The sequence below is a fragment of the Capnocytophaga cynodegmi genome (genome assembly GCF_002302475.1).
In the GTDB taxonomy this organism is placed as follows: domain Bacteria; phylum Bacteroidota; class Bacteroidia; order Flavobacteriales; family Flavobacteriaceae; genus Capnocytophaga; species Capnocytophaga cynodegmi.
Window position 1 is genome coordinate 2,599,043 of the sequence record NZ_CP022378.1, and the last position, 41,433, is coordinate 2,640,475.

At 33.9% G+C, this 41,433-nt stretch carries 31 protein-coding genes and 1 pseudogene (1 of these 32 running past the window's edge); 24 read left to right on the forward strand and 8 right to left on the reverse strand.

Going from position 1 to position 41,433, the window contains the following annotated elements; genetic code table 11:
* The 12 genes from CGC48_RS11495 to CGC48_RS11545 form a co-directional block, all read left to right on the forward strand.
* Window positions 1-476 carry the 3' portion of a hypothetical protein gene (locus CGC48_RS11495; protein WP_098029678.1) on the forward strand. The gene continues 181 nt to the left of window position 1, outside the view, so the window shows 476 of its 657 coding nt (coding positions 182-657); its start codon lies beyond the left edge, outside the window; it ends in the stop codon at window positions 474-476.
* A 630-nt stretch (window positions 477-1,106) separates the two neighbouring features.
* Window positions 1,107-1,982 carry a hypothetical protein gene (locus CGC48_RS11800; protein WP_198537139.1) on the forward strand — a complete coding sequence of 292 codons (876 nt, stop codon included), beginning with the start codon at window positions 1,107-1,109 and terminating at the stop codon, window positions 1,980-1,982.
* Window positions 1,983-2,047: 65 nt separating this feature from the next.
* Window positions 2,048-2,476, forward strand: a complete 429-nt coding sequence (locus CGC48_RS11805) for a hypothetical protein (RefSeq protein ID WP_198537140.1) — start codon at window positions 2,048-2,050, stop codon at window positions 2,474-2,476.
* Window positions 2,477-2,698: 222 nt separating this feature from the next.
* On the forward strand, window positions 2,699-3,679 hold the full coding sequence (locus CGC48_RS11505) for a type IV toxin-antitoxin system AbiEi family antitoxin (RefSeq protein WP_098029679.1): 981 nt from the start codon (window positions 2,699-2,701) through the stop codon (window positions 3,677-3,679).
* A gap of 40 nt (window positions 3,680-3,719) precedes the next feature.
* Entirely contained in the window at window positions 3,720-4,514 is a 795-nt protein-coding gene (locus CGC48_RS11510; protein WP_157909907.1) for a nucleotidyl transferase AbiEii/AbiGii toxin family protein, read from the forward strand.
* 2 nt (window positions 4,515-4,516) lie between these two features.
* Window positions 4,517-6,532: a methylation-associated defense system DNA methyltransferase MAD2 gene (mads2, locus tag CGC48_RS11515; RefSeq protein ID WP_098029680.1), complete on the forward strand. Its 2,016-nt coding sequence runs from the start codon at window positions 4,517-4,519 to the stop codon at window positions 6,530-6,532.
* Window positions 6,533-6,534: 2 nt separating this feature from the next.
* Window positions 6,535-7,905, forward strand: coding sequence for a methylation-associated defense system restriction endonuclease subunit S MAD5 (mads5, locus tag CGC48_RS11520; RefSeq protein ID WP_098029681.1), 1,371 nt, complete (start codon window positions 6,535-6,537; stop codon window positions 7,903-7,905).
* Window positions 7,890-12,362, forward strand: a complete 4,473-nt coding sequence (gene mads6, locus CGC48_RS11525) for a methylation-associated defense system protein kinase MAD6 (protein ID WP_098029682.1) — start codon at window positions 7,890-7,892, stop codon at window positions 12,360-12,362. Before mads5 ends, mads6 begins: the two co-directional genes overlap by 16 nt.
* Window positions 12,363-12,364: 2 nt before the next feature.
* Window positions 12,365-13,924: a methylation-associated defense system protein MAD7 gene (gene mads7, locus CGC48_RS11530; RefSeq protein ID WP_098029683.1), complete on the forward strand. Its 1,560-nt coding sequence runs from the start codon at window positions 12,365-12,367 to the stop codon at window positions 13,922-13,924.
* Between the two features lie 10 nt (window positions 13,925-13,934).
* On the forward strand, window positions 13,935-19,337 hold the full coding sequence (mads8, locus tag CGC48_RS11535; protein ID WP_098029684.1) for a methylation-associated defense system ATP-binding protein MAD8: 5,403 nt from the start codon (window positions 13,935-13,937) through the stop codon (window positions 19,335-19,337).
* On the forward strand, window positions 19,337-20,026 hold the full coding sequence (locus CGC48_RS11540; protein WP_098029685.1) for a PP2C family protein-serine/threonine phosphatase: 690 nt from the start codon (window positions 19,337-19,339) through the stop codon (window positions 20,024-20,026). The genes mads8 and CGC48_RS11540 overlap by 1 nt, the downstream gene beginning before the upstream one ends.
* Before the next feature lie 78 nt (window positions 20,027-20,104).
* Window positions 20,105-21,232, forward strand: a complete 1,128-nt coding sequence (locus CGC48_RS11545) for a DinB/UmuC family translesion DNA polymerase (RefSeq protein WP_098029686.1) — start codon at window positions 20,105-20,107, stop codon at window positions 21,230-21,232.
* On the opposite strand, the pseudogene CGC48_RS11550 reads toward CGC48_RS11545, so the two are convergent.
* Window positions 21,216-21,323, reverse strand: a pseudogene (locus CGC48_RS11550) (IS1595 family transposase); the annotation flags it as partial. The gene CGC48_RS11545 and the pseudogene CGC48_RS11550 overlap by 17 nt on opposite strands.
* A gap of 391 nt (window positions 21,324-21,714) precedes the next feature.
* Complete coding sequence (locus tag CGC48_RS11555; protein WP_098029687.1) at window positions 21,715-23,628, reverse strand: S9 family peptidase; 1,914 nt, start codon at window positions 23,626-23,628, stop codon at window positions 21,715-21,717.
* Between the two features lie 149 nt (window positions 23,629-23,777).
* On the opposite strand from CGC48_RS11555, the gene CGC48_RS11560 reads away from it, so the two are divergent.
* Complete coding sequence (locus CGC48_RS11560) at window positions 23,778-24,458, forward strand: SDR family NAD(P)-dependent oxidoreductase (protein ID WP_098029688.1); 681 nt, start codon at window positions 23,778-23,780, stop codon at window positions 24,456-24,458.
* 160 nt (window positions 24,459-24,618) lie between these two features.
* On the opposite strand, the gene CGC48_RS11565 is transcribed toward CGC48_RS11560, so the two are convergent.
* Together CGC48_RS11565 and CGC48_RS11570 are read right to left on the reverse strand one after the other, a co-directional pair.
* Complete coding sequence (locus CGC48_RS11565; protein ID WP_157909908.1) at window positions 24,619-26,025, reverse strand: DUF5723 family protein; 1,407 nt, start codon at window positions 26,023-26,025, stop codon at window positions 24,619-24,621.
* A 363-nt stretch (window positions 26,026-26,388) separates the two neighbouring features.
* On the reverse strand, window positions 26,389-26,883 hold the full coding sequence (locus CGC48_RS11570) for a DUF456 domain-containing protein (protein WP_098029690.1): 495 nt from the start codon (window positions 26,881-26,883) through the stop codon (window positions 26,389-26,391).
* Window positions 26,884-27,373: 490 nt separating this feature from the next.
* Here CGC48_RS11570 and CGC48_RS11575 point away from each other — a divergent pair, with 490 nt between their 5' ends.
* The 3 genes from CGC48_RS11575 (at window position 27,374) to CGC48_RS11585 (ending at window position 29,979) form a co-directional block, all read left to right on the forward strand.
* Window positions 27,374-28,051 carry a DUF6261 family protein gene (locus CGC48_RS11575; protein ID WP_098029691.1) on the forward strand — a complete coding sequence of 226 codons (678 nt, stop codon included), beginning with the start codon at window positions 27,374-27,376 and terminating at the stop codon, window positions 28,049-28,051.
* 52 nt (window positions 28,052-28,103) lie between these two features.
* On the forward strand, window positions 28,104-28,709 hold the full coding sequence (locus CGC48_RS11580; RefSeq protein WP_098029692.1) for a hypothetical protein: 606 nt from the start codon (window positions 28,104-28,106) through the stop codon (window positions 28,707-28,709).
* 409 nt (window positions 28,710-29,118) lie between these two features.
* Complete coding sequence (locus tag CGC48_RS11585; protein ID WP_198537141.1) at window positions 29,119-29,979, forward strand: endonuclease/exonuclease/phosphatase family protein; 861 nt, start codon at window positions 29,119-29,121, stop codon at window positions 29,977-29,979.
* On the opposite strand, the gene tsaE is transcribed toward CGC48_RS11585, so the two are convergent.
* From tsaE to CGC48_RS11600, 3 genes are all read right to left on the reverse strand, one after another.
* On the reverse strand, window positions 29,963-30,379 hold the full coding sequence (tsaE, locus tag CGC48_RS11590) for a tRNA (adenosine(37)-N6)-threonylcarbamoyltransferase complex ATPase subunit type 1 TsaE (RefSeq protein ID WP_098029693.1): 417 nt from the start codon (window positions 30,377-30,379) through the stop codon (window positions 29,963-29,965). The two genes, CGC48_RS11585 and tsaE, sit on opposite strands and share 17 nt — an antisense overlap.
* Window positions 30,380-30,472: 93 nt before the next feature.
* Complete coding sequence (locus CGC48_RS11595; RefSeq protein ID WP_098029694.1) at window positions 30,473-31,228, reverse strand: shikimate dehydrogenase family protein; 756 nt, start codon at window positions 31,226-31,228, stop codon at window positions 30,473-30,475.
* A 118-nt stretch (window positions 31,229-31,346) separates the two neighbouring features.
* Window positions 31,347-32,276: a DUF368 domain-containing protein gene (locus tag CGC48_RS11600; RefSeq protein WP_098029695.1), complete on the reverse strand. Its 930-nt coding sequence runs from the start codon at window positions 32,274-32,276 to the stop codon at window positions 31,347-31,349.
* Between the two features lie 259 nt (window positions 32,277-32,535).
* On the opposite strand from CGC48_RS11600, the gene CGC48_RS11610 reads away from it, so the two are divergent.
* The 8 genes from CGC48_RS11610 (at window position 32,536) to CGC48_RS11645 (ending at window position 40,773) form a co-directional block, all read left to right on the forward strand.
* Window positions 32,536-33,189, forward strand: coding sequence for an epoxyqueuosine reductase QueH (locus tag CGC48_RS11610; protein WP_098029697.1), 654 nt, complete (start codon window positions 32,536-32,538; stop codon window positions 33,187-33,189).
* A 70-nt stretch (window positions 33,190-33,259) separates the two neighbouring features.
* A complete protein-coding gene (gene truB, locus CGC48_RS11615; RefSeq protein ID WP_098029698.1) occupies window positions 33,260-33,979 on the forward strand; it encodes a tRNA pseudouridine(55) synthase TruB in 720 nt (239 codons plus the stop codon).
* Window positions 33,976-34,887: an energy transducer TonB family protein gene (locus CGC48_RS11620; protein ID WP_098029699.1), complete on the forward strand. Its 912-nt coding sequence runs from the start codon at window positions 33,976-33,978 to the stop codon at window positions 34,885-34,887. Before truB ends, CGC48_RS11620 begins: the two co-directional genes overlap by 4 nt.
* 10 nt (window positions 34,888-34,897) lie before the next feature.
* Window positions 34,898-35,938, forward strand: coding sequence for a glutaminyl-peptide cyclotransferase (locus CGC48_RS11625; RefSeq protein ID WP_098029700.1), 1,041 nt, complete (start codon window positions 34,898-34,900; stop codon window positions 35,936-35,938).
* Window positions 35,939-36,195: 257 nt separating this feature from the next.
* The gene (locus CGC48_RS11630) at window positions 36,196-38,400 is read left to right on the forward strand and encodes a RelA/SpoT family protein (protein WP_098029701.1); all 2,205 of its coding nucleotides are present in this window, start codon (window positions 36,196-36,198) and stop codon (window positions 38,398-38,400) included.
* 18 nt (window positions 38,401-38,418) lie between these two features.
* Window positions 38,419-38,949: an RNA methyltransferase gene (locus CGC48_RS11635; RefSeq protein WP_098029702.1), complete on the forward strand. Its 531-nt coding sequence runs from the start codon at window positions 38,419-38,421 to the stop codon at window positions 38,947-38,949.
* Between the two features lie 89 nt (window positions 38,950-39,038).
* Complete coding sequence (locus tag CGC48_RS11640) at window positions 39,039-39,938, forward strand: NifU family protein (protein WP_098029703.1); 900 nt, start codon at window positions 39,039-39,041, stop codon at window positions 39,936-39,938.
* Window positions 39,939-39,975: 37 nt separating this feature from the next.
* Window positions 39,976-40,773 carry a rhomboid family intramembrane serine protease gene (locus CGC48_RS11645; protein ID WP_232780515.1) on the forward strand — a complete coding sequence of 266 codons (798 nt, stop codon included), beginning with the start codon at window positions 39,976-39,978 and terminating at the stop codon, window positions 40,771-40,773.
* On the opposite strand, the gene CGC48_RS11650 is transcribed toward CGC48_RS11645, so the two are convergent.
* Window positions 40,770-41,186: an acyl-CoA thioesterase gene (locus tag CGC48_RS11650; protein ID WP_098029846.1), complete on the reverse strand. Its 417-nt coding sequence runs from the start codon at window positions 41,184-41,186 to the stop codon at window positions 40,770-40,772. The genes CGC48_RS11645 and CGC48_RS11650 overlap by 4 nt on opposite strands.
* Window positions 41,187-41,433 lie beyond the last annotated feature (247 nt).

Consider the following 41,433-nt stretch of genomic DNA (forward strand, 5'->3'; position numbering starts at 1 on the left):
TTCTTGGAAGAACTAGTCATATACTAGAATCTACTCCGAAAACCTTTGAGATTAAAGCATCAAAAGAAGAACTCAAAGCTCAAGAGCAATTTATTAATTCTATTCCCAAATGTATTGAGGCTCACATTCCTGAAAAGCTGGAAAAAGACTTGATATTGTTAAATAGAAACTTATCAAAAGTAAATATGAAATCTGGTATTTTCAAATATTCTATTTTGGGAGGAATAGGGAGTTTAATTTTATCTATAATATTACTATGGGTTAGTGGATATTTTGCTCAAAAATGGTATGCTGAAATCGTGAAAACTAAGGAGGAAATTAGGAAGGAATTATTAATAGAATTTGAGAATAAGGGCAAAGGAATTTATGATGTGGAATCTTATGAAAAATTACAATATAATACAGATTTGATGGATGCTTACCCGAAAGAAGGAAAAGAGTTTATGAAGTTTAAGAAGGGGTTTGAGAGTAGGTGATTATTTGAAGTATTGAATTTGCAATGAAGATCAGTTTGATTTTCCATAAGGCAGATTGAACTGTTTCGACAGTTTTACCGGACTTTTCCAATTGCGAATGCACTGTGTTCGCAATTGAGTTAGTTGCTTTGCAAACTGTTGGTGATTATTTGTTAAATTTACAACTCATTGGGACTAGATTACCATAAAAATGGATTGTCAATGAGAACTTATGTTCTAATTCTTTATTATTAATTGAAATCTTTTATGATGTCGTGTTGAATTTGATAATTTCGAGTTTATTGTTTTTATATTGCTATAAATAGTGTTGAAAATCATGTATTTAGAAAAAAATCAAAAGAGTTAAAAAAAATAGTATCAGAGTATAATGAAGATTGGTTTCTAGGCGATTTGTGGTTTACGATACATTCGGGGAGAGAAAGATCACTTGATCAACTTGGTACTTTATCATCTCCGTTAAGACAGCTATATTATTTGGCAGGTTTAGCAATGTCTACACCGAAATGTGAAGGAGGTCAAATTATGTTTGATGGAGAAAAGTGAAAAAAAATTGTCTCATTATTAAACGAAATTGAACATGAATATTACAAGTTATTCTTTTCCACAGAATTTGAAGAAAAAATAGACAAAATGATTGGCTTCATAAAAGGCAAGTTGCAATGCCTTCTTTCCTTCATGTATTTTAATCAAGGTCACTTAAATTATGAAGAACAGTTAATAAATGGGATTTCAGAATTATTTGTTCCTTTAGAAAAAGATATTAAAGAAAAACTTGGTATTAGTACCCTTGATTTATTGGAATTCTATAATAGAATTGATAGCTTAATTCAAAAAAAATTCCGAGAGCATTCCACAAATCCAGAATTATTATGTGAAAATTGGAAAGAATTTACAAAAATCAAGATGGGTGTAAGTAAAAATGTTCCTGATTTTATAAATGAATTTGCTAAGGAGTTTGAGACAAAGAGTTATTTTATGTCTGATAAGGGAATTGTTTTAAGATTTTCAATTGAGGAAGTTAGTTCAGAAAATTTAACAGAAGAAAAATTAGGAAAAATTTTACAATTATTAAGTTGTAAACGAGAAGAGAGAGATTTTCTTTATTATACTGAAACTAATTCCAGAAATCCATTGTTTGATAAACCCATTATTGACATTGGAGAAAATAAATATCAAACTTTTGAACCCAAGCAGATTTTGTATGCGATTGATAATTTATTGGAAAACACAAGTAAGTTAACGGATAAATTCGTAAAGAGGAAAGGAAGCTTATTAGAAACTAAAATTATCCGCCTATTTAAACAATTTTTTAAAGGTGAGGAAATAATTTTCTCCAGTTATTTTATTAATAATTGTGAACAGGACATTCTTATTTTATGGAAAGAATTTGCTTTCATTATTGAGTCAAAAGATTTTCAAATGAAAGAACCATTTAGAAATCCAGAAAAAGATTTTATAAGAATAAAAAGGGATTTCGACGATTCAATTGGTTATGTTTATACATAAACAAGGAGAGTTGAAATTATCTTTGAAAAATAAAGAAATCTTGGAAATAATAGATAATAAAGGAGATGTTATTGAAACAATATACTTCATTTAGTATCATTGTAAATAAAAACTCATTTGGACAAGTGCAATGTGACTTGTCATTGTTGCTGGATATAGATGATGATTCAGTATTTCCGTGGGCAATCAAATTTGATGACCTTGAAATATTTCTATTAACCTTAATCGCACAAAAGAAAGACCTTGTTATTTTAGTTGATTTTCTACTAATGAGAGAAAATTTACATGGAAAGCTTATATGCAGTGATGAACTGGAAGTTTGTTGTGCTTTTATTTCGAAAGAAATCAATTCCAAAAAAATAAAACATTTGAAATTGTTAGAAACAACTCCGGAAATGGGTGATTTGTTTGATGTTCAGTATCGTAAAGGGATGGGGATTGAAAACGACAAATATCTTTATGAAAAACGAAGTGGAAAATTTATGTTTTGGTAATTTAAGTTTCCTGAAATTTAACATCGATTATTACTCGTTCGTTGGTTTTCTTGAAACTGCGATTCATTAAGAATTTTCATTTTTATATTGCTAGCAAAAACTAGCCGAGATTTGAAATTCTTCAATTTCCATCAAATTAATCTAAAATTCCTTGTCCATTTCAAAAATGTTCAATATATTTGAACGTTCATTGTCACTGAACGTATTATTTTATTGAACAAAATGTATAAAGATACCGACTTTATTTACGAAGCAATTGCCAATCTAGAAGAATATACCGGATTGAAAATCAGCGTGGAAACTTCAAGAAAGGAATATGACGCAGTCTTGGATATTAATGGTGAAATTTTCTATGTGGAGGCAAAGCCCAGTGCAAGAAATTCTAATATTGGAATTATCCTCGACCAGATAAGTCAATATGATAAAAGCAAAAGCTGGATTCTTATTGCTGATTATTTGGCTAAGGACGTTGCAGATAGATTGCAGCAGCAACACAGCAATTATCTGGATTCTGCCGGCAATGCTTTTATTAAAAGCAATAATCTTTTTATAATAGTTGAAGGTAAGAAAAAGGAAACTACTGAAAAGAAAAATCAAAGCCGTGCATTTCAGGAGGTGGGACTGAAACTTTTGTTACTACTCATTTCCGACCAAGAAAGTCTGCAATTATCTTATCGTGCTTTGGCAGAAAAAACTAAAATTTCTTTAGGTTCAGTAAGCAATATTTTTCAGGAACTTGAAGACGGCGGTTTTATTCTGAAAATCAAAAGAAAAAGAGTCCTCAAAAATATCGATACGCTCTTGGAGCGTTGGGTAATTGCCTATAATGAAATCCTTAAACCCCGTGTTTTGCGTAAGAAATACAGATTGGCAAACAAAAATTTTGATTTGAATTCTTCCGATATTGAAAGGCTTGGCTTTTTCTGGGGTGGGGAATCTGCTGCTGGTAGCATTACCAACTATCTTAAATCTTCCAATCACACCATTTATTACGATGGCGAACTTTCAACATTGGTAAAGGAACTTAAAATGATTCCCGATGCCAACGGTAACATAGAAGTTTACAACACTTTCTGGACCGAAGGCCTTCAACTGAAATATCCCAATACTGCACCGCCTTTAGTTGTTTATGCGGATTTAATGGGAACCAACAGTAGCAGAAATATCGAAGCCGCAAAAATGATTTTGGAGAATGGATTATAAGATTGAAAGTAAAAATATCGAGCATCCGTTACTGAAACCGGTGCTCGAGGACTTGATTCCTGTTTTTGAAAAACGTGGGATTAAATTCTATATTATTGGTGCGGTTGCAAGAGATATTATTCTCGATCTGCATAATGAAAAATCAAGCCGGGTTACGATGGATTTGGATTTGGCGATTGCCATCAGTCATTGGGATGATTTTAAGAATATTTCTGTAGATATTTTGTCTCTGTCGAATTTCACAAAAGATCCAAATCAACAGCAACGGTTTCTGTTTCGGGAGAAATTTCAGGTAGATATTGTGCCTTATGGCAGCATTAAAGACCAAGACGATAAAATCTACTGGCCACCTGATGAATCATTTGCAATGTCTGTAATTGGTTTTGAAGAAGCTGAGCAAAACCTGATTTCCATCAATCTCGACAATGAACTACATTTTGATATCGTATCATTGGAAGGTGTTTTTCTGCTGAAATTATTTGCCTGGAAAGACCGTTTTCGTAAAACCTCAAAAGATGCGGAAGATTTAGGGTTTATTTTAAATAATTATTTGCACATCAACCGAGACATATCCTATACTGAGCCTTATAACAAAGTTTACGACTTAGAAGATTTTACCGAACTGAGAGCGGGTGCAATCATTCTCGGAATTAAGTTGAATGAAATGCTCAGCAATAGCCCCCCGGTAAAAGCTAAAGTTAAATCACTTTTAGAAGAAGACTTGAAAATAGAAGAGTCCAGTAAACTCTTCAACCAAATTATAGAAACAAATAACAACCTGAAGTTTGATGACGTGGCAGAAGCCATTGCACTCATCGACGAAGAACTAAGCTAATTATGAGCAACAAACCTGAAAATACAGAAGAAATCGCTCTGGAAGAGAATCAGATTCTGTGCGTATTAACCGGTGTAGCGAAAAAAACAAGCGCCAAGGAGGAAAACCTGCAGTCCACTATTCTAATGCTGAATGAGGAATATGGTTTCGACCTTTCGGATATGGAACGGGATTTCATTATTACGTTCATAGATCCGGACAGTGGAAAATCGAAAAAGCAAAAGGTAGAACTGGTGATTTTCGATAAAGACACAAAACACGAACAGGGCAATATCATCCGCATTGCAGCAGTGCAGGACGATAAAACCAAAGAAAACGACAAAAAGAAAGGTGTTCGAATGACTTTGGAAAATGCAATGGCAGCAGTAGATAATTGCGAATTCGGTTTGTGGACCAACGGAATCGATATCAAATACCTGCAACGTGAAGATGATGTAGTCGGGTTCGATTATATTTTCAGTGATCTTTCCGATATTCCTGGTTTTGGTGAAAACATTAATGACTTGGAAAGACCGGAACGCTCACACAGCCGTAAACCTGCCAACGATTCGTTAATAAAAGTGTTCAAGCGTTCTCACGATTATATTTATGGCAACGAAGGCCGCAAAAAAGATGCATTCTGGCAATTGCTCTATCTAATCTTCTGTAAATTGTATGATGAAAAACGCAGATTTACCGACCATGAAAAAGGAATTTCTTACCGCAAGAAATTTTGGGTGGGCGTAAAGGAACAGAACACAAATGAAGGTAGAAAAGCAGTTGCTGATAGAATAAAATCGCTGTTTGCCGAACTGAAAGAAGACGATGTCTTTTCCGGGGTTTTTGATGGACACGAAACCATTGATCTTACCGACAAAGGTTTGGCATTTATTGCAGGAGAACTGGCAAAATATTCGTTTCTTGATGCCACGGTAGATGTAAAAGGTCTGGCGTATGAAACTATTGTAAGCAACACTTTGAAGCAGGAAGCAGGGCAGTTTTTTACGCCGAGAAATATTGTTCGTGCAATGGTGGAAATGCTGAACCCTGATGAAAATACCCGAGTTCTGGATCCGGCTTGCGGATCCGGAGGATTTTTGGTGATGGTTTTAGACCATGTGCGTAGAAAAATTGCGGCAGGAATGTATCCCGAACTGGATGAAGTGCTGATTACCGAGAAATACAACTCTTATGAAGTAAACGAGTGTGTACGCAAATATGCCGAACGCAGCATTTTCGGATTCGATTTTGACCCCGATTTGAAGAAGGCGGCACGTATGAATATGGTAATGGCAGGTGACGGACACGCCAATATTTTCCATGTAAATTCGCTGGCTTATCCGAACTGGGAACATCCGCAGGAAATTGAAAAAATAAAAAAGGCGATAGAGAAAAGCCTGAAAGAAATGAAGGACATCACCAGCAATTACACGCCCGATGCTCGCGGAAAGTTCGATATGGTGTTTACCAATCCACCGTTTGGTGCAAAAGTAAAGGTGGACAGAGAAATTGCCCAGCGCTACCAACTGTCCCAATATTCGGATGCTCCAGAGGTTTTGTTTATAGAGGCTTGTTACGATTTTCTGAAAGAAGGCGGCAAAATGGCGATTGTATTGCCCGACGGAATTTTAGGAAATCCCAATACTTTGCCGGTGCGCGAATGGATTTTGGACAAGTTTAAAATTTTGGCATCTATAGATTTAGCAGTTGAAGCATTTCTGCCGCAGGTTGGTGTGCAGGCATCGTTGCTGTTTTTGGAAAAGAAAACCGAAACCCAAAGAAACCTGGTGCACGATGGCGGCGAAGATTACGATGTATTTATGGCCATTGCCGAAAAACTGGGCAAAGACCGCCGTGGCGTTCCTATTTATGTAAGGGATGAAGATGGAGCCGAAATACTTTTTGAAGGCGAGAAAAAATATTTGGCTTATAATGAACAAGGGAAATCTTATGTGAAATCTCGAAAAGAAAAGGTGAAATTATTGGATGATGATTTACCTAAGATTATCGAAGCATATTATAAATTTAAAAAAAACTAATAATGCAAGTAGCAAAAATTAATTCATCTTCTATCACTACAAATTCATTTATGCTTAAACCCAACTTTCATATGAATTTTGGTAAAAGAAGAATTGAAAGAGCTATAAAGCAGGGGTTGGAATTTAAGCCTTTAGGAGAAGTTGTTAATAAAGTTTTCACAGGTGGAATCTTTAAGCGGGTTTTTGTGGATGATGCAGAGTATGGTTTACCATATATATCAGCACAGCATATGATGAATTCTAATCCTCTTGATGTAGCAAAAATAATATCAAAGAAGTATACACCAAGACAAGATGATATGTCTTTGAAAGAAAATCAAATTCTTGTAAGTTGTGCAGGAACCGTCGGCAATATAAAACTAATTACTAAAGATTTAGAGGGTGTGATTGGTTCTCAGGATATCATTCGTATTGATTCCGATAATAATAAACTTTTATATGGATATTTATACGCTTTTTTATCATCAAAAACCGCATATGCTTATATTCAATCATTTATCTATGGTTCAGTTGTTCCAAGGATTGAACCTAATACACTTAGAAAACTACCCATTCCTATTCTTCCCGAAGAATTTCAGCAAAGAGTACACAACCTGATTGTAGATTCTGCCCAACTCCGCGTGGAGGCCAATAAATTGTTGAAGGAGGCGGTGGAAGTTTTTGAAAGTGAAATTGGGGAAAGTAATGTGAATCATTCGTTTCAGGTTGGAAAAGTATCTTCAAGTAAAATTTATGGATTTCAAAAAAGATTTGACAGTCAATACCAATTGGGTTGGAATGCACTTGAAGATGAAATGAAACAACAATTGCAATACAGAAAGTTATCTTCAATTGCTTCTAAAATATTTGTCGGAGGAAGAGGAAAGAGAAATTATGTTGAAAATGGCGTTCCGTTTCTTTCATCTTCAGATATGATGCTTTTTAATCCAAAGAGAACAAGCAAGAAGATTAGTGCTTCAACACAAGGTTTAGAACAAATGAAAGTCGGTCTACACGATATTCTTATTTCTCGTTCAGGCACTGTAGGCAATACAGTAATTGTTGGAAAAGATTTAGAAGGAACAGTAATTTCTGAACACGCTTTAAGATTGGTTGTGAATGAAAAAGAAATTTCGCCACTTTATGTCTTTGCATTTCTAAAAACAAAGTTTGGACTGAAAACAATGGAATCTTCTTCTTTTGGTTCTGTAATAATTACTTTGAACGAAGACTTAATTGGAAATATAAATTTACCAATACTTGACAAAACAACACAAGAACTGATTGTAGATAAAGTTTCAAGATATATCGAGAAATATGACACCGCAACTGAACTTGAAAACCAAGCAATCGACCTGATAGAAAAAGAAATCGACCAATGGCAACAATCATAAAACCCCCGTATTTCGAAGAAGTAGTAAACGCCGGCGAGAAAAAACTTCTGGATTTTCTGGAAATCAATCTACCCGACAATTTCTACCTGATTCCCAATGTAGAACTGGCTTCCACCAATCCTAAAAATTTCCGCACGCAGTATTGGGAATACGATATTATTTTGGTAGCACCGCACGCCGTTTACAATATCGAAAACAAAGACTGGAAAGGCCGTATAGAAGGCGACGACAATTACTGGTATCTTAATGACCGACAAATGAGTAACCCGCTGAAAACCGGGCGACAAAAAACGGCAGTTCTCGCTTCCAAACTCAAGGAAAATAATCCTTCCTGGGCAAAAGCGTGGATCCAGAATATGCTTACACTCTCCTACGACAATATCTATAGTCCCATAATTTCTTCAGAGGCCTATAAACTAACCTTCATGCTGAATGAAAGGTTGATAGACTATATTAAAAATCCTGAAAATGTAGGAAAAGAAGAAAATGCAATTGAGGAGATTCAGCAGGAGATTGTGAAATTTCTTACCGGACAGCAAAATAAAAAATCCCCTGAAGAAAAACGCGAAGTTCAAGGTTATGAAATTGTAGAAATTCTGGACCAACAAACCAACTATACCGAATATCTGGTAAAAGAAGAAGGGAATACACCTGTGCGCCGCCGCATTAAGGAATATGCGCTTCAGGTAACCGGAATGTCGCCTGAAGAATTAAGAAACCGCGAAGACCGCATCAAAAACCAATACAATGCGCTGAAAAACCTGAAAGGGAAACCATTTATCTTGAATGTGGAGTTCATTGTAGATAACGAAAACCATTTGTTCTACGAGGTTTCAGATTTTCTAGAAGAAAATTCACTGCGTTCTGAAGCAAGGCACAAAACCTTTACCTTCAAAGAAAAACTTCAGATTGTGGAAAATATAATGGTGGCACTAAAGGAAGCCCATATGAAAGGGATTTTCCACCGCGATATCAATCCAGAAAATGTGTATCTGGCAAGTGGTTACGCCTATTTGGGGAATTTCGGTAAATCTTATTTCCTCGATCATAACGAAGAGGGCTATACCGTAATGCCTACCATTAATCAAACCAATGCGACAGCCTATCATCCGCTGGAATTAACAGTAAATGATGCCAATGCTTCATCCGATATTTATTCGCTTGGCGTATTAATTTACTGGTTGTTTACAGAAAAAGAACCTTTTCCTTCGCCCTATGCTTTAGATAAAATGGGAGGTAAACTCTCTGAAAATCTTTTACCCTCCAAAATAAACCCAAATCTTCCATTATGGTTGGATGAAGTTTGCCGCAAAACGATTCTTACCGACGACCAACAACGTTTGCAGACGGTAGAAGAACTACAGGAACTCATCAGTTCGGCACTTGAAAGCAAGTCAGATACTGCGCCGGAACCCAAGCCAAATCCGTTGCCTGTTTCCTCAACCACTTTCGACGAATTGAAGGAGGGAGATACCATTGATAATTCATACATCATTCATAATCTTTTAGGTAAAGGCGGATATTCCAAGGTTTTTAAGGTGAAACACCGCATTCAGGATAAGTTTTTCACGATGAAGCTCTTTAACGAGAGTGTGAATTTCAATTCTGTTAAAGATGAATATGAAGCATTAAGAAATCTTCACCATCCGAATATTGTAAAATTTGAATGGAATGGCGAAGCCAATACCGGACAGTTTTACACCGTAATGGAGTTTCTCGATGGTGAGAATTTAAGCCACTATACCAAAACCGATGCAAAATTGCCGATTCACAAAGTAGTGCAGTTGGCAAAAGAGATGTTGGCGGCGTTAGTAGAAATGCAGGCACAGGAAAAACCTGTAATGCACCGCGACATCAAACCGCAGAACATTATTTGGGATAAAGGAGAACGCTTTGTGCTGATTGATTTTAATGTTGCATCATCCAACCTTCAGAACAAAGATTTTGTGGGCACCAATCCATATCTCGCACCAGATTTAATTCAGGGAGATATGAAAGTGCATTGGGATAATTCTGCCGACATTTTTTCGTTAGGAGTAACGCTTTATGAATTGGCGTGTAAGCAATATCCGTGGCATACGAAGAAAACTCCGGTAATAAGCATTGCGCCAAACGATCCAAAAAAAATAGAGCCAAAACTGTCCCGTGAATTTGCAGATTTTCTTTTGAAAGCGATTTCTACCGATAAAGACTTCCGGTTCAAAAATGCATTGGAAATGCAGGAGGCATTGTTAGAGATTGAGAATAATTATTTGGATGAAATACCATCAGAAGATGATGGCATCTCAACGAGAAACCGTTTGTATCATACACAGGTTATTATAAGACAGGGTTCTAATAGTTTTAAAATCTATAACAAACAAAATACTTATATCAACCTTTCGGAATCGGTTGATAATCTACTTTCTGAATTCAGATCCAAATTCAAATCCTTTCATTTGAAGTTGGATGAACCGATGCGATTGATTTTTCGTGTGGACAATGAAGATATCATCAATGAAAATTTCTGGAATGGTGGTGCAAAAACATTTACCGAAGGGAATATAGGAAGGGTGCATACGGCACTGACAAAACTTTTTGAGGAGAACCGCCACAAGATTAAGGCTTATAAAATTGATGTGGAAGGAGCGAACATTGTAGATTATATCAATTCACTTTACAGTCAATCAAAATATGGGAATTTCGGAACCAGGGTAAGTGCAAACCCAACTGAAAAAAAACTGGATGAAGCGACTTACACCGAAACAAAACTGGATAAGAAACTGATTCCCACAATTGTGGACGGCTCTTATAAACTATTGATAATTACCGGAAATGCAGGAGATGGTAAAACAGCATTTATCAAAAAGATTGAGAAAAGTCCGCACGTGAAAGATGTAGAATATTTTGAGCATCAGAACGGTGCAAGATTCAAAATAAATGGCGTTCAGTATGAAAGCAACTATGATGGTTCGCAAGACCAAAATGATAATGTGAACAACGATGTTCTGGAGAAATTTTTTGAACCTTTTGAAGGGCTTAAAAATTATGACCAAGCCAAAGAAGGGCGTATCATTGCCATAAACGAGGGGCGTTTGGTGGAGTTTTTTGAAACGTCTAAAAAGCATAAAAACCTTGCAGATGTAATTGATAATTATTTCAATAAAGAAGGTCATTACCAATTGCCAAACGGTTTGATGATTATCAATCTGAATCTTCGTTCAGTGGTGGCTGAGAACGGTGAGGATGGAAGCTTGTTCAAACAGCAGATAAAGCAGTTGACGAAAAAAGAATTGTGGAAAAACTGCGACAATTGTGAATTGGCAAAAGACTGCTTCATTAAATATAATGTAGAAAGTTTCAACGATTCAGCATCAGGCAATGAAGTTATTACAAGAATGGAATGGCTGTTGCGCACCGTAAGTCTGAAGCGCGAACTGCATATCACAATGCGCGACCTTCGGTCTTTTATTGCTTATCTGCTTACAAGAGATTATTCTTGTGAAGATGTCAAGAAACTAGAAAATCTGAAAAAGGAGAATCCTTCTAAATACTGGCAGCATTATTATTTTAATATTACCAATCCGAATTTCGGAGATGAACTGAGTAATGACCGCTTGGTAAAACTGCTTCAGGAAACCGATATTGGGGAAGTTGCTGTTCCAAACCTTGATCGTGAACTATTCTTTACGCAACATAAAGAGAAAGATTATCTTGAATTTGCGGAAAGAGAAGGTAATTTATTGGAAGTATTTAATGACAATAAATCTTTTGTTGCGGCACATGAACAAACCCCTGAATTGATTCAAGAAATACGGGAAAGGCATAAGTCTTTTATCCGGCATCAATATTTTGAAGCCAAGTTTTTCAACTTAGTTACAGAAGTAATAGAGGTTCAGCATGAAGATGGCGAAGTTCACAAAATAACCAAGCCTGCATATCTGTTGAGAATCCCTTACAAATCTGTATTTGAATTTGTAAATATTCTTCGGGCAGATAAACTGGATGAATCCATTATGCAAAGTGTTTCTCGCGCCATTTCGCTAAATGAGGGCTGTAATAACAAAACCCTGGACAAATCTAATCTTGTTATATCATCAACAGAGGTAAAAGATCATAAAGGAAAATCCTTCAAACTGTTTCCGCTTACAGATTTTGAACTGATTGTAAATAAAACGGACCACTTAACAAGATTTTTAGAATATGAAGCCGACAGTTTAACCTTCCGAAACAGAATCCACAAGCATATTGCAATAACCATATCGCTTGATCTTTATGAGATGCTGTATTTCATTCACAAAGGATTCAGTCCATCTTTAAATGATATGAAAGGAAAGTTCATTGAGCTTCTGATATTTAAAAACCTGCTGGAAAACCTCAATTATAATGAAATTGTGGTAACACCGGATAACAAAGAATTCTTCTCGGTGAAGAAAGATGACTCAAACAGAATAGCCATTAACAAACTTACTTACTGATTATGCCGATAAAACTATTGAAAGAAGACAGTGTTTTCAGAAATGAAATGATTTTTACTGTCGATGCAAAACAGATTAATATTGACCATACTTTCGTAAACCTGTTTATGCTTCTCAAGCATAATGGAATTAGACAGTCTCAAAGAAATCGGAGAGGAGAGAATGTTACAATAACGTTGGATAAACTCAAAAATATCTTTTCACATCTTGAAGGAAATGGTCAATTGCAAGGTTTCAAAGATAATCCTGAAGCAGCTGAGCTTTGGTTACGGACAAATCTTGTTAATTTGGTTAATCGTGGAAACAGTGATAAAGAGGAAATATCCTCTTTGAAGCCAATTCATTTACAAAGTTTTAGGGTTAGAAATGCACCGAGAGCAAGAGATTATTTTTCTGCAGATCAGGTTTATCTTATGCTTGGACACGATCCAAAAGTTAAAGAGAGTCTAATTAATTTCTTATCAGAAGGATATGATTCTGTCGCAAACCAATTGCTTAATGGAAATAGTTTGGATGTTGATAGTGTTGGGATTTTACATTTGATAAAAAGTGTTCGTCCTGGTTTTATGGATAGTTCGACATCGCTGAATAAAATAAAACCACTTTTAAAAAAACAAAATCAAATGTTTTGTGAGGATGTCAGGAAACTTCTTGTTTACAAAAATGAAATACCGCGAGGAGTACTCATAGATTACCTCAAAACAATTACATCGTTTCATTTGGCGCTATATATCAACAAGCTAATTTATTTGTTGCCAAAAATGATTGAAGAAGGAACGACTGATATTAAAGATGATTGGGCTGTTGTCCTTGACGTTACGGATGATTTTGAAAGTAAGGTTTCGGGTATTGCAATTGCAGATGCAGAGAGAACATACAATTCTATTTATAAGTATGTAAAGGCAAGTTTCAAAATAAGTACCATTATTAACAAACTAAATCTTGATAAAACTGATTCATCTTCTGTAGAAAAAGCTCTTTCAATATTGAAAAATGATTTACCTGCACAGGAGCCATTATTTAGTGCATTTTGGAATATAATTTATAATCAGCAGGAAGAAGAGGCTGATAAAGAATTGCTTCTTGAAAAAGTTAAATATGAAGACACCTATTTTGACAAATATGTCGAAATTTTAGTAAAAGAAAAAGGTCCCTATCAATATAAATATCACTTAACCTTTATTGACTCGCTTTGTCAGAAAAATAATGAAAGAGGTTTTCTAGCTCAAGGCCGAAGTAAGAAGCATCCACGAAGATTTGTTTTGGGAACACGACTTTTGGAAACGCTGGTGCAAATTCAAGTTTTGGATCGGGAGGATGATAGATTTATTACGCGCAGCTTATCCATTGAAGAGCTAATGGAGAAACTCCGGGAAAGATATGGTTTGATAATTAATGGTCAAAATGAGGAACGCTTTAAAGATGCTGACCTGCATACCAATATTGCATTTAAGGAAAATGTGGAAGCCTTCAAACTGAAACTTAGACAGATTGGTTTCTACAATGATTTAAGTGATGCCTATATTCTACAGAAAATTAGACCTCGTTACGCTCTAAAATAAACTAAAACCAATGGAAGTAAAAAACATTTCACTGTATTACAGATATATTATAGACCTGATTGTTGAACTTTACAGGCTCGAACTGCAGGAAGCAAAACCCGGACACTGTATGAAAATTACAGGAATGGGTAACGATGAAATGATGATGTTGTGGAAGTCTCTTTCAGAAGAGTTTGATAACCTGGATACATTTATTATTGATGAAAAAAGTTCAGAACCCCCATTTATTTCAGCAACCAAACTGATTGAATACCGAAATCAGCAGCATAAACCACTACTGGTTTTAATTCCGTCAAACAGCAGGACCGCTGCGGAAGATTCTTACGGAAATGCAACTTTTAAGGAAATTTCCCTTGAACCCGTAGAAACAGCATTACGAAATAGTCTTCTGGAAAAACTTCCACCATTGGTGAAAAGCTATGTTGAGCAGATTTTCTCAATCGTTAAAGTCAACGAACTAAAGCAAAGTAATGTTATTGATTATCTATTGGCAGTTGAAAATGATGATTATGAACTTGAATCTATTGGTCGTCACCTGAATTTATTATCAATATTTCCTGATACTGATTTACTAAAAAACGAGAAACTTTTCCGTTCAAGATTGAACCTTAATATCGAAAGCACTAGGAGTTTATGTTTATTCAACAAGCCACTTTATGAGCGGGTTGAAGAATTAAAGATTGATAAAGACACGTTGCAAAGAGGTTTTATTGAACTTTTTAAGAAAGAAACTCAGATTACTTCCGCGTTTGCTTTGGTCAATATCGTATCGGAAGATTATTCGCATTTATGGTTTAACAACTGGAAAATCCCTAATCTGGACTTCAAAGATATCAAACTTAAAGTACTTGAGATACGTTCAACAGATTTTACGGTTGATAAAGGTAAGAAAGTGCTTTTAGCAAAGAACACAGCCAATGCAAAAGTAACGATTCGTTATACCACAACACCGGAACCCAAAAATCTTGAACAGTTAAAACATTTCAAAGTAATTCTGATGTCTGTTGATGGTGGTGCAGGACAAGAAATAAATGTGTTACGAAAAGCACCTAATACAGCTGCAGCATCACATTATCGCGAAGCAAAAGTAGAATTGAATTCCAATTCAATGGAAGAGGGTTCCTACTTTTTCAAAGTAATTGCAGAGGATGAAAATGGAAATATCTTAAATAGTAATGACGATTTTTACGATTCAACTATTCAAAAGAATTGGGAAGAGCAGGGGAAAACCGCGGAAGCAAAAGCAGAACTGAATTACAAGCTGACTTGTGATTCTGAAGATTTTGATTATTTCTTTGACGAGAATCCTGAGAAGGAAGAAAATACAAGGAAAGATAAATTGAATAATGTTCTTCAGGCATTTTTCAAATTTAATATTGAAAATTTAAGAAATAATAATCCGATTTCTCTACCTATTCCAAGTGAAACGTCCAACGTATGGCTGAATGATACGAAACCAAAGTTGAATTCTACTTACCATATAAACTATTCGCCGAGACACAATTATCAGGTAATTATTTCAAGTAAGTTGCGTTTAATTGAGAATGAATTCTTATCAAATCCTGAGGTTTTAGGTCATATCAGTGTTTCATTAAGCAATAATACAACTGCAACAGGATTACAAAATTGCTTTCTGGAGAAAAGTCCGTTAACTGATATTGCACCGCCAAGATTGATGGAGCTTCGTCAGCAAGTATTTATAGCGATTCAGAATTCTAATGATAAAGAAAACGGTATAATAGAAACGGCTAATTTGTATGAGATTAAAGACCTTATTGACGATTATGTTTTTGAATATCAGAAATGGTTGGATGATTTATACACTCAGCTAGATTCAGCATCCGGAGGTGAAGAAAAAGACAAGGAATTGAGGATGCTATTTTCTGAAGTTCAGTATTTGGATATGGTAAAGGTAAAATCAAGATTACCTAATGGACAACCTGTTTCTGCAATTTTGATGTCACCGCTTCATCCTTTGAGATTAGCATGGTTTGTAAACTTAATGGAATTATTTGAAGAGTGGTATGATAAGACTTTAAATTATAACGGACATATCAAAGATTGGAGCAATCTCGAGAATATTTTCCTTGGGAAACTTACCCCTCAAAACAACCCTTATGTTATTGTTGATCCTAACAATTTTTCAAATTTTGATTATTTGGGCGATCTTTCATTCGGTTGGGGTATTTATCTGAATTCAGATCTTTCAGACCGAAAAGATACCTTGGTTCCAGTGAACCATCAGGTAAAATATTACTTCCGTTCATTGTTGAATATTTCTTATTCTAATATGGTGGACAATGATATGAATAAATCTGTGGTTGTTAAGAGTATAAAAAACTTCCTGATTCAGCATCCTTATACCGATAAACTGATTATCAATCTTTTCAATGTGGGTGACGGTGAAATCTTTGCAGATGCAATGGTTCAGGTAAGTAAAATCAAAGAATACATTGACACAAAATTTGAAATTAGAATTTTTGTTGGTGAAGATTCTCTGATTGAAAATGGCTTGGCATTGAAAGAGTTAATCAATCCCGAAAGTCAGGTGACAGAAGAGGCGGAGTTATTTTCACAACCTTCTAAAAACAGACTGTTTCCTAAATTAAGATATTCAATAAATCAGATTGACGATTACTTGAAAATGCCTGCGAAATACGATTCACACTTGAGTTTCTTGATAAATCCGTTTGCTTCGGATGTAACCCTGCATAAGCCTTACCGCGATTATAAAGTAGATTATTTGAACGGATTGATCCTGGATAATGCAATTGAAGTAGTTGAAAAACAGAATGGAAATAACATTTCCTGGTATTCATTTATTGATTTTGGTGAAAATGCAAACAAGCCATTGAATAGTCTATATACTACTTTTCAGTCTTTTACTGCAGGTGCATTGGCTTCCCACAAAACAGACGCTGTTCCTGCTATTAATCTAAATTTGATTGATAGGGATAAGGTTTTATTGTCGCATCTTCACGAATTTTCTGATTGGGTGATTACATTTGACAAGAATCTAGGGCCACAGGTATTCGATATGCCGTCTGATGATGGAAAAATTCCATTCCTTTTGGATTATATTCCGGGAGAAGAAGTAACAGGTGTTTCTTCTTATCTTACTACAAAACCGTCAAGTGAGATTGTAGGAATTTTAGCACCGCATTTTCAGGATTTTGGAATAGATGTTTCGACTGAAGATGGTCAGTCAGCACTGCAAGTTTTATTGGAGGACTTGAGGGCAATCAGCAGTTCTCTCGTAATGCAGCTTAATACATCAAAGAATAAAGCATTTGAAGTGATTGGTTCTGCTTTTGCAAAACGGGTTCTTGAGAAAAAAGGATTGCTTGAAAACGCCTTCCTGGTTCCGATTGATTTACACCAAAATCTGTTTGATAATTTGGATTCAAATTCGAAAAGTAGGGCAGATAACCTGTTTATTTCGATAGATAAGGAAACGTCAACCATTGATGTTTCAGTTTTAGAAATTAAATGTCGTAAGTCACTTGGAATTGCTGAACGAGAAGATCTTAAGATAAAAATGATAGATCAGATCAACAATACTATTTTCGCTCTGAAACAGCATTACGATCCTAATAATTTTACATCTGAAGATAGATTGGATAGGGAAATCAAAAACAAAGAATTGAAATCTTTGCTGTCTTTCTATATTGACAGAGCATTTAGGTATAAATGTATTTCCGAAAACGCATACAATACTTATTGGAATTTTATTCAAAATTTGGATAAAGGTTTCAGATTTAAGTTTAATCGGGTAGGGTTCATTTTTGATTTTAGTTTTCATCAAAAGCATCTGAAAGAAACATTGGTTGATGACACAGTTTTATTCACATTTGGTGAAAAACTGATTGCTGAGATTTTGGATCCAGATTCGGATTTGAACACACGTCGTTTGGAAGACGAGGAGTTCAGACAGGAATTTGAAAATGCATTTGATACCAAGAACAAACTTGATCCTTTTATTCAGCAATTTAAATCCAAATTAAAAACACAGCACGATTCAACATTTTTTAAGGTTGCTGAAGAAAAGCAATCTTTTGAAGATGCATCTGAAAATAATAAATCCGAACCAGAAAAGGAACTGCCAACAGAAGATGTTTCAAACAAAGTTTCAAACAATAATGATGAAAAACAAGCAGACAAACCCGCTGAAGAGCCAGAAGACAAGGATGTTGAAGTCAATGATGTTGATTTTGATGTTCTTGTGGGTAAGGCAAATATAAGTCCCCAATTTGGCATTCTTGGTAAAACTATTCAGAACAAAACCATTGCGATGGATCTTTCAGATACCAATACTATAAGTCTTTTCGGAGTGCAGGGAGGTGGTAAGAGTTATACCATTGGAACCGTTTCAGAAATGGTCTTGAAACAGTTTGATAATATTAACAGGTTACCTTCACCATTGGCAGGAGTTATTTTTCACTATAGTGAAAGTATGGATTATGAGCCGGAATTCACCTCTATGATTTATCCAAATGACAATACATCTGAAGTTGAAAAATTAAAAAATCTTTATGGAGCAGAACCCGATTCTCTTGATAAGGTAATTATTCTGACTCCATTTGATAAAGTTGAGGAAAGGAGAGAGCAATTTCCTTCAATAGAGGTAAGGCCTTTGATGTTCAGTTCACAGGAATTGAATGTTCAGGATTGGTTATTTCTTTTAGGTGCCATCGGTAATGATTCTTCATATATAAAACAACTGAAATATATTATGAAGGAACACCGGCGTAATATAACAATGAGTGCGATTCGTGAAAGTGTAGAAAATTCAGATTTACTTTCAAACACTCAAAAGCAATTGGCAAAACAAAAACTCAATTTTGCTCAGGAGTATATTGATGATGAAGTTTCATTAAGCTCAATACTTGAACCAGGGAAATTGGTTATTGTAGACCTTCGTGACGAATTTATCGTTAAAGATGAAGCACTGGGATTATTTGTCATTATGCTGAATATTTTTTCAGGAGTAAAAGAGTTTAAAGGGAAGCACTTTAATAAGTTCATTGTTTTTGATGAAGCACATAAATATATGGACAATAAGGATCTCACAGGAAGCATAGTTACAGCAATTCGAGAAATGCGACACAAAGGGGTTTCGATTATGATTGCAAGTCAGGATCCGCCAAGTTTGCCGAACGAAATTATAGAGTTGAGCAGTATGGTGCTTTTGCACAAGTTTAATTCACCACAATGGCTGAAACATATTCAGAAATCCGTAATACAGTTAAACGGACTAACCCCTGCTGACATGAGCGTTCTGAAACCGGGAGAAGCATTCCTATGGGCGACAAAAGCAAATGATCACAGTCTGACGCTAAAACCGGTTAAGATTTCTACAAGACCACGCGTAACCAAGCACGGTGGTGCAACCAAACAGGCAACAGGAAATTAATGGAGTATAAATTTTTTACAGGAATTGGGACGCGAGAACTCAATGAAGATGTTATTCTTATTGAAGATATTAATCAGACCGCTACTTTATTTCTAGTGGTAGATGGTATGGGCGGCTATCAGAAAGGTGAAATTGCCGCAAAAATCATCAGTGAAAATATTGCAACTCACCTGCGCTCGATTTCCGAATTTGACAGTCAAGGAATTGAAAATGCATTTAGAAAAGCTAATCTTGCAATAAAACAATTTAATATTGAAAATGCGATTACTTCAGGTGCAACTGTTGGTGGAATTTTGCTCACCGAAGACAAAGCCATTTCTTTTTGGATTGGTGATGTGAAGATTTGTCATTTCAAAGAAGGTAAGTTAAACTGGCAGTCAAGAAGTCATACTTTACTAAATGAAATGTTAGAAACAGATGCTATACGCTCACCTGAAATCCACAAAAGATACAGTCATATTGTAACCCGGTCTATCGCCGGAAAACGTGAAAACAGTAAACCTGAGTTTTTTGAAATCGAAAATTTTTCTGAGAATAGTTCCTTTATAATCTGTACAGACGGTGTACACAATATAATGACTCCCGACCACTTGCTTTTACTTCTTGGAGAGCAAAATGGTTTGTTAAATGTGGAGAATTATTTGAAGGAGTTTGCGAGGGATAATTATAGTTTGATATTAGTATATTAAATACTGGAAGCAAGCACTTTGTGCACATAAAGTCTAAAATCACGATAATAATAGTTTGAAAGAAAATTCTTAATAAATATGAATGTGATACTTTTAATTCGTAACCTGCTTTTTTTAAGTTTAGGATTTATTGTACTAATTGCTTTTTCAAATTTTCTTGAGGTCACTTTTTTCGAGCTTTTCGTTAATGAAAAATTAGAATATGCTAATTCTAGTTTCTTACTTGATTTCGTTGTAATTGCAGCATTGATATTGTATATTAGCCTCACAGTAAATAAATGTTTATTTACAATACCTAAAAAAACGATTACATTTTTCTTACTTATAGTTATTTCATTTTACATTTACGAAAGATCATTCAATGATTTTTTCGAATTTACAAGATTTCGGATTTCGGATAGTTTTGCTTATTTTGATGTTGCTTTTGTAGTTGTTTTAATGCATTTTGGTCATTATTTAAAATTTTTTGTTAGTACTGATACGACTGATGCACAAAAAAATTCCATTATCGATGATAGTCCAATATCAAAAGATAAGGATGACCAGTTGGAAGGATTGCTGAAAATCTCAGCTGATAAAATCAAGAAAGTTATTTTAGAAAACAAATTTGCCGCATCATTTACAATTGGTTTAAATGGCGAATGGGGTGATGGGGGTGAACCACGGTACCAAATAAATACAACTATTCAACCTAAAAAAACAATCTCTACTACAAGGACACTAGCAAAAGCTATAAGAGATTATGAGCCAATAAGGGAGCGTGTATCAACATACGCTTTTAAGTGTTCAGAGAAATTGAGAAAGCAAAATTCTTGTTGTAGGTATATTACGGTTTTTATTTCTACGGATAGATTCCAAAATTATTATTATGGAAATTCATTAACAATTACATTGATGAATCCGAGTAATTCAGCTATTGAGCTTTCAAAATCAGCTACAATGGCATTGGATAAGATATTTATCCCTGATATAGCTTATAGAAAAGTTGGAGTTATTGTGTCTGAATTTGTACCTGAAAACGCAAGATTGGTATCTCTTTTTGATGAAGATCACCATTCTAAGCATAGGCAATTAATGAATACAATTGATACCATAAATAAACGCTTGGGTCCCGATAAAATTAAATTAGGTTCAATGGATATACAAACCACTTGGAAAATGAATCAAAAAATTTTTTGTATATCCTTAATCACTCATAAGTGGTGATGTTCGCCAAGACCAATCTATCAAATAAATGCTCTCCAAAATAGCGGCGATTGAGCTTGTAAACAAATTCATCTAAATATAATTGTAAAAAGTAGGGACGTTTGGGCATAAAAAAAGCCCCAAAAGGGCTTGTTTTACTGGGTTTATGGTAGTTTTAAGTATCTTTGCACCCCACAACAGTAGTTACAGCAAATTATATGGTAATTTCGGGCTTTTTAAATGGTAATTAAATAGTAGTTAATGGTAATTGTTGTACATTTGGTTTTGTTTCCATTTTCGGGCTTTTTTAGTTGTAACTCCCTTATTTTTAAAGCTTTTTCGGTCTTTTTTATATTATATCTTTTTGTACATTACATTTTAACCCCCTTATTTTAACTACTTTTTGTGTTAACAAATTTCTTGTTAGCCTATGTTCGTTTCATCTTTTATTCTAATTATAGGTTACACGCAAAAAGTAGTTTTAAGTGGATTATAATTGTATTCTAAAGAGTTTCTTCAAGCCATCTGAAAAAGTTTCTCTGCCAGAACAGACCATTCTGAGGTTTTAGCACCCAATGGTTTTCATCAGGGAAGTAAAGCAACTCACTTTTTATGCCTCTTACCTGTGCAGCAGTAAATGCTTGAAGCCCCTGTTCTTTCGGAACTCTATAATCTTTTCCTCCGTGGATAATCAGTATTGGAGTGTCCCAATTTCCAACAAGTTCAATAGGATTAAAATCTCGATATGATTTTTTTGCAGCCTCATTGTCTTTTTCCCAATAAGCTCCACCAATTTCATTATTGTTAAAAAATAACTCTTCTGTCGTTCCGTACATACTTTGTAAATTAAAAACTCCACAATGAGCTATGAATGATTTGAAACGTTTGTTGTGAATTCCAGCTAAGTAAAATACAGAATAGCCTCCATAACTTGCTCCAATAGCTCCCAAACGTGAAGTATCTACATAGCTTTCTTTTGAAATATCATCAATAGCAGAAAGATAATCCTTCATTACCTGTCCACCCCAATCTCTACTAATTTGTGCATTCCACTTGGTGCCAAATCCAGGCATTCCGCGTCTGCTTGGAGCAATCACTATATATCCTTGTGAAGCCATTAACTGAAAATTCCATCGGAAGCTATAAAATTGTGTCAGAGCAGATTGCGGTCCTCCTTGGCAATATAACAGCGTGGGATATTTTTTCTCTGGATTGAAGTCAGGAGGATAGATAACCCAAGCAAACATATCTTTCCCATCAGTTGTTTTTATAATTCTTTTCTTTACCTCACATTTCGCAATAGTTTTGTACATATCGTCGTTAATGTGAGAGAGTTGTGTTACATCTAAAAAAGCTTTCTTTTTCGACTTTTTAGCAAGATTAATGGTATAAATCTCAGCAGCTTGGTTCATATCTGTACGAGTTACCACCAATAAATCTCCAGCTTGACCGATAATTTCATTGATGTCAAAATTGCCTTTCGTTAGCTGTTTTAGAGTGGGCTTTTCGTCAAACGGATTTATTTCAAAAACTTGTTCTGTTCCATCTGTTGCAGCGAGGAAGTAGATTTTTTTTCCGTCATTACTCCAAATATAACTAAAAATAGTGTTATCCCAATGTTCAGTAATATTTCTCTTTTGCTCATTTTGAAGGATAATTAAATCGTTTTTATCTGCCTCATTACCTTCCTCTTTCATACTTAGCCAAGCCAAAACCCCATTCTTGTTAAAAGACGGACGTGTGTCGTATCCCATCATTCCTTCAGTGATATTTATTGTTTTGCCACTTTGTACGTCGTACTGATAGATGTCAGTATTTGTACTAAGTACATAATCAGTTCCTGTTTTGGCTTTAGTAACGTATAATACTTTTGTTCCGTCATTGTTCCAAATATAATCTTCACTTCCTCCAAAAGGCTCCTGCGGACAATAATAGGGAAGATTTTCCATAATATCTATTTGTTTTCCATCTTCAATATTTTCAATAAATACGTGATTGAACGTACCATCTGTCCATTTATCCCAATGCCGGTGATTTAATGATTTGTAAACTTGCCCTGTTGATTTATCTAAATCTTGATAGAAATCTTTTGCAAAAACGGGATTAATTTTCACCGATTTATGAATTAATTTTTTACTACCTGAAGCATTTATTTTTTCGGTAACTTTCTTTGTTTCTTCTTCTGAAACTGGAATGGGAACACCGCCTTTTACTGAGAGTTTGTAGAAAGTTCTTTTGAATGTATTATCCTCCATATTTGGTTTCGAAACACTGAAGAAAACATAATTTTTATCAGAGCTAAACCCAATAGCTCCAACTCTGTTCAGTTCCCATAACTTTTCAGGAGTTAATGGTTGTTGTGCTGTAGTAAAATTTGCAATCATTCCTGCGATTAATGCCATAAATCCTTTTTTCATATGAATTACTTTTTTGAAAACAGGGGTAAAGGTAATAAATATTTGAAATTAAATCAAAAGTAAAAAAATAATAGAAAAATCTTTGGAAATTAAAATATAACAGTTAATTTTGTTGGCGAAGAATATAATTCTTGTGGATTTACATCAAAATGAAGAATGTAATAATTACGGGAACAAGTAGAGGAATAGGTTTGGAGTTGGCAAAACAATTTGCTAGTTCGGGGCATAAGGTATTAGCTTTATCGAGAAACATACAACCTTTAAAAGATTTTAATAATAAAAATATAGATTTTTTTCCTTTTGATATAACATCAGAAGAAGATTTGAAGCAGGTTTCTCATTTTTTATCTGAGAAATGGAAAAAAGTAGATGTTCTTATCAACAATGCGGGTAAATTAATCAATAAACCTTTTGAAATGCTTACTCGTGAGGATTTTTTTCAGGTTTATGATGTTAATATATTCGGAGTTGCCAGACTGATACAAACTGTAATTCCATTTATGAGCAAAGGTTCGCACGTAGTTACCATCAGTAGTATGGGGGGAATTCAAGGGAGTATGAAATTTGCAGGTTTGGCAGCTTATAGTTCATCAAAAGGAGCCGTAATCACACTTTCGGAGCTTTTGGCGGAAGAATATAAAGAGAAAGGGATTGTTTTCAACACATTGGCATTAGGGGCTGTTCAAACAGAGATGCTTTCGGAGGCTTTTCCTGAATATAAAGCTAATACAAGTCCTGAAAGTATGGCAAAATATATTTTTGATTTTGCGTTAAATGCTGGTGATTTATTTAACGGCAAGGTTATTCAGGTTTCTAATTCAACGCCGTGATATTATTATAACATAAAAATATAGAGTGAGAAATAAATGAAGTGAGATGAAATGTAAGGGAGGTTTGTGAAGAGAGATGTTATGTAGAGTGATTAGCAGAGCAGAGGGAAAATGAAGGAGAAATGCGTGAAAAGAGCTATTCCGTAAGGAATAGCTTTTTTTATCTGTATCTTCTTTCAAGCGGAATAACAAAACCTAAGTTAATATTCGCGTTGAGGCTATTTTTAGGAATGTATTGTTCTGATAATCCTCCGAAAAATCGGTCGGAACCTATGTAAAAATTAAATCTCGGAGTATAAAAATTAAGCATTCCGCCCAAAGTAACGCTATCACTGGTGGCAGAACCACTTAATGAAGCCTCAAACCAATCTGTAGGGCGAATATTTGCCGATAACATCATCTGTGAAAAGCTGTAGATGTCATTAAATCTGTGTGAAAATAACATTCCAAAATGTAGCTTATCGTAAGATGGAACAATATACTCCGCTCCCAAATTGATTGTCATAGGTAGCATCTTTCCTGTATTCTTTTTTCCGTCATAATACAACGAAAGCATTCTTGCAGTTTCAATTTTCAGTTGTTTTATTTGAGCAGACACGGTAGGGCTTTCCGTTGGTTTGTAGTGTGAGAAGTCTTTAAAACCATCAAACATCCAATTTCCTTTTGAGGAAGCCATATTTGCATTCTTCCAAACCATATAACCCACATCGGTCAAAGAAGCAGACAAGGTAAGTTCTTCTATAAAAGGTGTTTGGTAGGTAATACCCATATCTAATGCAATTCCTCTTCCAGGCAGACCAAAAGTAGGGTCGGAAAGGTCGTTTACCCTTGGTTTGTTACCTGATGGGGCTTGAGATTGTGTGCCTGAATCTTCTTTATACCTTAAGTGAGAGTTAAACACCGCCGTAGTTAGTTCAGTGTCACCATCTATGTTCCAAAAATTTCCCGCAGAAGAAATATGCATATGATTTACCTTTAATTCTGCGTAACTTGCTCCTATCAAAACCTTTAATTTTCCTCCTATGGTGAGGTTTCGGCTGAGTTTACGTGAATGTCCTAAAACAAATTCGGCATATGTTTCCGATTTCATTCCTAAATTCTTAAAAGAATAGTTCTTTTTTGAAGTAGGCGACTTCATAAACACAAAAAGATGATGCGGAAAAATTGCGTAATTGTTGGAACGGAGATTAACCTCTATTAAATTCGTTCCGTTGAAGGCATTGAAGGCTGCAGAAAGCAAATTGTAATTCAAATTGGCGTTGATAGTCACGTTGTTTTTTATCTTCTTCAAAAAATCCTTGTCGTTAACAGAAGGGTGCAGAAACGTTACAAAATGATTATCAGAATTATTTTCAAGCGGATAGAAGAACGTAGAATGTCCATTCCTTCCTCGAGTTCCTACATTAATATTTCCCAGCATAGGCACAGCAACATAGGGCTTATCAAGCAAAGCTGGATTTATTTGATGCTTAAAAGCTGATGTTTTTACAAAGTAAGAAGACCGCAATTCCTGAGCAATGCTTCCCATCACGGAAAAACTGAAGATAAGTAACAAAATCTTTTTCATCGTTAAGCCAATTTTAAAATATTTCAAGCTGTTTCGGGGCAAAACTATGAAAAAAGAATGGCTTTTCACAAGATTTTTTAGTTAAAATAAACAGAATTAACGTATAAATATTTCAATAAGATAGATTCAATAAATGTAAAACAGATATAAGTACTATTTTTAATACCTATTCTGTATAAAATAAAAGTAAAATAGAATGTTTCGCTGATATAATTTCATAATCTAAAAATGATATACACTAAAATATCAAATAATGATTACAAAATAAAAATACTATAATCAGATTTTACTAATGAATAAATTTTTCAAAACTGATTATAGTATAAAAATGTTTCTTTCTAAAAGATAATAAAAGAAATCTGATTAAAAGAGTTTCATAATCAAATCAATTAAAATTGTAAAGAGAATTGCAATCCCAATTAATAACTTAAAAGCAGTTCCATAAAAGAAACCAATGATAGAACCTTTCATTGATTTGAAAGCTTTACTTGTATCTTGGCTATCGTGTAATAGTTCCCCAATAAAAACCCCAACAAGCATTCCTATTAAAAAACCTAATGGAATTGGGATAATAAAACCTATGAGCATTCCTATAATGCCTCCAGCACTTCCCCAGTTTGTTCCTCCATATTTTTTATTTAATTTTACAGGAATAATATATTCCAGAATTAACGAAAGAATAGTTAAAATAGAAAATACCCAAAGATACGTATTTGCTAATTCTGTTCCATTTCCAAAAAATTTATAGGCAAACAAACCTGCTAAGCATAGCACTAAACCTGGTAAAATAGGCAAAATAGTTCCTATAATTCCAACAATGATTATTAAAATACTTAGTATTGTTACAATAATTTCCATTTTTTTCGATTTTAAAATTTTACTTCACAAATATATTACATATAATTGAAAGTTCCAAAAATGAAAATCTTCTATAATTTAAAAAGAAATTACTCTAAAATGAAATATAATTCTTTTAAATTAATTTTATCCTTACTAAAATATCACATCATAAGATGATTTTTAGTGCAAATCATAACAAAATATCTATTTTATGAGTATTTTTATATCTAATTCTATATAAAATAGTGTCTTAAAATCTATTTTTAAATTAAAATTATACAAAAATATGATGTTAAAACCTTCTATGAATTTAAAAGAAAGAATTATATGACCTTTAAAGTGCTTTTTTGATTAAAAATACTAAAAAATATCTCAAAAAGAATATACTTACAACAATTTTCTAAATAGAAAGAAAACGGAACTATTTGATAAGAAAAAAATACTGAAAAAATTGCTTTTAAATATGAATATTTGTACATTTGGCAAGTAGAAATAAATACAAATTGTTATGATTCATCGTACAGACCTTCGGAAAGTTCGCCAAATGGAGTATTTCCAAGTTATGGCAACCATTAAACGCTTCTTGGAAGCAGAAAATTTAACAGAATTAGAGCTGGAAAGACTCAAACCTGAGTTTGATACAGCTCTTGAAGAGTTGGATAAGGCACTAAAAGGACTGAAAAAGAGTGAATATACTGAAGTAATTTCAGAATTTGACCATAAACGAGACCTTTTCCTGACTTCTTTTATCGACCAATGCAATCTTTATCTTCATTTTCCAACTGAGGAAGTAGCTCAAGCAGCTAAAAAAGTCTCACTAATAATCGAAAAGTACGGAAAAAATCCGCAAACTCGTCCTTTACAAGAAGAAACGGGAATAATAGTTAGTCTTTTACAGGATTTACAGGCTTCTGAGCTAAAACAAGCTGTTGAAAAAATTAGAGCTACCGAATGGATTGAGGCACTTCGGGTTGCTAATGATAATTTCATTGTAACTTACGAGCGTCGCATCGAAGAGCAAGGCGTAGTTAAGAGCGGAGAGGCTAAAGAAAAGCGTGAAGAAATGCAAAAAATTTTTGTAAAAGTATGCAAACGTATCAATGCATTAGCAGAAATTAACGGAGAGGCTAAATATTTGAATATCATCAATAATATTAATCAAACCGTTAAAAAAGCATTGAGCTAAAAGCTAAAAAGTATTCGTTTTTAACCCTAAACAACTAAAAATTAAAAAAACAATGCGAATAGGAACACGTTTAGCTATCTTATTGTACCAAAATGATGTATATCAGAGAGCGATTGAAATCAATACAAATGATTATCGACTTGATGATGCCATCGGATATAGCCTTTGGGATATTAATGAGTTCGACAAGGAAGAGGATATGAAAAAATATCAACTTACAGAACAAGAATATGAAGCTATTCAGTTTGATTATTTTTGGTTAGAAGATTTACTTGTAAAGATAAATAGCTATCATTCTGAATTGGATTATTCCAAGATTCGTGTTAAAAGATTTTCCAAACCAAGTAAGTTAAGAGAGCTTTTAGAACGAATTTATTTGATTGAAAAAGAACACATACAGAAGGATTTATCTGACCTAAGTAGTAAAATACGAAATCACAGACAGGAATTAACTCAGACTAAAATTTATATGGGAAGAGTTCCTAAGGAAGATGTTCCTAATTTTGATGAAGTACTTTCGGCAATGGACAATATCGAGCGGAAATATATTGGGCATTATGATAAAATAAGTTTTATCAATTTGCTTGGAATTCTAACAGGAACACTTATGGACATTACCGATGACTACAATGTCAGAATTATTATGTTTGCAGGATAAAATGGAACATTATTTTTAAATTTCCAAGTAAAAACTGAACAAATGAAAAATATCTGAAATAGAAACTAATAAATAAAGTTTCTTTTCAAACAGGTTAAATAGTTAATATTACAATTTTCAGTTCATTTAGGAGTAATAACTTTTTTATTCTTTGGGGAATGGAAGTTTTACAGGTTAAACAATTCATTTTACTAAGTTATTTATTAATTTTTTCTTCATTCCTCTTTTTAAAATTTTAGGATAGGGGGCGGTTGTTTTTTAAATTTTTTTAATTTTTAGGATTTTTATGTATTTATTGCCTCCTATCTTTTTTTGATTTATTTTTTTGGGTAAAAGATAGGAGTTTTAATATTTTAGAGGATAAAAAATAGTATATTAAAAAGTGTATTTTTATTAAATTAGATAGATTATGTTCATAAAACAAAGACAAATTCAGTTATTTTTGATGGTATTTGTCATATTTTTTGGCAAATTGAGTTATGCTCAGACTTTTGACGTGATGACTTTCAATATTCGTCTTGATAATACGGGCGATAAGGAAAATTCTTGGACAGATGGTAATCGAAAAGAACGTGTTGTGAGGTTTCTTAAGGCACAAAATCCTGCTATTTTGGGTGTTCAGGAAGCATTACATCATCAAGTAACATTTTTAGAGGACGCTTTTCCGAATTATCAGCGTGTGGGAGTAGGAAGAGACGACGGAAAGCAAGGTGGGGAGCATATGGCTGTTTTTTTCGATAAGAAAAAATTTAAGTTGCTTGATAGCGGTCAGTTTTGGCTTTCACAAACTCCCGAAGTTCCATCGAAAGGCTGGGACGGAACTTGTTGCAATCGTATTACAACTTGGCTCAAATTGCAGCAAGGCAATACGGAGTTCTTTGTATTCAACACACATTTCGACCACGAAGGAAAGGTAGCTCAGCGGGAAAGTGCCACTTTGATTTTGGATAAAATAAAAGAAATTACAGGTAATTCAAAAGCAAATGTGATACTTATGGGTGACTTTAATGTTCCACCACAACATGAAGGTATCGTTGCCATCAAAAAACAACTCAAAGATACTTACAAACCTTATAACAACATTCCTAAAGGCACATTCACAGCGTTCAAATTAGATGAAGCTCCTCAAGAACGTATTGATTTTATTTTCATTTCCGAAGGTTTACAGGCGAAAAATTATAAAATCATAGATAAAAAAATTGACGGACTATATCCGTCAGACCATTTTCCTGTGAAAGTGCGTGTTAAGCTCCCTAATCGGAAGGATTGATAATTTTTAGCTTTCTTTTGTCGGTATCAATCCACTGAATTTCAATCGTGGTGTAACGTTCAGGTAGGTAAGAGCTTACGCGTTCTGCCCACTCAATGAAGCACCACGCCCCAGAATATAGGTATTCTTCAAAGCCAATATCAAAAGCCTCTTCCTCGTGTTCAATACGATAAAAATCAAAATGATATACGATGTTGTCATCACTTTCATAATGATTTACCAAACCGAATGTGGGGCTTCCCGTAACGTCGTCAATGGCGAGGGCTTTTACTAACGATTTGATAAGTGTAGTTTTTCCCATTCCCATACTTCCTTCAAAAACAACAACTTTGGAAGAAAGTAGAGGAAGTATCTGTTGTGCAACTGCGTCTATTTCGGATAAAGAATATGTTATTTCCATACAAAAGTGATTATTTTAGAATTTTTAGAGACTTAAAAGCTGATATTTAAGTCATTTTTTACTTTGATTTATATTGATTAGGTGATATTTTAGTTATTTTTTACTTTCATTGGAGATTTCATTCCATATTTCCCACGCTTTTTCAGCCTGAAGTTCCAACATTTTCCGTCCGTTAATGATGATTGCTTTCTTTTTTTCTCCTTTTTGCAAGAAAGTTGTTTTCTCTGGATTGTAAATTAGGTCGTAAAGCAGATGTTCTGAGGTCAGAAATTGGTATGGGATAGGAGGGAAGTCTTCTACATTAGGGAAAGTTCCTAAAGGCGTACAATTGATGATGATTTTGTATTTGTTTATAATTTGTGAGGACAAATCCGAGTACGAAAATTGCCCCATTTTGGGTGTTCTGGACACAAACCGAAAAGAAATTCCGAGCTTTTTCAGTGCATATGCCACCGCATTGGACGCTCCGCCTGTGCCTAAAATCAGAGCTTTAGTGTGATGTTCTTCCAAAAAAGGCTTTAATGATTCGCCAAACCCAAAATAATCGGTATTGTATCCTATCAATCCTTCTTGGGTAACTTTGATGGTGTTCACCGCCCCGATTTCTTCTGCTATAGGGTCTAATTTTGCCAACATAGGAATAATTTCCTTTTTATAAGGAATGGTTACGTTCATTCCTTGTATGTTTGGATTTTCCTGAAGTTTTTGAGGCAGCTCATCAACAGAATTCAAATCGAAATTGACATATTCAGCATCTGAAATGTGTACTTTTTCAAATTTTTCTGTGAAATAAGCCCTTGAGAAAGAGTACGAAATATTTTTCCCTACCAAAGCAAATAAACGTTTCATAATATTTATTTTTCAGACTATATTATATATCACCAGTTTAAAGTCATTGCAATTTAAAAATGAGACTATTTTAAATATTTTTAAAACAATCTCATTGTAATTATATTGTTAATGTTCTTTATCGGTTTGTTTTCAATTTTCCTGCCCATTTTTCAAGTCCGTACAACAGGAAAAAACCTGCCAAAGCCATTGTAATTGCAAGAATTACTTGCGGATTTCCTTCGTAGGAAGTGGGTAGAATGCTTTTTTCTAACAACGGAATTACTTTTCCGTGAGCATCTACTTTGGTTGAAATAACTTCTTTCCAAGGCCAAACTTTATTAAGTGAGCCAATTATGAAAGCAGTTAAGGAAGCAATAGTCAAATTCCGATGATGTTCAAAAAGCCATTTTAATATTTTGGAAAAACTTAGTAATCCAAAAACAGCACCCATTGCAATTATTGCTAATATTTTAATATTTTTTTCATCAACGGCGGTAAGAACAGTGTCATAAGCTCCCAGAAGGACCAAAATAAAAGCTCCTGAAATACCAGGAAGAATCATCGCACAAATAGCCAAAGCTCCAGCAAAGAATAAAAATATTAATCCGTTGTGGCTTCCTAAAGGAGGTAAAGTTGTTATTCCGTAGGCAACTACAAACGAAATAATCATTACCAGAATTGTAGCCAAACTCCATTTTTGTATGTCTTTCGCTAAAAATAAAATACAGGCTACCATCAATCCGAAAAAGAAAGACCAAACCAAGATAGGCTCGTTAGCCAATAACCATTTTATGCCCTTTGCTAATGAAAAAATGCTAATTGCTACTCCTAAAAACAGGGCAAGAAAGAAATTTCCGTTAATATGCTTCCAAAAGGGAGTAATTCCTTCTTTTCTAAGAATTTTTAAAGCCCCTAAATTGATTTTGCTGATAGAGTCAATAAGTTCTTCGTAAATCCCAGAGATAAAAGCTATTGTTCCTCCTGAAACTCCTGGGACTACATCAGCTGCTCCCATAGCCATTCCTTTTAAGGAAATCAAAATATAATCAAAAAAATTTCTTCGCATTCTTTATCGTTTAATAATTGTGTGCAAATGTACATAAAATAATCATAAACCCCAAAGGCTTTTTTTGTATAACAAAATGCTTATTTTCAGTAAGAAACAAATATGTTTTAAGAACATTAATTTCAAGATGTTTTATGTGAATTTTTTTCAAAAATAGTTTGCATTTCTTTAGTTTTTTCAGCTTTACAAAAAAATATTTTATAATAGCTGTGAAAGACATCAAAAAAATTACTTTATTTGCAAAAAAATAAAAGAGAAAATGACTTTAATTCGTGAGAAATTAGCACTTCCTAATAATGGCAAAAAACTGCTATTACACTCTTGTTGTGCCCCTTGTTCGGGAGAAGTAATGGAGGCTATCCAAGCTTCGGGTATTGAGTTTACCATATTTTTCTACAACCCTAATATTCACCCTTTGAAAGAATATGAAATCAGAAAAGAAGAGAATATTCGCTTTGCTGAAAAATGCAATATTCCTATCATTGATGCTGATTATGATGTAGATAACTGGTACGAACGTGCCAAAGGAATGGAAATGGAACCCGAAAGAGGCATTCGCTGTACGATGTGCTTTGATATGCGTTTTGAACGTACAGCTTTGTATGCTTACGAAAATGGTTTTGATACCATTACAAGTTCACTGGGGATTTCGCGTTGGAAGAATTTTGACCAAATCAACGATTGTGGCGTTCGAGCTGCAGAGAAGTACGAAGGAATAACCTATTGGACACACAATTGGCGAAAAAAAGGAGGTTCTGCCCGAATGCTTGAAATTAGCAAACGAGAACAATTCTATATGCAAGAATATTGCGGTTGTGCTTATTCATTGCGTGATACGAACAAATGGCGACTTGAAAACGGACGAGAACGCATCAAAATTGGAGTAAAATATTACGGTGTTGATGATAATTAATTTTTGTAAACAAAACATTATCAAATAATAAAAAAAATACAACTTACATCTATTAAGTTTTTAAATATATATGACAGAACATTTTTTAACCCCTGAACAACTTCTTGAAGGTCAAATTTTACTGATTGACAAGCCTTTACATTGGTCTTCATTTCAGGCGGTTAATAAAATTAAATGGTCTATTATAAAAAACTACAAACTAAAAAAAATTAAAATAGGACACGCTGGAACTTTAGACCCTCTCGCTTCGGGTTTGCTTGTCATTTGCACGGGAAAATTCACCAAAAAAATTACCGAATTTCAAGACGCTCTAAAAACCTACACAGGAACCATCCGATTGGGGGCAACCACTTCGTCATTCGATTTGGAAACAGAAATAGAGCAAACCTTTCCGATATCACATATTACTCCCGAATTGATTGAGCAAGTCCGTCAGCAATTTATAGGAGAAATAGAGCAAACTCCGCCCGTATTTTCTGCTATAAAAAGAGAAGGGAAAAGGCTTTACGAATTGGCTCGTGAAGGGGAGGAAACCATAGAAGTTCCTAAGCGAATCGTTCAAATACAGCAATTTAATATTGATATTAGACATTTCCCTGACATTGATTTTGAGGTAGTTTGCAGTAAGGGAACTTACATTCGTTCTTTAGCGAATGATTTTGGAAAAGCCTTGCAAAGCGGTGCTCATTTGGTCGCTTTGAGGCGTACGAGAATTGGTGATTTTTCTGTTGAAAACACCCTTTCTCCTGATGATTTTGTAGAGCAAAAAATTCTAAAAAAACTAAGATGAAAACCATCAATGACCTTTATGAAAACAGACATAAGCCTTATGAAATAGAGGTTGAAGCAAAGAAGACTATAAATCAGCTTTTTGAGGAAAAAGTCAAAGAGAAAGAAACCTTGAATGAGAAAAAGGTAAAATCTGATAAGAAAGTTGTTTTTTTTCAAAAAAAACGTAAAAAAACAAGTGGTTTTCGGTATGAAGTGGAATACTTTTTCTCTTTATTCTCAGATTCGGACAAGTCAATAACAGTGACCTTGTTCATTATGTTTTGTTTGGTAATTTCGCTTCTCGTAATACAACTTCAGAATCACGAGAAGGAAATTATGATTGAAATGAGCCACATTTCTGACTTACCAGAAGAAATTGAAGAGAAACCCAAAGAAATTGAAGAATTAACGGAAACTCCTAATAATACGAAAGTTACGTTGAGTGCTTACAATGAGTCGGATATGAATTTACAACATTCGGAAGATGCTCACAAAAGCCTTGATGAGATTTTAGCAGAGCGTGAGATGATGGAAGCCAACGAAGAATTATTGACTTCAAACGCTCCTAAAACAGATTTAATTTTACCTACAAATATAAAAGTTGAGGAAAAAACTTTAACTAAAAATGACGATGTTGTTAATAAAAATGCTCTGGTGAAATATGCATTGACTGACAGAACTTTACGAGAAGAATTGCCAAATCCAATTTTTACTTGTGAGAGATATGGTAAGGTAGTGGTTATCATAAAAGTAGATGAGTCAGGTAATGTAATTGAAGCAACAATTGATAAGGTAAATTCCACAACTTCAGATGGTTGTCTTCTTGATAATTCCTTGTCGTATGCTCAACAAGCTCGTTTTAATAGTGTACAAGGAAGAGGTGTACAGGTCGGTACAATTACGTATTCTTTCCAGCAAAAAAGATAATTTTTTTGAAATGAAAACTATTTTTCTATCATTTATTTTGAGTTTTTTACTGATTTCCTGTAATGGAATAGGAACACAAAAAAAGGACAAATTTAGTATTGAAATCACTCCCAAGAGTAAACAATATCAACTGAATGATATTCTTGATTTTGACATATCTAAAAATAATTTTGGGGAAGATGTTACAGATGTGACATACAAAATCAACGGAAATACAATTCCTGAAGCAAATAGAAAATACCAGCTTAAAGATGTTAAATTAGGCAAACAAATTTTGGAGGCTGAAATAACAACCCAAAGCGGAAAAACGCACAAAATACAGAAAGAAATAACTATTTTAGCGAATCAGTCACCCAAAATTTATACTTACAAAGTTTTAAACACATATCCTCACGACAAAAAATCATACACGCAAGGATTTGAATTTGTGGGAGATACAATCGTAGAAAGTACAGGTCAGTACGGGAAATCTTCTTTGAAAAAATGGAATATTTTTACAGGGGAAATATATAAAAACATTCAATTAGATTCACAATATTTTGGTGAAGGGGTAACGATTCTTAATGAAAAAATAATTCAACTGACGTGGCAAGAAAACAAAGGTTTGATTTATAATTCTGATTTAAAACAAATTGGAAGTTTCAAATATGGAAAAAGTAAAGAAGGTTGGGGAATTTGCCACAACGGAGAAAAAATATACAAAAGTGATGGTTCAGAAAAAATATGGATTTTAAATTCTGAAACTTTTGAAGAAGAAGATTTTATACAACTTTGTACTGATAAATCACTCTTTTCCAATGCTAACGAGTTAGAATGGGTTAATGGGAAAATCTATGCAAATACGTACCAAAAAGATGGTATAATGATAATTAATCCTGAAAATGGGGCGATTGAGGGAATAATTGATGTTCGTGGACTGAAAGAAAAAGTAGAACAAATTGATGAATTGGACGTTTTAAACGGAATTGCGTATCACCCTGCTCGTAAAACATTTTTTATTACAGGAAAAAACTGGAGTTTGGTTTTTGAAGTCGTCTTTGAAGAAAAATAATATTTTTACTTGTATTTTTTGAATTTTTATTCTTCTCAATTTTTACCACATATCTTCTAAAATAAAGACAAATCTTTTGCCTTAAGCTACTCAGTTGTGAAATTATAATAAAAAAATCTATAAAAAATGTAAATAGAATTATTATTTTATATAATTTTGCAAGGTACGGTTGAAATTGTATATCATTCTTTCATAAATGAATATGATGTACTGTTTTTTCCACAAATAGTTAATATAAGAAAAATACGTTTGATACTATGGAATGGAGACTTGATTTAGAGGAAGAAAATAAAGCCATTGCAAGGGAATACAAAGAGCTTTTAAGGATTAGTTACCAAACACTTACAGAAGAAGATAAAAAACTTATTCGCTTGGCTTTCGATACGGCAGTTGATGCTCATAAAGACCAACGCAGAAAAAGTGGAGAGCCCTATATTCTTCACCCAATTGCTGTGGCTAAAATTGTTGCTTCACAAATAGGATTAGACGCAGTTTCTATTGCAGCAGCCTTGCTACACGATGTAGTGGAGGACACTGACTATACAGTGGAAGATATGGAACGTCTTTTTGGAACAACTGTAGCTCACATTGTTGAGGGACTTACAAAAATTTCACATCTCAGTCGTGAAAATGATGTTTCATTACAGGCTGAAAATTTCAGAAAGTTACTTCTTACAATGAATGATGATGTTCGTGTAATTATCATCAAAATTGCTGACAGACTGCATAATATGCAAACAATGGATTCGATGGCAGAACACAAACAAGCCAAAATAGCCTCCGAAACCTTGTATATTTATGCTCCTTTGGCGCATCGTATTGGTCTTTATAATATTAAAACTGAATTAGAAGATTTAGGTTTAAAGTACACAGATTCAGAATATTATTATAGTATTCTTGGTAAAATGGAAGAGTCCAAAGAGGAGCAAAAATCTTACATTGAGTCCTTTACTGAAATAATAGAATCATCTCTGAATAGTCAAAAGATAAGTTATCGTATTAAGGGTCGCCCGAAATCAATTTATTCCATTTATAAAAAGATGGAGGCTCAAAACGTCACTTTTGAGGAAATATACGACAAATTTGCAATACGTATTATCTATGAAAGTTCGCCTGAGGAAGAAAAATTTTTGGCTTGGAAAATATATTCTATTGTAACTGACCACTTTCGACCTAATCCCACACGTCTGAGAGATTGGATATCTGCCCCAAAATCAACAGGATATGAAGCATTGCACATTACAGTTATGGGACCTAAAGGACGTTGGGTAGAAGTGCAAATACGAAGTGAACGAATGCACGAAATTGCTGAAAAAGGATATGCAGCACATTTCAAATACAAACACGGAAATCAAAAAGAAGCAGGTATTGAAGAATGGCTTAATCGTCTGCAAGAAGTTTTGGAAGGCAGTGAAGGCAATGCAGTTGATTTTGTAGAGGATTTTAAGTTAAATTTATATGCTAAAGAAATCTTCGTTTTTACTCCCAACGGAGAAATAAAATCGTTGCCAAAAGGAGCAACTCCTTTGGATTTCGCTTTTTACATTCATACGGGAGTTGGAATGAAAACGCGTGGAGCGAAAGTAAATAATAAACTTGTTCCATTAAGTCACGTACTACGAAGTGGCGACCAAGTGGAGATTATCACAGCCGAAAATGCAAAACCTAACAAAAACTGGCTAAATTATGCCACAACAGCTAAAGCCCGAAACAAAATAAAATCGGCATTAAAAGAAGAGGTTAAGATTGTTGCTTCGGAAGGTAAAGAACTTCTGATGAGAAAGTTAAAACAACTCAAGTTGATTCTTACAGAAGATGTTGTAAATGATTTAGTTAGTCATTTCAAAACTAAAACGAGTTTAGATGTTTTTTATCAAGTAGGAACAGGAGAAATTACCAACCAGATGTTGCGTGATTTTGTTTCAAAAAGAACTTCATTTTTTAACTTTTTCAAGAGTAAAATCACCACAACCAAAAAGCCTGTTGAGGAAGTCGTTCACAAGCCCAACGAGCATTATGATAGCATTGTTTTTGGTAAAGAGGAAGAAGCCTTGGACTATACTTTTGCCAAGTGTTGTAACCCAATCCCTGGTGATCCTATTTTTGGATTTATTACTATAAATGAAGGAATTAAGGTTCATAAAAAGAATTGTCCTAATGCTATTTCGATGCAATCAAATTATGCATATCGGATTATTCCTGCCAAGTGGGTAAAATCGGAAGAGCAAGAATTTAAAGTTGCTGTCCGAATAAGTGGATTAGACCGTGATGGTTTGGTAGGAGATATTTCACGGGTAATTTCTGAAAACAAATTTGTGAAGTTAACCAATATCAATATTGATGCAGAGGGGAATATGTTTAACGGAAAAGTTTCAATTACAGTAAATAACAACGCCACTCTAAAAAAGTTGATGCAAGATTTGAAAGTTCTGAAAGGAGTAGATAAAGTGGGTCGCCTATAATTTTTTACACAACAAAATATGCGGAAATTAGCCAATAGTGAGTTACAACGATTAGAAATAGAAGAATTTAAAAAAGCAACTAAAACACCACTCATTGTAATTTTAGATAATGTTCGGAGTTTGAATAATATAGGCTCTGTTTTTCGAACTTGTGATGCTTTTTTGATTGAAAAAATATTTCTTTGTGGTATAACGGCAACTCCTCCGAATAAAGAAATTCATAAAACAGCACTTGGGGCTACAGAAAGTGTTGATTGGGAGTATGTTAAAAGTACAATTTCGGTTGTGGAACGCTTAAAATCAGAAGGAATTCGTGTCATTAGTGTTGAACAGACAGAAAAATCCGTAATGCTAAATGATTTTCAGCCCAACTTAGCCACAAAATATGCAGTTATATTTGGAAATGAGGTAAAAGGGGTGGAGCAGGAGGTGGTTTCTGCTTCTGACGGAGTTATTGAAATTCCTCAGTATGGAACAAAGCATTCTTTAAATATTTCGGTAAGTGCAGGAATTGTCATTTGGGATTTGTGGAAAAAATTGAATCAATAAATGGCGTTTAAAAAGGGTTCGATTAAATTTTTCTGTAATAATTTTCGGAAGAGCAAAAAAATGAATAGTTTTGCCAAAATTTATTCGAAATGACAGATATAACACTTTCCATACAAACCACAAATAATCCTGAAATTATAAAATTAGAAGCTTCAAAGGCTTTGGTAAAAGGAAGTTACGAGTTTAAAAATATTGATGAAGCGAAGAATTCTCCTTTAGCCAAGCAACTTTTCTATTTGCCTTTTATAAAAACTATTTATATTTCAAGTAATTTTATCGCACTAAAACGCTATCCTATAGTGGAATGGAAAGATGTACAAGAAGAAGTAGCCGAACAGGTATTGGAATATATCAAGTCAGGTAAAGAATTGATTATTAATGATTCAGTAGAGGTGAAGAATCCAATAACTGTTTATGCTGAAAGCACTCCTAATCCTGCTGTAATGAAGTTTGTAGTAAACAAACAATTGGTTCCTGAAATTTTTGAATACAAAAACATTTCTGAAGCCAAAGACGCTCCGCTGGTGACCGCTTTGTTTGAATTTCCTTTTGTGAAAGAAGTTTTTTTGGATAACAACTATATATCTGTAACAAAGCACGATGTTGTTGATTGGTATGATGTTGTTATGGAGTTAAGAGAATTTATCAGAAATTATTTAGTTCAAGGTAATGCCGTTATCTTATCTGGTGAAATCAAGAAGCGTATAGAAAAAGAGCAGAAAAAGGAAAATAAGATTATCACTACTGATATAACTTCTCAAAAAATAGTTTCAATTCTCGACCAATACATAAAACCAGCAGTAACTCTTGATGGAGGAAACATTGAATTTATCTCATATAATAATGATAATCATTTAGTTGAAGTGATTCTGCAGGGTGCTTGTAGTGGCTGTCCGTCATCAACGTTAACTTTGAAAAATGGTATCGAGTCAATTTTAAAAGAACAATTACAAAATCCTGACATTCGTGTTGTTGCTCTAAATGGTTAATTATTTGTTACAAAAATTACAAATAAAGAGGATAAATTTGGCAGAACAAGTAATTCTGCTTAACGTGTTATTATTTTTAATTACTCGCTCACTAATAGTTTTTTTAGAGCTTTCGCAATTTCAAATTAATACGTGGGTAGGATTACCACAGAGTATAAATGAATTTTTAATAAGACCTTGGACGATAGTTACTTATTCTTTTTTTCACGCCAATTTCCAACATCTATTTTGGAATATGTTGATGTTATTTTTTGCAGGACGTATATTCTTCAATTTATTTAATAATAAACAATTTGTAAGGGTTTATTGTACAGGAATTATTTTCAGCGGAATCTCCTTTTTGCTCATAGAGGCGTTGTTTCCTTTTTTATTTGATGGTTCTATTTTGTTGGGAGCATCGGGCGCTATTATGGCTTTGTTGGTTTTTATTACCGTTATTGTTCCAAAATACACAGTCTATTTGCTGTTTTCAATTCAGATGAAACTATGGGTGGTTGTTTCGTTTTTAATATTGTATGATATTATTCAGATTTCATCGAATCCTGGTGGCAAAATTGTTCATTTGGGAGGAGCTTTCACGGGGTATTTTATAGGAATTTTAGCTAAAAAACCAATTTATTTAAAAAGCAAAAAAAAAGTTAAATTAACAAAAAATAATGTTTCTGATAAAAATGTAAAACCTTTAAAATCAAATAATGATTTGAGTGAATCTCAGAAATTAAAACAACATAAAGTTAATATTTTATTAGATAAAATCAGTGCAAGTGGCTATACAAGTTTAACTGAAGAGGAGAAAAAATTTTTGTTTGAAGTAAGCAAAGATATGAATAGTTAAACTTCTTTTTTAGCTTCAATAAGAGCTATAATTTTTTCAGGGCAGCGGGTTGGTTTCCAAGTTTTCATATCAACAAAAACTAATGTTGTATTTGCAGTTGAAATTATTTCTCCTTTTTCGTTAATTATCTCATAATCAAACTCTATTTTGCTTGAAGAAATATTTTTGAATTTTGTTCTGATAGTGATTAATTCATCGTAAAAAGCTGGTTTTTTATAATTTATCTGCAAAGAAACTACGGGCAACATAATTCCTTCTTCTTCCAATTTTTTGTAAGAAATCCCGAGATCTCTAAGCCATTCTACTCTTCCCAATTCCAAATACTGAGGATAATTACCATAATAGATAACGCCCATTTGGTCAGTTTCCGCATAACGAGTTCTTAAAGTATAGTCAAAATATAAATCTTTCATATTCAGAGGGTATTTTTGCATTAACAAAGTTTAACTTTTCTTCCTTGTAAAAAAAAATGAAAAAAACAAGGGTTAAATAATTTTTTTTATTCAAAATTTATTCACAATTTTGCTTCCTCGAGAAGGTGACATTTTGGTGTGTGTTTATTTAATTCTCGCAAATTTATATGTTTTTTTGAAAAGAGCAACAGATAAAATACTTAATCTCTCATTAAGTAGGAATAATATTTTGACTTTTTAATCAATA

Coding starts and splice junctions, on each gene's coding strand:
- CGC48_RS11800 (WP_198537139.1), top strand. CDS start 1,107: ATGATTGGCTTCATAAAAGGCAAGTTGCAATGCCTTCTTTCCTTCATG.
- CGC48_RS11805 (WP_198537140.1), top strand. CDS start 2,048: ATGTTATTGAAACAATATACTTCATTTAGTATCATTGTAAATAAAAAC.
- CGC48_RS11505 (WP_098029679.1), top strand. CDS start 2,699: ATGTATAAAGATACCGACTTTATTTACGAAGCAATTGCCAATCTAGAA.
- mads2 (WP_098029680.1), top strand. CDS start 4,517: ATGAGCAACAAACCTGAAAATACAGAAGAAATCGCTCTGGAAGAGAAT.
- mads5 (WP_098029681.1), top strand. CDS start 6,535: ATGCAAGTAGCAAAAATTAATTCATCTTCTATCACTACAAATTCATTT.
- mads6 (WP_098029682.1), top strand. CDS start 7,890: ATGGCAACAATCATAAAACCCCCGTATTTCGAAGAAGTAGTAAACGCC.
- mads7 (WP_098029683.1), top strand. CDS start 12,365: ATGCCGATAAAACTATTGAAAGAAGACAGTGTTTTCAGAAATGAAATG.
- mads8 (WP_098029684.1), top strand. CDS start 13,935: ATGGAAGTAAAAAACATTTCACTGTATTACAGATATATTATAGACCTG.
- CGC48_RS11540 (WP_098029685.1), top strand. CDS start 19,337: ATGGAGTATAAATTTTTTACAGGAATTGGGACGCGAGAACTCAATGAA.
- CGC48_RS11545 (WP_098029686.1), top strand. CDS start 20,105: ATGAATGTGATACTTTTAATTCGTAACCTGCTTTTTTTAAGTTTAGGA.
- CGC48_RS11555 (WP_098029687.1), bottom strand. CDS start 23,628: ATGAAAAAAGGATTTATGGCATTAATCGCAGGAATGATTGCAAATTTT.
- CGC48_RS11560 (WP_098029688.1), top strand. CDS start 23,778: ATGAAGAATGTAATAATTACGGGAACAAGTAGAGGAATAGGTTTGGAG.
- CGC48_RS11565 (WP_157909908.1), bottom strand. CDS start 26,025: ATGAAAAAGATTTTGTTACTTATCTTCAGTTTTTCCGTGATGGGAAGC.
- CGC48_RS11570 (WP_098029690.1), bottom strand. CDS start 26,883: ATGGAAATTATTGTAACAATACTAAGTATTTTAATAATCATTGTTGGA.
- CGC48_RS11575 (WP_098029691.1), top strand. CDS start 27,374: ATGATTCATCGTACAGACCTTCGGAAAGTTCGCCAAATGGAGTATTTC.
- CGC48_RS11580 (WP_098029692.1), top strand. CDS start 28,104: ATGCGAATAGGAACACGTTTAGCTATCTTATTGTACCAAAATGATGTA.
- CGC48_RS11585 (WP_198537141.1), top strand. CDS start 29,119: ATGTTCATAAAACAAAGACAAATTCAGTTATTTTTGATGGTATTTGTC.
- tsaE (WP_098029693.1), bottom strand. CDS start 30,379: ATGGAAATAACATATTCTTTATCCGAAATAGACGCAGTTGCACAACAG.
- CGC48_RS11595 (WP_098029694.1), bottom strand. CDS start 31,228: ATGAAACGTTTATTTGCTTTGGTAGGGAAAAATATTTCGTACTCTTTC.
- CGC48_RS11600 (WP_098029695.1), bottom strand. CDS start 32,276: ATGCGAAGAAATTTTTTTGATTATATTTTGATTTCCTTAAAAGGAATG.
- CGC48_RS11610 (WP_098029697.1), top strand. CDS start 32,536: ATGACTTTAATTCGTGAGAAATTAGCACTTCCTAATAATGGCAAAAAA.
- truB (WP_098029698.1), top strand. CDS start 33,260: ATGACAGAACATTTTTTAACCCCTGAACAACTTCTTGAAGGTCAAATT.
- CGC48_RS11620 (WP_098029699.1), top strand. CDS start 33,976: ATGAAAACCATCAATGACCTTTATGAAAACAGACATAAGCCTTATGAA.
- CGC48_RS11625 (WP_098029700.1), top strand. CDS start 34,898: ATGAAAACTATTTTTCTATCATTTATTTTGAGTTTTTTACTGATTTCC.
- CGC48_RS11630 (WP_098029701.1), top strand. CDS start 36,196: ATGGAATGGAGACTTGATTTAGAGGAAGAAAATAAAGCCATTGCAAGG.
- CGC48_RS11635 (WP_098029702.1), top strand. CDS start 38,419: ATGCGGAAATTAGCCAATAGTGAGTTACAACGATTAGAAATAGAAGAA.
- CGC48_RS11640 (WP_098029703.1), top strand. CDS start 39,039: ATGACAGATATAACACTTTCCATACAAACCACAAATAATCCTGAAATT.
- CGC48_RS11650 (WP_098029846.1), bottom strand. CDS start 41,186: ATGAAAGATTTATATTTTGACTATACTTTAAGAACTCGTTATGCGGAA.